At 40.0% G+C, this 56,024-nt stretch carries 62 protein-coding genes (2 of these 62 cut by a window edge); 34 read left to right on the forward strand and 28 right to left on the reverse strand.

Annotation, left to right across the window (positions count from 1 at the left end; genetic code table 11):
* Positions 1–196, forward strand: the final stretch of a protein-coding gene (locus tag HMPREF2750_RS09315) for a hypothetical protein (protein WP_070583655.1). 227 nt of this gene lie to the left of the window's left edge; 196 of the gene's 423 nt are visible here — the last part of the coding sequence; the start codon falls outside the window, past its left edge; it ends in the stop codon at positions 194–196.
* 21 nt (positions 197–217) lie between these two features.
* On the opposite strand, the gene HMPREF2750_RS09320 is transcribed toward HMPREF2750_RS09315, so the two are convergent.
* The 7 genes from HMPREF2750_RS09320 to HMPREF2750_RS09350 form a co-directional block, all read right to left on the reverse strand.
* The gene (locus HMPREF2750_RS09320; RefSeq protein ID WP_070583657.1) at positions 218–682 is read right to left on the reverse strand and encodes a hypothetical protein; all 465 of its coding nucleotides are present in this window, start codon (positions 680–682) and stop codon (positions 218–220) included.
* Between the two features lie 122 nt (positions 683–804).
* Positions 805–1,245 carry a SoxR reducing system RseC family protein gene (locus HMPREF2750_RS09325; RefSeq protein ID WP_070583658.1) on the reverse strand — a complete coding sequence of 147 codons (441 nt, stop codon included), beginning with the start codon at positions 1,243–1,245 and terminating at the stop codon, positions 805–807.
* Entirely contained in the window at positions 1,239–2,006 is a 768-nt protein-coding gene (locus HMPREF2750_RS09330) for a class I SAM-dependent methyltransferase (protein WP_070583659.1), read from the reverse strand. Before HMPREF2750_RS09330 ends, HMPREF2750_RS09325 begins: the two co-directional genes overlap by 7 nt.
* Positions 1,988–3,079 carry a tRNA (uridine(54)-C5)-methyltransferase TrmA gene (trmA, locus tag HMPREF2750_RS09335; RefSeq protein ID WP_070583661.1) on the reverse strand — a complete coding sequence of 364 codons (1,092 nt, stop codon included), beginning with the start codon at positions 3,077–3,079 and terminating at the stop codon, positions 1,988–1,990. The genes HMPREF2750_RS09330 and trmA overlap by 19 nt, the downstream gene beginning before the upstream one ends.
* 101 nt (positions 3,080–3,180) lie before the next feature.
* Positions 3,181–3,516, reverse strand: a complete 336-nt coding sequence (locus tag HMPREF2750_RS09340; RefSeq protein WP_049370008.1) for a MaoP family protein — start codon at positions 3,514–3,516, stop codon at positions 3,181–3,183.
* A gap of 53 nt (positions 3,517–3,569) precedes the next feature.
* Positions 3,570–4,175, reverse strand: coding sequence for a thiol:disulfide interchange protein DsbA (gene dsbA, locus HMPREF2750_RS09345; protein WP_049370007.1), 606 nt, complete (start codon positions 4,173–4,175; stop codon positions 3,570–3,572).
* A gap of 9 nt (positions 4,176–4,184) precedes the next feature.
* Positions 4,185–4,451 (reverse strand): YihD family protein, encoded by a 267-nt coding sequence (locus HMPREF2750_RS09350; RefSeq protein WP_005694923.1) that lies wholly within the window; start codon positions 4,449–4,451, stop codon positions 4,185–4,187.
* 66 nt (positions 4,452–4,517) lie between these two features.
* Here HMPREF2750_RS09350 and mobA point away from each other — a divergent pair, with 66 nt between their 5' ends.
* Together mobA and htpX are read left to right on the forward strand one after the other, a co-directional pair.
* Positions 4,518–5,084, forward strand: coding sequence for a molybdenum cofactor guanylyltransferase MobA (gene mobA / locus HMPREF2750_RS09355; RefSeq protein ID WP_070583663.1), 567 nt, complete (start codon positions 4,518–4,520; stop codon positions 5,082–5,084).
* A 78-nt stretch (positions 5,085–5,162) separates the two neighbouring features.
* On the forward strand, positions 5,163–6,014 hold the full coding sequence (gene htpX / locus HMPREF2750_RS09360) for a protease HtpX (RefSeq protein ID WP_178162576.1): 852 nt from the start codon (positions 5,163–5,165) through the stop codon (positions 6,012–6,014).
* A gap of 52 nt (positions 6,015–6,066) precedes the next feature.
* On the opposite strand, the gene HMPREF2750_RS09365 is transcribed toward htpX, so the two are convergent.
* Positions 6,067–7,515 (reverse strand): aminoacyl-histidine dipeptidase, encoded by a 1,449-nt coding sequence (locus tag HMPREF2750_RS09365; protein WP_070583665.1) that lies wholly within the window; start codon positions 7,513–7,515, stop codon positions 6,067–6,069.
* A 111-nt stretch (positions 7,516–7,626) separates the two neighbouring features.
* Here HMPREF2750_RS09365 and gpt point away from each other — a divergent pair, with 111 nt between their 5' ends.
* From gpt to pdxH, 23 genes are all read left to right on the forward strand, one after another.
* On the forward strand, positions 7,627–8,085 hold the full coding sequence (gpt, locus tag HMPREF2750_RS09370) for a xanthine phosphoribosyltransferase (RefSeq protein WP_005699092.1): 459 nt from the start codon (positions 7,627–7,629) through the stop codon (positions 8,083–8,085).
* 79 nt (positions 8,086–8,164) lie between these two features.
* Positions 8,165–9,394 (forward strand): hypothetical protein, encoded by a 1,230-nt coding sequence (locus tag HMPREF2750_RS09375; protein ID WP_070583667.1) that lies wholly within the window; start codon positions 8,165–8,167, stop codon positions 9,392–9,394.
* A 35-nt stretch (positions 9,395–9,429) separates the two neighbouring features.
* Positions 9,430–12,909, forward strand: coding sequence for a DNA polymerase III subunit alpha (dnaE, locus tag HMPREF2750_RS09380; RefSeq protein ID WP_070583670.1), 3,480 nt, complete (start codon positions 9,430–9,432; stop codon positions 12,907–12,909).
* A gap of 78 nt (positions 12,910–12,987) precedes the next feature.
* Positions 12,988–13,527 (forward strand): bifunctional pyr operon transcriptional regulator/uracil phosphoribosyltransferase PyrR, encoded by a 540-nt coding sequence (gene pyrR, locus HMPREF2750_RS09385; RefSeq protein WP_041918208.1) that lies wholly within the window; start codon positions 12,988–12,990, stop codon positions 13,525–13,527.
* Positions 13,528–13,604: 77 nt separating this feature from the next.
* Positions 13,605–14,537, forward strand: coding sequence for a peptidylprolyl isomerase (locus HMPREF2750_RS09390; protein WP_070583671.1), 933 nt, complete (start codon positions 13,605–13,607; stop codon positions 14,535–14,537).
* Between the two features lie 62 nt (positions 14,538–14,599).
* Positions 14,600–15,649 (forward strand): endolytic transglycosylase MltG, encoded by a 1,050-nt coding sequence (gene mltG / locus HMPREF2750_RS09395; protein WP_070583673.1) that lies wholly within the window; start codon positions 14,600–14,602, stop codon positions 15,647–15,649.
* A complete protein-coding gene (tmk, locus tag HMPREF2750_RS09400) occupies positions 15,649–16,281 on the forward strand; it encodes a dTMP kinase (protein WP_070583675.1) in 633 nt (210 codons plus the stop codon). Before mltG ends, tmk begins: the two co-directional genes overlap by 1 nt.
* A complete protein-coding gene (locus HMPREF2750_RS09405; protein ID WP_070583677.1) occupies positions 16,278–17,258 on the forward strand; it encodes a DNA polymerase III subunit delta' in 981 nt (326 codons plus the stop codon). The genes tmk and HMPREF2750_RS09405 overlap by 4 nt, the downstream gene beginning before the upstream one ends.
* 7 nt (positions 17,259–17,265) lie before the next feature.
* Complete coding sequence (locus HMPREF2750_RS09410; RefSeq protein ID WP_070583679.1) at positions 17,266–18,048, forward strand: YchF/TatD family DNA exonuclease; 783 nt, start codon at positions 17,266–17,268, stop codon at positions 18,046–18,048.
* Between the two features lie 26 nt (positions 18,049–18,074).
* Entirely contained in the window at positions 18,075–18,599 is a 525-nt protein-coding gene (locus HMPREF2750_RS09415) for a DUF1523 family protein (RefSeq protein ID WP_049371396.1), read from the forward strand.
* 110 nt (positions 18,600–18,709) lie between these two features.
* Positions 18,710–20,020: a polyamine export protein PaeA gene (locus tag HMPREF2750_RS09420; RefSeq protein WP_070583681.1), complete on the forward strand. Its 1,311-nt coding sequence runs from the start codon at positions 18,710–18,712 to the stop codon at positions 20,018–20,020.
* An 81-nt stretch (positions 20,021–20,101) separates the two neighbouring features.
* The gene (locus tag HMPREF2750_RS09425; protein WP_070583683.1) at positions 20,102–20,632 is read left to right on the forward strand and encodes a hypothetical protein; all 531 of its coding nucleotides are present in this window, start codon (positions 20,102–20,104) and stop codon (positions 20,630–20,632) included.
* 74 nt (positions 20,633–20,706) lie between these two features.
* On the forward strand, positions 20,707–22,227 hold the full coding sequence (fruB, locus tag HMPREF2750_RS09430; RefSeq protein ID WP_070583684.1) for a fused PTS fructose transporter subunit IIA/HPr protein: 1,521 nt from the start codon (positions 20,707–20,709) through the stop codon (positions 22,225–22,227).
* Positions 22,228–22,230: 3 nt separating this feature from the next.
* Positions 22,231–23,172 carry a 1-phosphofructokinase gene (gene fruK, locus HMPREF2750_RS09435; protein ID WP_049373744.1) on the forward strand — a complete coding sequence of 314 codons (942 nt, stop codon included), beginning with the start codon at positions 22,231–22,233 and terminating at the stop codon, positions 23,170–23,172.
* Between the two features lie 4 nt (positions 23,173–23,176).
* A complete protein-coding gene (locus HMPREF2750_RS09440; protein ID WP_070583687.1) occupies positions 23,177–24,853 on the forward strand; it encodes a fructose-specific PTS transporter subunit EIIC in 1,677 nt (558 codons plus the stop codon).
* 85 nt (positions 24,854–24,938) lie between these two features.
* Positions 24,939–25,196, forward strand: coding sequence for an FAD assembly factor SdhE (locus HMPREF2750_RS09445; protein WP_070583689.1), 258 nt, complete (start codon positions 24,939–24,941; stop codon positions 25,194–25,196).
* A gap of 117 nt (positions 25,197–25,313) precedes the next feature.
* Positions 25,314–25,889 carry an RNA polymerase sigma factor RpoE gene (gene rpoE / locus HMPREF2750_RS09450; RefSeq protein WP_014064431.1) on the forward strand — a complete coding sequence of 192 codons (576 nt, stop codon included), beginning with the start codon at positions 25,314–25,316 and terminating at the stop codon, positions 25,887–25,889.
* A gap of 21 nt (positions 25,890–25,910) precedes the next feature.
* On the forward strand, positions 25,911–26,492 hold the full coding sequence (locus HMPREF2750_RS09455; RefSeq protein ID WP_049366672.1) for a sigma-E factor negative regulatory protein: 582 nt from the start codon (positions 25,911–25,913) through the stop codon (positions 26,490–26,492).
* A gap of 70 nt (positions 26,493–26,562) precedes the next feature.
* The gene (rseB, locus tag HMPREF2750_RS09460) at positions 26,563–27,507 is read left to right on the forward strand and encodes a sigma-E factor regulatory protein RseB (RefSeq protein WP_070583691.1); all 945 of its coding nucleotides are present in this window, start codon (positions 26,563–26,565) and stop codon (positions 27,505–27,507) included.
* Between the two features lie 135 nt (positions 27,508–27,642).
* Positions 27,643–28,152, forward strand: a complete 510-nt coding sequence (mobB, locus tag HMPREF2750_RS09465) for a molybdopterin-guanine dinucleotide biosynthesis protein MobB (RefSeq protein ID WP_070583692.1) — start codon at positions 27,643–27,645, stop codon at positions 28,150–28,152.
* On the forward strand, positions 28,131–29,540 hold the full coding sequence (locus HMPREF2750_RS09470) for an MDR family MFS transporter (protein WP_070583693.1): 1,410 nt from the start codon (positions 28,131–28,133) through the stop codon (positions 29,538–29,540). Before mobB ends, HMPREF2750_RS09470 begins: the two co-directional genes overlap by 22 nt.
* A gap of 133 nt (positions 29,541–29,673) precedes the next feature.
* On the forward strand, positions 29,674–31,320 hold the full coding sequence (locus tag HMPREF2750_RS09475; protein ID WP_070583695.1) for an ABC transporter substrate-binding protein: 1,647 nt from the start codon (positions 29,674–29,676) through the stop codon (positions 31,318–31,320).
* Between the two features lie 66 nt (positions 31,321–31,386).
* Positions 31,387–32,019: a pyridoxamine 5'-phosphate oxidase gene (gene pdxH / locus HMPREF2750_RS09480; protein ID WP_070583697.1), complete on the forward strand. Its 633-nt coding sequence runs from the start codon at positions 31,387–31,389 to the stop codon at positions 32,017–32,019.
* 276 nt (positions 32,020–32,295) lie between these two features.
* On the opposite strand, the gene HMPREF2750_RS09485 is transcribed toward pdxH, so the two are convergent.
* From HMPREF2750_RS09485 to HMPREF2750_RS09500, 4 genes are all read right to left on the reverse strand, one after another.
* On the reverse strand, positions 32,296–32,976 hold the full coding sequence (locus HMPREF2750_RS09485; protein ID WP_070583699.1) for a YidX family protein: 681 nt from the start codon (positions 32,974–32,976) through the stop codon (positions 32,296–32,298).
* 141 nt (positions 32,977–33,117) lie between these two features.
* Complete coding sequence (locus HMPREF2750_RS09490; RefSeq protein WP_070583701.1) at positions 33,118–34,224, reverse strand: Gfo/Idh/MocA family protein; 1,107 nt, start codon at positions 34,222–34,224, stop codon at positions 33,118–33,120.
* Between the two features lie 10 nt (positions 34,225–34,234).
* Entirely contained in the window at positions 34,235–35,308 is a 1,074-nt protein-coding gene (locus tag HMPREF2750_RS09495) for a Gfo/Idh/MocA family protein (RefSeq protein WP_032822500.1), read from the reverse strand.
* A complete protein-coding gene (locus tag HMPREF2750_RS09500) occupies positions 35,298–36,008 on the reverse strand; it encodes a FadR/GntR family transcriptional regulator (RefSeq protein ID WP_049373731.1) in 711 nt (236 codons plus the stop codon). The genes HMPREF2750_RS09495 and HMPREF2750_RS09500 overlap by 11 nt, the downstream gene beginning before the upstream one ends.
* Before the next feature lie 174 nt (positions 36,009–36,182).
* Between HMPREF2750_RS09500 and HMPREF2750_RS09505 the strand changes: the two genes are divergently transcribed.
* Together HMPREF2750_RS09505 and HMPREF2750_RS09510 are read left to right on the forward strand one after the other, a co-directional pair.
* On the forward strand, positions 36,183–37,409 hold the full coding sequence (locus HMPREF2750_RS09505; RefSeq protein WP_049365141.1) for an MFS transporter: 1,227 nt from the start codon (positions 36,183–36,185) through the stop codon (positions 37,407–37,409).
* A 155-nt stretch (positions 37,410–37,564) separates the two neighbouring features.
* Complete coding sequence (locus HMPREF2750_RS09510; protein ID WP_070583703.1) at positions 37,565–38,950, forward strand: SLC13 family permease; 1,386 nt, start codon at positions 37,565–37,567, stop codon at positions 38,948–38,950.
* Between the two features lie 70 nt (positions 38,951–39,020).
* Here the strand turns inward: HMPREF2750_RS09510 and HMPREF2750_RS09515 are convergent, their stop codons facing one another.
* From HMPREF2750_RS09515 to HMPREF2750_RS09535, 5 genes are all read right to left on the reverse strand, one after another.
* A complete protein-coding gene (locus HMPREF2750_RS09515; protein ID WP_070583706.1) occupies positions 39,021–40,112 on the reverse strand; it encodes an extracellular solute-binding protein in 1,092 nt (363 codons plus the stop codon).
* Between the two features lie 19 nt (positions 40,113–40,131).
* Positions 40,132–40,983 carry an ABC transporter permease gene (locus HMPREF2750_RS09520; protein WP_049369977.1) on the reverse strand — a complete coding sequence of 284 codons (852 nt, stop codon included), beginning with the start codon at positions 40,981–40,983 and terminating at the stop codon, positions 40,132–40,134.
* Positions 40,980–41,849 carry an ABC transporter permease gene (locus HMPREF2750_RS09525; protein ID WP_070583708.1) on the reverse strand — a complete coding sequence of 290 codons (870 nt, stop codon included), beginning with the start codon at positions 41,847–41,849 and terminating at the stop codon, positions 40,980–40,982. The genes HMPREF2750_RS09520 and HMPREF2750_RS09525 overlap by 4 nt, the downstream gene beginning before the upstream one ends.
* On the reverse strand, positions 41,846–42,916 hold the full coding sequence (locus tag HMPREF2750_RS09530) for an ABC transporter ATP-binding protein (RefSeq protein WP_070583710.1): 1,071 nt from the start codon (positions 42,914–42,916) through the stop codon (positions 41,846–41,848). The genes HMPREF2750_RS09525 and HMPREF2750_RS09530 overlap by 4 nt, the downstream gene beginning before the upstream one ends.
* A 140-nt stretch (positions 42,917–43,056) precedes the next feature.
* Positions 43,057–43,278, reverse strand: coding sequence for a SlyX family protein (locus HMPREF2750_RS09535; RefSeq protein ID WP_070583711.1), 222 nt, complete (start codon positions 43,276–43,278; stop codon positions 43,057–43,059).
* Positions 43,279–43,372: 94 nt separating this feature from the next.
* Here HMPREF2750_RS09535 and fkpA point away from each other — a divergent pair, with 94 nt between their 5' ends.
* The 5 genes from fkpA to tusB are packed head-to-tail and all read left to right on the forward strand — an operon-like array spanning position 43,373 to position 45,849.
* Positions 43,373–44,095, forward strand: coding sequence for an FKBP-type peptidyl-prolyl cis-trans isomerase (fkpA, locus tag HMPREF2750_RS09540; RefSeq protein WP_070583713.1), 723 nt, complete (start codon positions 43,373–43,375; stop codon positions 44,093–44,095).
* Between the two features lie 59 nt (positions 44,096–44,154).
* Positions 44,155–44,820 (forward strand): helix-turn-helix transcriptional regulator, encoded by a 666-nt coding sequence (locus HMPREF2750_RS09545; protein WP_083304559.1) that lies wholly within the window; start codon positions 44,155–44,157, stop codon positions 44,818–44,820.
* Entirely contained in the window at positions 44,820–45,200 is a 381-nt protein-coding gene (gene tusD / locus HMPREF2750_RS09550) for a sulfurtransferase complex subunit TusD (RefSeq protein WP_070583715.1), read from the forward strand. The genes HMPREF2750_RS09545 and tusD overlap by 1 nt, the downstream gene beginning before the upstream one ends.
* A complete protein-coding gene (gene tusC / locus HMPREF2750_RS09555; protein WP_070583717.1) occupies positions 45,197–45,556 on the forward strand; it encodes a sulfurtransferase complex subunit TusC in 360 nt (119 codons plus the stop codon). Before tusD ends, tusC begins: the two co-directional genes overlap by 4 nt.
* 8 nt (positions 45,557–45,564) lie before the next feature.
* The gene (tusB, locus tag HMPREF2750_RS09560; protein WP_070583719.1) at positions 45,565–45,849 is read left to right on the forward strand and encodes a sulfurtransferase complex subunit TusB; all 285 of its coding nucleotides are present in this window, start codon (positions 45,565–45,567) and stop codon (positions 45,847–45,849) included.
* Here the strand turns inward: tusB and HMPREF2750_RS09565 are convergent.
* The gene (locus tag HMPREF2750_RS09565; RefSeq protein ID WP_005699125.1) at positions 45,844–46,245 is read right to left on the reverse strand and encodes a hypothetical protein; all 402 of its coding nucleotides are present in this window, start codon (positions 46,243–46,245) and stop codon (positions 45,844–45,846) included. The two genes, tusB and HMPREF2750_RS09565, sit on opposite strands and share 6 nt — an antisense overlap.
* Before the next feature lie 67 nt (positions 46,246–46,312).
* Positions 46,313–46,801: a YbaK/prolyl-tRNA synthetase associated domain-containing protein gene (locus tag HMPREF2750_RS09570; protein WP_070583721.1), complete on the reverse strand. Its 489-nt coding sequence runs from the start codon at positions 46,799–46,801 to the stop codon at positions 46,313–46,315.
* Positions 46,802–46,958: 157 nt separating this feature from the next.
* On the opposite strand from HMPREF2750_RS09570, the gene HMPREF2750_RS09575 reads away from it, so the two are divergent.
* Positions 46,959–47,357: a pyrimidine dimer DNA glycosylase/endonuclease V gene (locus tag HMPREF2750_RS09575; RefSeq protein ID WP_070583723.1), complete on the forward strand. Its 399-nt coding sequence runs from the start codon at positions 46,959–46,961 to the stop codon at positions 47,355–47,357.
* Between the two features lie 68 nt (positions 47,358–47,425).
* Here HMPREF2750_RS09575 and HMPREF2750_RS09580 read toward each other — a convergent pair whose 3' ends face one another.
* From HMPREF2750_RS09580 to hemC, 9 genes are all read right to left on the reverse strand, one after another.
* Entirely contained in the window at positions 47,426–48,538 is a 1,113-nt protein-coding gene (locus HMPREF2750_RS09580; protein ID WP_070583724.1) for an ABC transporter substrate-binding protein, read from the reverse strand.
* A gap of 224 nt (positions 48,539–48,762) precedes the next feature.
* Complete coding sequence (locus tag HMPREF2750_RS09585) at positions 48,763–49,620, reverse strand: cysteine ABC transporter substrate-binding protein (protein ID WP_070583726.1); 858 nt, start codon at positions 49,618–49,620, stop codon at positions 48,763–48,765.
* Positions 49,604–50,368, reverse strand: coding sequence for an amino acid ABC transporter ATP-binding protein (locus HMPREF2750_RS09590; protein WP_070583728.1), 765 nt, complete (start codon positions 50,366–50,368; stop codon positions 49,604–49,606). The genes HMPREF2750_RS09585 and HMPREF2750_RS09590 overlap by 17 nt, the downstream gene beginning before the upstream one ends.
* An 18-nt stretch (positions 50,369–50,386) precedes the next feature.
* Positions 50,387–51,055 (reverse strand): amino acid ABC transporter permease, encoded by a 669-nt coding sequence (locus tag HMPREF2750_RS09595; RefSeq protein ID WP_070583730.1) that lies wholly within the window; start codon positions 51,053–51,055, stop codon positions 50,387–50,389.
* Entirely contained in the window at positions 51,045–51,704 is a 660-nt protein-coding gene (locus HMPREF2750_RS09600; RefSeq protein WP_070583732.1) for an amino acid ABC transporter permease, read from the reverse strand. Before HMPREF2750_RS09600 ends, HMPREF2750_RS09595 begins: the two co-directional genes overlap by 11 nt.
* Before the next feature lie 172 nt (positions 51,705–51,876).
* Positions 51,877–53,163 carry a heme biosynthesis protein HemY gene (locus HMPREF2750_RS09605; RefSeq protein ID WP_070583734.1) on the reverse strand — a complete coding sequence of 429 codons (1,287 nt, stop codon included), beginning with the start codon at positions 53,161–53,163 and terminating at the stop codon, positions 51,877–51,879.
* A gap of 9 nt (positions 53,164–53,172) precedes the next feature.
* Positions 53,173–54,471 (reverse strand): uroporphyrinogen-III C-methyltransferase, encoded by a 1,299-nt coding sequence (locus HMPREF2750_RS09610; protein WP_070583736.1) that lies wholly within the window; start codon positions 54,469–54,471, stop codon positions 53,173–53,175.
* Positions 54,472–54,480: 9 nt separating this feature from the next.
* Positions 54,481–55,242, reverse strand: a complete 762-nt coding sequence (locus HMPREF2750_RS09615) for a uroporphyrinogen-III synthase (protein WP_070583738.1) — start codon at positions 55,240–55,242, stop codon at positions 54,481–54,483.
* 9 nt (positions 55,243–55,251) lie between these two features.
* Positions 55,252–56,024: the 3' portion of a hydroxymethylbilane synthase gene (gene hemC / locus HMPREF2750_RS09620; RefSeq protein WP_070583740.1), read on the reverse strand. Its footprint extends 160 nt past the window's final position; the window shows 773 of its 933 coding nt (coding positions 161–933); the start codon falls outside the window, past its right edge; the stop codon is at positions 55,252–55,254.

Here is a 56,024-nt window from a genome sequence, read left to right on the forward strand (position 1 = left end):
AGAAGCACCCAACAAAGCCTTTACAATTGCCGAACTCACACAGCGCATTTTTGAGATTGAAGAAAATCCTGATACACCGTCCGAAAAACACCTTGATTCCGTTCGTAAACAACTGAATGAGTTTTATAAAAGAGAATGGATTGATAGAATTCAAATCAGTCGAAATGAGGTTCACTGGCAATGGAAACAAAAATAGCGGTATTTCTACCGCTATTTACTATTCTTGCTCAAGTGTTCTCAATCGCCAATGTTGTGAGTTATCTATTAAGCATTTTTCCACTAACGATTTATACTTTAAATAGTTTAATGTACAAGCAATCGTTTGTGATTGTTTATACGGTATGACTTCTTCAATCTCTTGCCCATCTAACTTCATTGCCAGATATGTAATATCCTTCACACTTAACCATTTTGAAGGCTCTTGTTTTAGTACCTGAGCAATCAACTGTTGAGGTGAAGTTTTGAAGCGAAGATTTCTAAATTTGGGGTTTGAAGGTAAAGGCGGTTCTTCTCGACCTTTTGCGTGATTTAATACTACACGATAGTCGGAAATCTTCCGATCAAGATCCTTTAATTCTTTATGGAGTTGCTTGATTTGCGCTGCAATTTCTTTCTTTTCTGTTTCAATTTCTTCAATCGCTTCTTCAAGCGCATTTTCCAAAGTTGATTTTTGTTTTGTCATTGACTATTCTTACCTTTCGTACATAAAAGATAAGAAAATGTAGCAGAAACAACAAATTAAATCTTTGTGCAACTGCTACATAATACCGGAAAATTAACTTGTTTTTAACCGCTCTTTTTTATTTAGGACAATACTCTCAACAAAACAGGCTGAAATTCCGTTTGTTGATCAAGTTTTCGGGTGTAACGTTTAACCATCACAAAGGAAAGTGCGGTCAAAATAAAGATTAAAATCGCACGGATAAGTTCATTTTCACTGATATAGTTGGAGAGTAATGTTGCAACTAATAGCGTGAAAAGTGGCACGATATACATTAACAGTGCGGAGAAAAGCATGGATTTTTCTTCTAGACCGATTTCTACCATTTGACCTGCACGGAGTGGCGTGATGGTTTCGAGCGTGAAGATATGCTCTCCTCGCTTTCCGTTAAGTTCAGAAAGGGAAGCTGTTCCACAGGCTTCTCTAGCCGAACAAGCTCCACAGGCGCTTTGTGACTGACATTTTACTTTAGCAAGGCCCGTTTCTGCATCATAGCTCATCACAATGGCACTTTCTTTTAGCATTGCGCTTCTCCCATATAAATATCAAAGCGGTGGTTTTTGGTTTCACGACTGACATGGGGCGCTTTTTGCGCTAAAAATTCCGCATAATCAGGACGTTTTACCACCACGCGTTTACGGGCTAATTGTAACGCAGGTGTCAAGAGCTCATCGGCATCTAAATCGGCACCAACTAAATGTTGGAATACACGCATTTCTTTTTTTACTAGGGCGGATTTTTGCTTATGTGGATACATTGGATCCAAATACACCACATCGGCACTCTCGGTTTGAGGATTGAGTTCGGCAATATGATGAACATCTAGCAATTGCATATTTTGTTGCATCATTTCGCCTATTTCTACATCCTGATAAGCGCGGTTGAGCCCATCCTGCAATAGCAAATGTACTACTGGGTGACGTTCTACTAAACGCACTTGGCAACCGATAGAAGCTAGAACAAAGGCATCTCGACCAAGTCCGGCTGTAGCATCAATTACATTAGGTAATTCAGCACCCTTAATGCCTACAGCTTTGGCAACAGCTTCGCCACGTCCACCACCAAATTTACGACGATGGGCCATTGCGCCGGCTACGAAATCCACAAACACATCGCCCAATTTAGGCTCATCCAGTTTACGCAAGACAAGATGGGTTTCAGTTTGTACCAATGCAAGCGGACTTTCAGTACAATGCTCAATACCAAGAGGGGAACAAAGTGCGGTCAATTCTGACAATGTTCCCGCTTCAGCAAGCAGTTGAATTTTTATTTTCTTACCAGCCATACGCCGCTTTCCATATGATTTGTGTAAGGGAATTGATCAAACAGCGCCGCTTTTTCAATGCGGTGGGTTTGGCTTAGGGTTTGTAAATTCTCACAGAGGGTATGTGGATTGCAGGAAATATACAAAATACGATCGTAATTCTGCACCAGTTTTACCGTGTCAGGATCAAGTCCTGCTCGTGGTGGATCCACAAAAATCGTATTGCATTGATAGGCTTTTAAATCAATGCCTTTTAAGCGATTAAATTCACGTACACCATTCATTGCTTGGGTAAATTCTTCTGCCGACATACGGATAATTTGCAGATTATCTATGCCATTTTCCGCAATATTAAATTGTGCGGCAGCAACGGATGGCTTGGCGATTTCGGTAGCAAGCACTTTTCGGAAGTTTTGTGCAAGGGCGATAGAGAAATTGCCGTTACCGCAGTACAGCTCTAATAAATCCCCTTGAGAACCTTGAGTGCAATCAATCGCCCATTCCAACATCTTGCAATTTACCGCTGCATTAGGCTGGGTAAAGCTGTTTTCCACTTGGCGATAAACATAATTACGCCCTTTCACCGGTAATACTTCATCGACAAAATCCTGCGCTAAACAGATTTTTTGTTTACTTGCACGACCAATCAGCTGCACATCAAAACCAAGTTGTTGTAATTCTTCTTTTAAGCGTATAGCAGCGCTTTGCCATTCTTCCGTAAGTTGCTTGTGGTAAAGCAGGCTTACAATAATCTTATTGCTAAGCGTGCTCAAATAATCAATTTGAAACAGTTTTTTATGAAGTACTTCCTGAGTTTTTAACAACGGTAGTAAGGCTTTTATCATGCGATTGATCAGTTCGCTGGCAATCGGGAACTCATCCACTCGATAACGCTGCAAGGTGCTTTGATCAAACATGATGTGATAAAAATCGCCTTTATCATGCCAAATACGAAATTCTGCACGCATCCGATAATGGCTAGTTGGCGAATCAAACACGGCTATTTCTGGGGCGTTAAAGGGCTGCAAAAGTGCGGTCAGTTTTTCAATCTTTTTTTGCAGGAGTTCGGTATATTGGGAAATGGGTAGTTGCATTGATGTTTACGTTTGAATGATAAATATCCCACAGCCCTTGGCAAGCATGGGGATTGAGTAAAAAAGTAAAAGGCAAGCTTCTGCCTGCCTTTTAAAATGTATTATTCGCCAGAATAATCTTCGCCGCTAGAAGCCGCTTCGCTCACATCACCTGATAAGGTGTAAACACGTTTTGTTGTGTTAATGCGAGTACGATATTTATTCCAGGTTTTTTCGAAGAAAGTTTCCGGTGCACGTTCACCACGGCAAAAAGCAACAAATTCTTTTTCTTCTTTTGTCGCCGGCTTGCGCTCGCCTGAATCTAATGCTTTAAACGCTTGACCATATTGCTCTAATACTTGGGATTCTTTGATTGTATAATCACCATGACGGGAAAATCCGCGTGGGTAGTTTTTGTCGTCAAAAAAACGACGAGTAACACTGAAACTAGCAGCCATAATCATCTCTCTTCTTTATATTTAAAAACGGCAGGCATTAAACCAATTTTTTTTTATTTTTGCAATAAACCTTTCACGGTTTCTACATAATCTTTGACGAAATCATCGTAATTTAAGCCTTCAGGGTTCACACGATATTTGCCATTGACATAGAAATCAGGTACGCCATGTACTTTAAACTGCTCAGCCGCATTCACTTGTTTGTTCACTAAACCGTTTACAGCAAAGCTATTGATGTTGTTATCAAATTGTTCAGCAGTCACGCCGTTATCAATGAAGATTTTACGAATATCGTCCATTGAGCTTAATTTATCTTGCTGTGCGGCTTCAAATAAAGGCGCTTTCACCTTGCTTTCTGCACCAAGTGCCATCGCTAATGCCCATGCACGAGTGAGGTTTTCAGATTGACGACCTAAGAAATTAACGTGATATTGTTTAAATTCAGTGCCTTTTGGTAAGCTTTCTGCAACTTGTTTTGGAATGTGGTATTCCATTTCAAAGGCATAGCAATGCGGGCAGTAGAAAGAGAAAAATTCAATCACTTCAGGCTGTGCCGAAGCGGTTTGGCCCACTTGAACGTATTGTTTACCTTCTTCTAGATTAGCTGCGAATGCGTTAAATGAAAATAAAGCACCGAGTAAAAATAAAACTTTTTTCATTTGTTTTCCTTATTTAATAATTCCGCGCGCTTTTAACAATGCGGTTTTAAAATCTTCTTCATAATCTTTTTTGATGCCAGGAATTGGCTCAAGTTTATCTGTACCGTGCATTTTTAAATGATAAATAATCACTTCATCAGATAATTCTGCTACGGGTTTATCAAAACCTGCTTCATCAGCAATTTTTTGCAAAATTTGTAACAAGCTCAGATCTGGGTCTTTAGACCAATAAGGTTGTAAAAGTTCCAATACTTCATTTAAACGCTTACATTTCATTGCTATTTCCTTTTAAATGGAGAAAAATAAGGCTAGATCATACTTCAAATAAGGCAATAAGAAAATATGGAATACACAATAAGTGCGGTTATTTTAGCGGGTGGAAAAGCACGGAGAATGAATGGGGCGGATAAAGGCTTACAGCTTTTACAAAATAAACCATTAATTAGCCATGTGATTGAACGCTTACAACCTCAAGTGATTGATATTTCAATTAATGCTAATCGCCACCATGCGGAATATTCACAATGGGGTTTTCCCGTATTTTCGGATGAACTGCCTGATTTTCAGGGGCCGTTGAGTGGTATGCTGACAGCGCTCGAACAAGCTAAAACAGATTTTGTACTTTTTGTGCCCTGCGATAGCCCGTATTTTCCACAAAACTTATTAGAAAAACTAAAAAGTGCGGTTAAAAATGACCGCACTTTAATAGCTTATGCAAAAGATAAAGAGCGTGAACACCCGACATTTTGTTTGATGTCAGTTCAGCTTAAAGAGAAGTTACGCGCTTATTTAAACGAAGGCGAACGTCGTTTATTACAATTTATGAACAAAAATGGCGCGGTTGCTGTCCAATTTGACGAACAAGAAGGACGATTTGTAAATTTTAATACCTTGGAAGATTTACAATAAATTATTTGTTAAACCTTGAATTTTGCAAAAAATTCTCCATTATTGCAGTGTTTACTTTCTATTTTATTGAGGAACTTTATTATGATGCGAATCCTTTTATTTTTAGCCACTAACTTTGCTGTGATGCTTGTGTTAGGGATTATTTTAAATGTGACCGGTATTGCAGGAAATAGTACAGGTGGCATTTTAATTATGGCAATGCTTTTCGGTTTTGCCGGATCATTGATTTCATTATTTTTGTCAAAAACCATGGCATTGCGCTCTGTGGGGGCAGAAGTGATTACCGAACCACGTAATCAAGCTGAGCGTTGGTTGGTTGAAACGGTACGTCGTCAAGCACAGCAAGCAGGCATCCCAATGCCAGATGTGGCGATCTACCATTCTAATGATGCGAATGCTTTTGCTACGGGGGCAACGAAAAACAATTCTTTAGTGGCGATTAGTACGGGCTTATTAAACTCCATGACGGAAGAAGAAGCTGAGGCGGTATTGGCTCACGAGGTATCACACATTGCGAACGGCGATATGGTGACCATGACTTTATTACAAGGTGTATTGAATACCTTTGTGATTTTCTTATCTCGCGTGATTGCTAATGTGGTAGCAAGTTCTCGTAATGGTGATGAAGAAAGCCGCAGCTCAGGCATTTACTTCTTAGTCTCAATGGTGTTAGAAATCTTGTTTGGTATTTTAGCGAGCATTATCGCAATGTGGTTCTCACGCTATCGCGAATACCGCGCAGATGCAGGTTCTGCACAACTTGTTGGTAAAGAAAAAATGATTGCGGCATTGCAACGTTTACAACAAATTCATGAGCCACAAGAGATGGAAGGTTCACTTAATGCCTTTATGATTAACGGTAAACGTAGTGAACTCTTTATGAGCCATCCTCCGCTTGAAAAACGTATCGAAGCATTACGTAGTTTATAAAAGATAAAAAATAAAGGGCTAAATGTAATATTTAGCCCTTTTTATTTATGGATTATTTAATGTCTGCTAAGACTTTGGTGAGTAATTCCCAGTAAGTTTGTACTGTTGAAATTTGGACTTTTTCATCAGGCGAATGCGCATTGCGAATAGTTGGCCCTACAGAAATCATATCAATATTCGGATAATGTTCTTTCAATAAGCCACATTCAAGCCCTGCATGAATCACTTTAATCTCAGACTCTTTGCCAAGCACTTCTGCATAATGTTTTTTCATTAATGTCAAAATTGCGGTGTCATTTACTGGTTTCCAACCTGGGTAAGAACCTGAAAATTCAACTGTTGCATCAGTGAGTTTAGCGAGTGAGGTTAAGGTGTCTTCTACATATTCTTTACCGCTTTCAATCAATGAGCGAATAAGAATCGTGCCTTCGATTTTATCTTCAAGGGTTTTTAATACACCAATACTTAATGAGCTTTCCACCACGTTTTTGATGACATCACTGTTGCGGATTACGCCATTTGGTAAGACATTCAGCAAATTAATCACTTTTTGGGTGGTTTCAAGTGTGAAAGTTTGTTGTGGATTTTCAACTTGCTCAGCGGTTAAGGTTAAGTTTGGTTCAGCGATAGCAAGCTCTTCTTTCAATAAAACTTCAAAATTTTTGACCGCACTTTTTACGCTTTCTACATCATGATTGAAGCAAATGGTTGCAGCTGCTTCACGTGGAATCGCATTACGAATTGAGCCACCACGAATTTCTGCAAGGGCAAAGTGCGGTTGATTTTGTGAAAGTTTTGCTAATAAACGCGCCAATACTTTAATTGCATTCGCACGTGTGGTGTGAATATCACAACCAGAGTGACCGCCTCGCAAACCTTTTAAGTTAATTTGTAAGGTGTGGCTGAATGGATTGTTTTCACGGTGAACAGGTAGCTCAACATTCGCATTTACCCCACCTGCACAACCAATATAGATTTCACCGATTTCTTCGGTATCGGTATTAATTAGGATTTCTGATTTTAACCAGTTGCGGCGAAGGTGTACGGCACCATCCATGCCGGTTTCTTCAGTCATAGTGAGTAACACTTCAAGTGGTGGATGTGCAATATCGGTACTTTCTAATACCGCTAAGGTAGAGGCTAAACCGATACCGTTATCTGCGCCAAGTGTCGTACCTTGTGCTTTTACCCAATCACCGTCGATATAAGGGCGAATCGGGTCATGGGTAAAATTATGCGGATTGCCTTCATTGGCTTGTGGCACCATATCTAAATGTGCTTGTAAGACAACGGGTTGGCTGTTTTCCATTCCTACTGTGGCTGGTTTACGGATTAATACATTACCGGCTTCATCACGCTCAGCAAAAAATTGTTTTTCTTTCGCCCAGTTAACAATAAAGGTCGCGAGTGCATCTTCGTGATGAGATGGATGTGGAATCGCACAAATTTGATCAAACCATTTCCAAAGTAATTGCGGTTGTAATGTGGTAATTTCTGACATAATGAACTCCTTTTTTCATTAAAATTTTTGCGGAAATCATAGCATAAAACGCCATTTCAGGTTAAAATTCCGCAATTTTTTTATTTAGCGACAAAGTTTAAGGTATTTGTTATGAGCGAAAAATATGTTGTGACTTGGGATATGTTCCAAATGCATGCCCGCAAATTAGCGGAACGTTTACTTCCTGCCACTCAGTGGAAAGGTATCATCGCAGTAAGCCGTGGTGGTTTATTCCCAGCAGCGGTACTTGCTCGCGAATTAAATATTCGTTTCGTAGAAACCGTGTGTATTGCGAGCTATGATCATGATGAACAAGGTGCATTAAAAGTATTACACCGTGCAAGTGGTGATGGTGAAGGAATGATTGTGGTAGACGATTTGGTAGATACCGGCAATACCGCTCGTGCAATTCGTGAAATGTATCCAAAAGCAAAATTCGTCACGGTATTCGCAAAACCTGCAGGTGCTGAGTTAGTGGATGATTACGTGATTGATATTCCACAAAATACTTGGATTGAACAACCTTGGGATTTAGGTTTAACTTTCGTGCCACCATTGGCAAGAAAATAATAAAACCTGAATATAAAATTTCGTTACGCCGGTGCTTTCATAGTTCCGGCGTAATAATTATGACCAATTTATTTTGATTATGAATAATATCGACGCACAAAAAGCGCTAGAGCGATCTTACGTTTCTTCACTTGAAAATAAAGAATATGATGAAGCAGTCAAGCTGGCTGAAATGCTTTGCTTGCTTGATCCCAATAATCCCGAATACCCTCATAAAATTGCTTATGTTTATTTGCAACAATTAAAATGGGAAGAGGCGATTGAAGCAGAATTAAAAACATTAAAATTAGATGCACAATATATTCCGGCTTTAGATTTATTGGCACATGCTTATGGTGCCGTAGACAATTGGGAGCGTTCAGGCTTTTATGGCAGTTTAGCTCTTGAGTTGAAAGATAAAGCTATTCCCGTTCCGACACAGGAAGTGCTCCCAGCTCCTACACCTAAAAATGGTAAACGAATTATTGCATTTTCTTTATTTGGTAATAACTCTAAATATATTGAGCCGGCTGTATTAAATACACAGGTTTCTCCGATGTTATTCCCTGGTTGGGTATGCCGTTTTTATGTAGATGATTCAGTTTCTACTGGAGCAATTCAGCGATTAAAAAATAATGGTGCAGAAGTGGTTTATGTTACTTCACCAGTGAATAAATGGCCTGGTGCAATGTGGCGTTTTCTCGCCATTAATGATCCTGAAGCTGAGTATGTGATCTTCCGTGATGCTGACTCCGTGGTTTCTCACCGAGAGAGTGAAGCCGTGGCTGAATGGATTGAAAATGGTCGCTCATTCCATACGATGCGTGATTCAGGTTCTCATACCGCACTTATTTTAGCGGGGATGTGGGGCGCTAAAGCTGGCGCTGTGCCTGATATGGAAGTAAGAATTCAACGTTTTGTTGATAAGGGTTACGACTCTCGTCATTTTGCCGATCAGGATTTCCTTGCTGAAGAGTTGTGGGGCTATATTCGCCAAGATGTATTCGCTCATGATAGAGTATTTAATTTCTGTGATGCAAAACCTTTCCCTGGAGAGTTTTATCCTAATTACCAAATTGCGCATTGCGAAGGGGCAAGCGTTTTTGATGCGAAAACCTCTTTTGAAGAAGGGTGCAAAGTCAGATGGACGTTATACTCAAAAATATCGCCTATGGTGAATGTTGATTATTCCTTTATTCGTGTGCCTGAATTTAAAGTTTGCAGCTATGAAACTACAGTAGAGAATGGTCGATTTGAAGCGTCAATACCAAGACGTTATGGATTCGCTTTTAAAGAAGGCTTAGCTAGAATAGATATTAAAAAAGCCTAAGTTATCTGTTTTAACTATCAAAATAAGGATTATTAATGTCAACTCAACCGCGTTTTGTACACCTTCGTACACACACCGATTTTTCAATGATTGATGGTATCGTAAAAGTGAAACCATTGGTCAAAGCGTGTGCAGCAAATAATATGGTCGCATTGGCATTAACCGATTTTACTAATTTTTGTGGCGTGGTGCGTTTTTATGGTGAAACCCTTTCTTCGGGGATTAAACCGATTATTGGTGCCGATGTTCATGTTAAAAGCGAGTTATGCGGTGAGGAATTATTTACGCTTACTTTACTTGCTAAGAACAATGAAGGCTATAAAAACATCACCTTATTGCTTTCAAAAGCCTATCAACGCGGCTATGTGGACTTGCCTTATATCGACCAGGAATGGTTGATTGAACACCGTGAGGGTGTAATTGTTTTATCGGGTGGCACACAAGGCGATATTGCAAAAAAACTCCTTAAAGAAAATAGCTCTGAGGCGGAAAGTGCGGTCAGTTTTTATCAAGAATTTTTCCCTGACCATTTTTATCTTTCGCTTTCTCGAACGGGTCGTCCTGATGAAGAACGTTATATTCAAGCTGCATTAAAGCTTGCTGAAACTCATGATTTACCGCTTGTGGCGACCAATGATGTGGTTTTTCTTGAGCCTGATGATTTTGAGGCGCACGAAATTCGTGTCGCTATTCATGATGGCTATACCCTAGACGACCCAAAACGTCCAAAACGCTATACCGAACAACAATATTTCCGTTCAGAAGAAGAGATGTGCGACTTATTTGCGGACATTCCTTCTGCACTTGAAAATACGGTATTAATAGCGCAACGCTGTAATGTCACTTTGCGTTTGGGCGAATATTTCCTTCCAAAATTCCCAACAGGCGACCTGAGTACGGAAGATTATTTGGTAATGAAATCCAAAGAAGGCTTGGAAGAGCGGTTGGCGTTTTTATTCCCCGATGAAAAAGTGCGGTCAGAAAGACGACCGGAATATGATGAGCGTCTTCAAGTCGAACTCGATGTGATCAACCAAATGGGTTTCCCTGGTTACTTCTTAATCGTCATGGAGTTTATCCAGTGGTCAAAAGACAATGATATTCCAGTAGGACCAGGACGGGGTTCCGGTGCGGGTTCATTGGTGGCTTATGCACTCAAAATCACCGATTTGGACCCCCTTGAATTCGATCTTCTTTTTGAGCGTTTCCTCAATCCAGAACGTGTTTCCATGCCTGATTTCGACGTGGATTTCTGTATGGATGGACGGGATCGTGTTATCGATCATGTGGCAGAAACCTATGGTCGCGGTGCCGTATCACAAATTATTACCTTCGGTACCATGGCGGCCAAAGCGGTAATTCGAGATGTGGGGCGCGTATTAGGCCATCCTTATGGCTTTGTGGATCGTATTTCGAAAATGATACCCCCGGATCCCGGCATGACCTTAGCCAAGGCTTTTGAGGCTGAACCGCAACTACAAACAGCATATGATTCAGATGAAGAAGTCAAAGCCTTGATTGATATGGCGCGTAAGCTAGAGGGTGTCACGCGAAATGCGGGTAAACACGCAGGCGGAGTGGTGATTTCCCCTTCTTTGATTACAGACTTTGCACCACTTTATTGTGACAATGAGGGGCTTCATCCTGTTACCCACTTCGATAAAAATGATGTGGAATATGCCGGCTTAGTGAAGTTTGACTTCTTAGGTTTGCGTACACTCACCATTATCAAATGGGCACTAGATATGATTAATGCCCGCCTTGCTCGTGAAGGCAAACCGCTAGTCGATATTGCAGCTATTCCATTAGATGATCCCGAATCCTTTGAGTTGTTGAAACGGTCAGAAACGACTGCTGTATTCCAGTTGGAATCGCGAGGGATGAAAGATTTAATTAAACGCCTTCAGCCAGACTGTTTTGAAGATATTATCGCGTTGGTAGCATTATTCCGCCCTGGTCCATTACAATCGGGCATGGTGGATAACTTTATTGACCGTAAACATGGTCGAGAAGAAGTGTCTTATCCTGACGCAAACTATCAACATGAAAGCCTTAAACCGATTTTAGAGCCAACTTACGGTATTATTTTGTACCAAGAACAAGTTATGCAGATTGCTCAGGTGCTAGCGGGTTATACTCTTGGTGGTGCGGACTTATTACGTCGTGCGATGGGTAAGAAAAAACCGGAAGAAATGGCGAAACAGCGCTCAGTGTTTAAAGAAGGCGCTGAAAAAAATGGTGTTGATGGCGAGCTTTCCATGAAGATTTTCGACTTGGTGGAAAAATTTGCTGGCTATGGTTTCAATAAATCGCACTCTGCCGCTTACGCATTGGTATCTTACCAAACCCTTTGGCTGAAAACCCATTTTCCTGCTGAGTTTATGGCAGCAGTAATGACCTCGGAAATGGATAATACCGATAAAATTGTTGGCTTGTACGATGAATGTTTACGTATGGGTTTAAAAGTCACCCCACCGGATATCAACGTAGGGAAACATCATTTCAGTGTGAATGAAAATGGTGAGATCGTTTACGGTATCGGTGCCATTAAAGGTGTGGGTGAAGGCCCAATTGATGCACTGATTACCGCTCGTAATGAAGGTGGGATTTTCAGAGACTTATTTGATTTATGTGCTCGCGTTGATCTGAAAAAAATTAACCGTCGTACCTTTGAAAGCCTGATTATGTCAGGCGCATTTGATAAGCTAGGGCCACACCGTGCGGCATTATCTAAGAATCTAGAAGATGCACTCAAAGCCTCTGATCAGCATGCAAAAGATGAGGCCATGGGGCAAACCGATATGTTCGGTGTGCTAACAGAAACACACGAAGAAGTGGAAAATGCTTATGCCCACACGCCACCTTACACAGAAAAACAAATTTTAGATGGTGAGCGTGAAACTCTAGGTTTGTATTTAAGCAGCCATCCAGTAAGTCGTTATTTAAAAGAGCTTTCTCATTACAGCTCTACGCGATTAAAAGATCTCACGCCAAACCGCCGTGGGCAAATTAGCACTGCAGCTGGTTTGTTGGTGGCAACGCGTTTTGCGACAACGAAAAAAGGCAATCGTATCGGTATCGCAACCATTGATGATCGATCAGGGCGTTTAGACCTCACCCTATTCGGCGAAAGCTTAGACCAATTCGGCGAAAAGTTGCAAAAAGATACGGTTGTGGTGGTATCTGGCCAGGTAAGTTTTGATGATTTTTCAGGCGGATTAAAAATGTCTGTACGGGATTTGATGACCTTGGATGAGGCGCGTTCCCGTTATGCGAAATCTTTGGCAATCAGTTTGTCAGAGGAGCAGATTAGTCCAAGTTTTATTAAGAAACTGAAAGAAATGTTAGAGCCTGTTAGTGGCGGGACTTTACCAATTAACGTATATTATCAAAGTGCAAAAGGCCGTGCATTATTGCGTTTAGGGATTCAATGGTCAATTACACCAACGGATGAGATTCTAACAGAATTGGTGAATTTGCTCGGTGAAAATGCAGTAGAGCTAGAATTCGGTTAATATTCCAGTAAGAGTGCGGTCAAAAAATCAGTGTTTTTTAACCGCACTTTAGGCGATATAAACAAAGCGAGAGATAAAATGGAAAAAATCATTATTGATGCAGACAGATTTTTACGCACCATTTCACGTATTTCCCATGAAATTATTGAAAAGCACCAAGATTTCAATAATGTGATTTTAGTTGGGGTAAAACGTCGTGGAGCAGAAATTGCAGAATTGATTCAACGTCGCATTGAAGAATTGAATGGTGTAAGTCTTCCAATGATGGAATTGGATATCACGTTTTACCGTGATGACTTAGAGTATGTTGAACCTGAAAATCCAACCCCTGTGTATAGCGGCGCCTCCAGTTATATGAATATTCAGGGTAAAGAAGTCATTTTGATCGATGATGTGCTATTCACTGGAAGAACCATTCGAGCGGCGATGGATGCGTTAACGGATTTTGGTCGAGCAGCTAAAATTGAATTGGTGATTTTAGTGGATCGCGGACATCGTGAATTGCCGATTCGGGCAGACTATGTAGGTAAAAATGTGCCGACCTCCCGTGATGAACAAGTTCAGGTGCGTACATTAAAATATGATGGTTGTTATGAAGTGGCATTATTGCCTAAATAACGATCAGCCTATTGTGAACCTTTGATAAAATTGATAATCTAACGAGCATTATCCTATTATTTTTTAAGACAACTAAAATGAAAAAATCAATGTTAAAATCTCTTTTATTTGCCATGATTGGTCTGTTTACTTTTTCTCAAGTACAAGCAGAAGAACGCGTTGTGGCGACCGTAAATGGTACACCAATTTTACAAAGTCAAGTGAATGCCGTAATGGGCAAGAAAGGTAGTCAACGTGCAGCATTAGATAAGATTATTGATGATATGCTGACAGAGAAAGCGATCAAAGAATCAGGTGTAAAAGTAAACCAAGCGGAAGTAAACCGTATCGTAGAAGATATTGCGGCGAAAAATGGTTTAACCTATGGTCAATTCTTAGATGCGCTCGATTATCAAGGCATTTCCTTAAATGCATTTAAACAACAAATCTCTCGCCAAATGTTAATGGCGGGTGTGCGTAACCATGCTATTCAAAATAGCGTAGATGTGACTCGCGAGCAAGTGGATGCATTGGGTAAACAAATGCTCGATGAAGCAAAAGCAAAAGGCACTGCACAAAAAGTGATGGGCAAAGAGTATGAAGTTCGTCATATTTTATTAAAATTAAACCCATTGCTGAATGATGCACAAGCTAAAGCAGAATTAGAACGTATTCGTAGCGAGATTATTTCTGGCAAAATGACATTTGCTGATGCGGCATTAAAATACTCTAAAGATTATTTATCTGGTGCGAATGGCGGAAGCTTAGGCTATGCTTTCCCAGAAGCTTATGTAGGTCCATTTGCAAAAATGGTTGAAACAACCCCACAAGGTACTATTTCTGCCCCATTTAAATCTGAATTTGGTTGGCATATTCTCGAAGTAACCGGTAGTCGTGATGGCGATAAAACAGAAGATGCCTATCGTCAAAAAGCTTACGAGCAAATCGTAAATAGCCAATTGCAAGAAGCAACCAAAGACTGGGTGAAAGCATTACGTAAAAATGCTGATATTCAATATTTCGATAAATAACAGAAAACGTTAGAATAAGGGGGCATTTTGCCCCTTTGTCGTTTTTATAAAATGAGTGACGCATGAAAAAATTTTTTGTCTTTTTACTGATTCTTCTGGTTGTTCTTAGCGGTGTTGGTTTTTGGGGTTATCAAAAACTAACGGAGTTTGTTCATACGCCGGTAAATGCTACTCAAGATCAATTGCTGACAATTGAGCGAGGAACTACGGGCAGTAAACTTGCTGCGTTATTAGAGCAGGAAAAAATTCTTGAGCATGCCGATTTATTACCTTGGTTATTGAAATTACAACCACAGCTCAACAAAGTGAAAGCAGGGACTTATTCTTTAACGGGCGTGAAAACGTTGCAAGATTTATTGGATATGATTAATTCTGGCAAGGAAGCGCAATTTAGTGTGAAGTTTATTGAGGGTAAGACGTTCAAGGAATGGCGTAAAAACCTTGAAAGCGCACCGCACTTAAAACAAACCTTGCAAGGTAAAACGGATAAAGAGATCATGGCGTTATTGGATATTCCAGCCGTTGCAAAAGCCGTTTCCGAATGGAATAACATGGAGGGGTGGTTATATCCAGATACCTATAATTACACCCCAAATTCGACTGATCTTGAATTATTAAAACGTTCAACGACTCGTTTACAAAAAGCCTTGGATAAAGCGTGGAATGAGCGCGATGAAAATCTCCCATTAGCGGATCCGTATCAGATGCTGATTTTGGCTTCTATTGTGGAGAAAGAAACGGGGATTGCAGAGGAGCGTCCACAAGTGGCTTCCGTATTTATTAACCGTTTAAAAACTAATATGAAACTACAAACTGACCCAACGGTGATTTATGGAATGGGTGAGAGTTATACCGGTAATATTCGTAAGAAAGATTTGGAAACGATAACTCCTTACAATACCTATATGATTGAGGGTTTACCACCAACACCGATTGCGATGGTGAGTGAGAGTGCTTTGCAGGCTGTGGCGCATCCAGCAAAAACGGACTTTTATTATTTTGTTGCCGATGGAAGTGGCGGCCATAAATTTACTCGTAATCTGAACGAGCATAATAAAGCCGTGCAAGAATATTTACGTTGGTATCGTAGCCAACAAAAAGGAGCCAACTAATGCAAGGCAAATTTATCGTGATTGAAGGGTTGGAAGGTGCAGGTAAAAGTACCGCCATGCAAACGGTGGTGGATACATTAAAATCCCTTGGTGTGAATGATATCGTATTTACTCGTGAGCCGGGTGGTACACCACTAGCAGAAAAATTGCGCCATTTAATTAAACATGAAACAGAAGAACCTGTTACGGATAAAGCGGAATTATTGATGCTTTATGCGGCACGAATTCAATTGGTAGAAAATGTGATTAAGCCAGCATTGGCAGAAGGTAAAATTGTGTTGGGTGATCGACATGATATGTCTTCACAGGCCTATCAAGGCGGCGGGCGTCAGTTTGACCAAACGCTTATGGCGAATTTAAAAAATATGGTATTAGGTGATTTTGAGCCTGATTTTGTACTGTATTTAGACATTGATCCTGCAGAAGGGCTTGCTCGAGCTAGAGGCCGTGGTGAATTAGACCGCATTGAACAACAAGGACTAGATTTCTTCCATCGTACCCGCCAACGTTATTTGGAATTGGTGCAGAACAACCTGAAAGCCGCCATTGTTAATGCAGGTCAGCCTTTGGAACAAGTACAAGCAGACATTCAAAGTGCGGTCAAAAATTGGTGGGTTTCACAAACAAAATGAGCGAACTTTATCCTTGGTTAGTGCCTACTTATCACAAAATTAGCCAAACTTTTAGCGAAGGTTTGGGGCATCATGCATTATTGATTAAAGCTGATCAAGGTCTCGGTGCTGAAGGTTTGTTTGAGGCTTTGACAAAACACATTATGTGTCAAACGCCAGATAATGCACCTTGTGGTCATTGTCATGCTTGCCATTTAATGGCAGCGCACAGTCACCCTGATTTTCATGTTTTAGCCTCTCAAGAAGGCAAAGACATTGGAGTTGATCAGGTACGGATGATTAATGAAGTTGTCAGCCAACACGCGCAACAAAACGGCAATAAATTAGTATATATTCAAGATGCAGAACGTCTTACGGAAGCGGCAGCGAATGCATTGCTCAAAACCTTGGAAGAGCCACGTCCGAACACGTATTTTTTATTGCAAACAGAACCTTCCTCTTCGTTGTTAGCGACTATTTACAGCCGTTGCCAAGTGTGGAATGTCCCTTTACCAACAGAAGCGGAAGCCTTAACCTGGCTTTCTTCTCAATTTCAGGCAGAAACATCAGAATTATTGACCGCACTTGCGATGAATTTAGGGCGTCCACTGTTAGCATTGGAAACACTCCAGCAAGGATTAATTGAACAACGGAAGAATTTCCTACGCCAATTTTGGCTTTTTTATCGTCGTCGTTCGCCTTTGGAAATTTTGCCTTTCTTTGAAAAAGAACGCACCGTCCAGCAAATGGATTGGATTTTAGCGTTTTTAAGCGATGCTATTAAATACAAACTCGAAATACAAAGTGGCTGGCAAACACTCGATCTTAAAACAGGTGTAACTCAATTTGCAGACGAGCAAACAGCTCTTGGGTTATTAACCGCAAATAAAATTATGCAAAAAGTACGCTCGGATTTACTTACCATTAATGGTGTTAATACAGAATTAATGTTACTAGATGGTTTGACGAAATTAATTACCGATGTATTTAAGGACTAAATAAATTATGTTTATCGTAGATTCCCATTGTCATTTAGATGCATTGGATTATGAAAATTTACACAAAGATATTGCTGATGTAGTGACCAAAGCCAATGCACGAGATGTGAAGCATTTATTGGCGATTGGCGTAACATTAAGCCGTTTTGAAAAAGCTTACCCTGAGTTAGCAAAATTTCCGAATGTGTCTTTGGCTTGCGGTGTGCATCCACTAGATCTTGAAGAAGAACCTTACGATGCCGATCGTTTATTACGTTTATCCCAAGATAAAAAAGTGATCGCAATTGGCGAAATTGGTTTGGATTATTATTACAGTGCAGATAATAAGGCATTGCAGCAAACGGTTTTTGCTGATCAAATCAGAATTGCTAATGAAGTGGATAAACCCGTGATTATTCATACGCGTTCAGCACCAGAAGATACCATTGCCATGTTGCGTGAGCACCATGCAGAAAAGTGCGGTGGATTAATTCATTGTTTTACAGAAACCTTGGATTTTGCGAAAAAGGCACTTGATTTAGGTTTTTACATCTCTTGTTCTGGCATTATTACCTTTAAAAATGCGGAAAGTATTCGAGAAGCCATTCGTTATGTACCGGCAGATCGTTTGTTAGTTGAAACGGATTCGCCTTATTTAGCACCCGTGCCTTATCGTGGTAAAGAGAACCAACCTGCCTATACACGTGAAGTGTGTGAGTATGTGGCAGCGTTAAAAGGGCTGTCTATGGAAGAATTTGCGCAAATTAGTACACAAAACTTCGAGCGTTTATTTAAAATTAATGTACAATAAATCATCGATTTAAATGAGAGAGTTTTATGCGTAAGTTTTTTAAATACTTTTTATTTTTAGTGGTCTTTGTTTTCCACGGCTTTATGTTCGCCGTGGTGGACTACGTTTTCCCACACTATGATGTAACGCGAGTAACCGGTGTGGAAGTGAAACGTGTGGATAAAGATGGCCCGATTACAAAATCGAATCCGGCTGATGGTCCAACACGCGATGTGTATTTTATTAATACACAAAATGATGATGGCAAAATCATGGTGTATCGTAATGAAGATACCCGTTGGGGTTTTCCATTCTATTTCAAATTTGGTTCAGCGAACTTACAGGCTCAAGTTCAAGCCTTGGGTAATGAAAACAAATTAGTACAAATCAAGTATTACGGTTGGCGTATGACGATGTTCGATGAATATCGCAATGCCGTTGCGGTGAAAGAAATCAGTGGCGATGTGACACCAAGCCATCCGATTTTATCTTGGGTATTCTATGCTTTCTTATTAGTTACTCTTTTCCTTTCTATACAATTTGTACGTGGCTGGTTCGACAGCGAAAATTAGCGTTTCTCAAATGGGGCGTCATAGAACGCCCTCACAATTTAATAATAACATTTCTAACCTAAAAACCAGCGGTAAATTAACCGCACTTTAAAACCAATAAAGAGAACATTATGAGCTTATCTGCAGCGATTTTTATTTTAATCGTATTAATTATTGTCAGTGCAATCTTGTCATCAGCCGAGATTTCTCTCGCGGGTGCAAGACGCATTAAACTACAAACGTTGGCCAATGAAGGCAATATCAAAGCGGAGAAAGTTTTAAAATTACAGGAACAGCCAGGGCGTTTCATTACTGTAGTACAAATTGGACTTAATATGGTTGCCGTACTTGGTGGTGTGATTGGTGAAGCAACCATTAGTCTTCACTTACAGAGTTTTTTACATGAATACACCACGGCTGAATGGGTTGAGCCAGCCTCCTCTTGGATTGCCTTTTTCATGGTAACCATAACATTTGTTTTATTAGCCGATTTAATTCCGAAACGCCTCGCACTGATTAATCCTGAAGGTGTTGCACTGCGGACTATTGGCATTATGCAAGCCTTTATTTTCTTATTGAAACCCATTGTATGGTTTTTTGATGGTCTTTCTAATATCTTCTTCCATTTAATGGGGGTATCCACTAAGCGCGAAGACAATATGACATCAGAAGACATTGTGGCTATCGTAGAGGCTGGAGCGGAAGCAGGTGTGCTAAAAACACAAGAGCATTATTTGATTGAAAACATTTTTGAGATGCAAGAGCGCACCGTGTCTTCAACCATGACGACCCGTGAAAATATCGTATTTTTAGACCGCACTTTTACTCGTCAGGAAGTGTTGAATACCTTATCGGCAGACTCTCATTCTAAATTAGTGATCTGTGATAATGGCTTGGATAAGATTTTAGGTTATGTGGAATCACATACCTTATTAACACTCTATCTTCAACAAGAAGTAGTGGATTTAACGGATAGCCGTTTATTGCGTAAAGCGTTATTTATTCCAGATACGCTGTCGTTATACGAAGTATTGGAGTTGTTTAAATCCACAGGTGAAGATTTCGCCATTATCGTCAATGAATATGCACTGGTTGTGGGGTTAATTACTTTAAACGATGTGATGAGTATTGTGATGGGCGAATTGGTTTCTAACGAAGAAGAACAAATTGTCAGCCGTGATGAAAACTCTTGGTTGATTGATGGTGCGACCCCTCTTGAAGATGTGATGCGTGCTTTAGATATTGAATCTTTCCCTGATGAAGAAAATTATGAAACCATCAGTGGCTTTATGATGTATATGCTACGCAAAATCCCGAAAAAAACTGATTTTGTGTTATACGATAAATATAAATTTGAAGTTATTGATACTGAAAACTTCAAAATTGATCAAATTTTAGTTTCGATTGTCAAAGACAACGGCGTGAGCAAAGAATCAGCGTAGTGCTAGGCGTTTCCTTGCTTAATCCCCTATTCTAAGTATAATTAACGGCGGTTTTAACCGCCTATAAATAAGGAAAATTTAATGTTTAAAAAAATCTCGGTATTCTTTGTGGCAGTAATGCTTGCGGGTTGTTCTTCGATTTCAGATATGACCTCTTACATTCCATTTATAGGTAAAGACAAAAAGGTCATTGATTTAGATAAAGATAAAATCGACCAAAAATCTTATGCCGCCGCTTATGAAGCCACTGTGGCAACGTATAAAGATCGTGTAACAAAAAATTTCTTTGTGGATAATTTTGCAAGTGGTGCGAATGACTGGTATCTCGGTCGTATTGTTGTACCAATCAAGCAAATTCAAGATAAACTCTACACAGGTGGTCATGATTCTGATGTGTATGCTTACTATAGCGGTGTGTTACATGCAGAAGCATTACAAACTAACTTCAGCCGTTTAAGTGCAAATTGTTGGCAAAAAGTGGATTCGCCAAGTGTGACGCAAGGGATCTACGATGCAATGCGTGATTTGCAAAAAGGCAAAGAGCGCGGTGAAAATGACGCCTACATTTCCCAAGGTAGCGAAATGCTACTCAAAGCCTGTACCGGCCAATAATCAATTTGAGCTGTTGATGAGAGACCTCATCAGCAGCTTTTCTTTTTTTAAATCATCAATGTGAAGGAGCAAGAATGTTAGAACTTTCGGAAAGCAACATTCATTTAAATGCTACGGCAACAAATAAGCTGCAAGCTATTGAAATGGCTGCAAGTGCGTTGGAGCAAGCTGGTAATGTTGAACAAGGCTATTTACAAGGCATGCTTGGACGTGAACAACAAACCTCCACTTTTTTAGGCAATGGGATTGCGATTCCACACGGTACATTAGAAACCCGTTCGATGGTGAAAAAAACTGGTGTGCAAGTTTTCCAATTTCCACAAGGTATTGAGTGGGGAGAAGGTAATATTGCTTATGTTGTGATTGGTATTGCTGCCCGTTCTGATGAGCATCTTGCTTTACTTCGTCAATTAACGCATGTTTTAGGTGATGAAGACACTGCAGCACAGTTAGCGACATTAACAGATGTTGAAAAATTCCGAGCTATTTTGTTAGGTGAAAGCGATGCTTTTAGCATTACAGAAGAAACATTAAGTTTAGATATTGAAACGCAAAGTTTGCTCACCCTTACCGCCATCAATGCAGGTAAATTACAACAGCAAAGTGCGGTTGAAAATAGCTTTGTTTCTGAAGTGGTATCCAATTCTGCTCTGCCACTTGGCAAAGGTCTATGGGTAACCGATGCTGTCTCAGGTAACGTGAAAAATGCGTTGGCATTCAGTCGTGCGAAAACCATTTTTAATCATAATGGCAAAGCGGTGAAAGGCGTGTTGACGATTTCGGCTGTCAGTGACCAAATCAATGAGACATTAGCACGTTTATTGGATAATGAAGTACAAAATATTTTATTAAGTGGTAATACGCAGCAAATTTTGACCGCACTTAATGGCGGTAAAGTGCCAGTTTCATCAGCTGCTCAATCTGAAGACCAAATCGCGACAGGTGCAGTGATTGGTATCTTTACTATTCGTAATGAACATGGTTTGCACGCTCGCCCAAGTGCGGAGCTCGTCAATGAAGTGAAAAAATTCACCTCCAAGATTACGGTACAAAATCTTACTCGAGAAACCGCACCAGTTAGTGCAAAAAGTTTAATGAAAATCGTGGCATTGGGTGTAACTCAAGGTCATCGCTTACGTTTTGTTGCGGAAGGTGATGATGCGAAACAAGCTATTGAAGCCTTAGGTAAGATCATTGCGAGTGGGCTTGGCGAAAGCGTATCAGCTGTGCCACCTGCTGAACCTGATACCATTGAAGTAAGCAGTGAGCACGCACCACAAATTCACGAAGAAAAAACAGGCTTACCAGCCGATGCCATTGAAGCGGTATTTATGATTCGCAATGAACACGGTTTACACGCTCGTCCAAGTGCCGTGCTCGTTAATGAAGTGAAAAAATATAATGCGTCTGTTGCGGTACAAAACTTAGATCGTGATACCCAATTAGTCAGTGCAAAAAGTCTAATGAAAATTGTGGCGCTCGGTGTCGTGAAAGGTCACCGCTTACGTTTTGTGGCGAGTGGTGAAGAAGCTCAACAAGCGATTGACGGTATTGGTGCAGTCATTGAAAGCGGTTTAGGTGAAGGTAAGGAGTAAGTGATGGCAAAAGTAGCAACAATTACCTTAAATGCCGCTTACGACTTAGTCGGGCGTTTGCCGCGTATTGAAATCGGCGAAGTGAATACTGTTGAAACGCTCGGTCTTTTCCCTGCCGGAAAAGGCATTAATGTTGCCAAGGTGTTGAAAGACTTGAGCGTAGAGGTGGCCGTTGGTGGCTTCTTAGGGGAAGATAACGTCGGTGATTTTGAAACCTTATTTAAAAAACAAGGCTTGGAAGACAAATTTCACCGCGTTGCGGGCAAAACTCGCATTAACGTAAAAATTACGGAAACCGAAGCGGATGTAACAGACTTAAATTTCTTAGGTTATCAAATCACTCCAGAAGCTTGGCAGCAATTTACAGCAGATTCATTAGCGTATTGCCAAAACTTTGATATTGTTGCGGTATGTGGCAGTTTACCGCGAGGTGTGAGTCCTGAATTGTTCGCGGATTGGCTTAATCAGTTGCATAAAGCTGGTGTGAAAGTCGTATTAGATAGCAGTAATGCCGCACTCGCGGCTGGTTTGAAAGCGCATCCTTGGTTGGTGAAACCAAATCATCGCGAATTAGAAGCGTGGATTGGTCATCCGTTAAATTCTCTTGATGAAATTATTGCAGCGGCTAAAAAACTTAAAGCAGAAGGCATTGCTAATGTGATTATTTCGATGGGGGCAGACGGTTCTTTATGGCTGAGTGATCAAGCTGTTATTCAAGCTCAACCACCTAAATGTAAAAATGTGGTGAGCACTGTAGGCGCAGGCGATTCTATGGTAGCTGGCTTAATTTATGGTATCGAAAAAGGCTTATCTCAAGCGGAAACTTTAGCGTTTGCAAGTGCTGTTTCTGCCTTTGCTGTTTCGCAAAGCAATGTGGGCGTGAGTGATATCGTCTTGCTTGAGCCAATTCTGGCGAATGTCAAAATTTCTGTGATTGAAGGATAATGTAATGAATTTGTTTTTAACTCAATCTCCGCAAATTGGTGCGGCAAAAGCCTATTTACTTCGCCAAGTATTGAGCGTGGCAGCGAAAAAAGCCAATCATACAGTGGTTGAACAAGCCAAAGAGGCGGATTTAGTGATTGTTTTCGGGTCTAGTTTGCCAAACTCTGCTGATCTTGTGGGCAAAAAAGTCTTTTTAGTCAATGAAGACGCGGCAATTGCTTCTCCTGAAGTCATGCTGACGAATGCGCTTAATCAAGCAGTGGACTATGTTCAACCAGTTCAAAGTGCGGTTGGATTTAGCGGCGTTTCTGACGTCAAAAATATTGTCGCGGTGACAGCTTGTCCGACGGGGGTTGCGCATACCTTTATGTCTGCTGAAGCCATTGAAACCTATGCAAAAAAACAAGGGTGGCAGGTCAAAGTGGAAACCCGTGGCCAAGTGGGCGCAGGTAATGAAATTACTCCTGAAGAAGTTGCAGCAGCAGATTTAGTCTTTGTTGCAGCCGATATTGATGTGCCGTTAGATAAGTTCCAAGGAAAACCGATGTATCGTACGTCGACCGGTTTAGCGTTAAAGAAAACAGCACAGGAATTCGATAAGGCATTTAAAGAAGCGAAAATTTACGAAGGTGGCTCAGCAAAATCTTCTGCAAAATCAGAAGAAAGTGGCGAGAAAAAAGGTGTTTATAAACATTTGATGACCGGGGTATCCCACATGCTGCCATTGGTGGTTGCCGGTGGTTTATTAATCGCGATTTCCTTTATGTTTGGTATCGAAGCCTTCAAAGATGAAACAATTTTCCATGGTATTCCAAAAGCCTTAATGGATATCGGTGGCGGTGCAGCATTCCACTTGATGATTGCAGTATTTGCCGGCTATGTGGCCTTTTCTATCGCAGACCGTCCTGGACTTGCGGTAGGTCTCATTGGCGGTATGTTAGCCACCACAGCAGGTGCAGGGATTTTAGGTGGGATTATTGCCGGTTTCTTAGCGGGTTATGTGGTGAAAGGATTAAATGCAACCATTAAATTGCCGGCAAGTTTAACTTCCTTAAAACCGATCTTAATTCTCCCGCTCTTTGGTACCTTGATTGTTGGCCTTGCTATGATTTATGTGATTAACCCACCGGTTTCACAAATTATGACGACCTTAAGTGATTGGTTAAAATCCATGGGGGAAGTCAATGCGATGGTCTTCGGTGCGATTATCGGTGCCATGATGTGTATTGATATGGGTGGTCCAGTAAACAAAGCGGCTTATACGTTCTCCGTGGGAATGTTAGCCTCTCAAGTTCACACCCCAATGGCCGCCGCTATGGCCGCTGGTATGGTGCCACCAATTGGTATGGCGATTGCAACTTGGATTGCGCGAAGTAAATTTACCAGTAATCAACGTGATGCAGGTAAAGCTTCTTTTGTCTTAGGCTTGTGCTTTATCTCTGAAGGGGCATTACCGTTTGTGGCTGCCGATCCATTACGTGTGATTATTAGCTCGGTTATTGGTGGTGCAACTGCCGGTACCATTTCAATGGCATTAAATATTTCTCTGCAAGCACCACATGGTGGTTTATTTGTGATTCCATTTGTTTCTGAGCCATTACTCTACTTAGGGGCAATCGCAACGGGGGCATTATTAACCGGTGTGGTTTACGCGGTGATTAAACCAAAGGCGACAGAATAGCCAATTCTTTGATTAAAAAAGTGCGGTAATTTTTAACCGCACTTTTCATTTATCAGGTATAATTACAATGATTTAGGGAGAAATTATGGATAAATACAATAAACTCCGCATTGAATGGGATTGTCGTCGAGGTATGCTTGAGCTGGATAAAATCATCATGCCTTTTTATAAAGCGCATTTTGACCAATTAACTGACGACAAAAAAGATATTTTTATTCGTTTACTTGCCGCCACGGATTTACAACTTTTTTCGTGGTTTTTTAATGGCAGTCAATCAGACGATGCCGAAGTGCAAGCGATGGTTGAATATATCCAAGATGTGCAGAAAACGAATATCCGTTAATTTTTTTGAAATTTTTTATACATAAGGAACTTTTCAATTTTAACTCTGTCTGATAAAGCAACAATAGCTTGCTGTCTTGAATATATGAAGGCGTGTTAGACGTAGCATAGGAGATATATGGCTGAACAGCTAACAGATCAGGCTTTGGTAGAAAGAGTGCAGCAAGGCGATAAAAAAGCCTTTAATTTATTGGTTTCTCGTTATCAAAATAAAGTAGCCGGACTTTTAACCCGCTACATTTCTCATAACGACATTCCAGATGTTGTACAAGAATCCTTTATTAAGGCCTATCGTTCCATTGAATCTTTTCGGGGCGATAGTGCATTCTACACTTGGCTATATCGAATTGCCGTTAATACGGCAAAGAATTACTTAACGGCACAGGGGCGCCGTCCACCGAGCGAAGATATTTTGGCTGAAGATGCCGAAAGCTACGATGTGGGAACCCATCTACGTGATGTAGATACCCCTGAAAATGAAATGTTATCTAGCGAATTAGAAAAAGTGGTATTCGATACCATTCACAGTTTGCCAGAAGATTTAAGAACCGCGATTACCTTGCGTGAGCTTGAAGGGTTAAGTTACGAAGAAATCGCAGAAATAATGGATTGCCCAGTAGGCACTGTACGTTCTCGCATTTTCCGTGCTCGGGAAGTGATTGAGAACAAAATACAACCGCTTATGCAACGTTAAAATAAAGTCGGAGTTTATAAAATGCAAAAAGAGTTACTTTCAGCCTATATGGATGGAGAAGAAGTCAGTGCCGAGTTGACGGAACAACTTTGTCAGGATAAAGATTCACAAGAATCTTGGGCGGCGTATCACACAGTAAGAGCAGTTATGCGTAAAGAGTCACCAGTATTATTAGGTGCTGATTTTACGGCGAAAATGGCTGATTTAATTGAATTAGAAGAAGTAAAACACGTTGAGATTACTGTTTCTCAACCAACACCTGAAGAAGCAGACAGCTTACCATTCGTGCAAAAATTAAAAGCATTCTTTGCACCAATGACACAAATTGCGGTGGCTGCAGGTGTGTGTTTAGTGGCAGTAGTAGGCGTGCAATCATTTAATGCGAAAAGCACGTCGGTTACACCAGAAAACCCTGTTTTACAAACCTTACCATTTAACAGTTCAGTTCAAGAAGTAAGTTACAACGCTCCGACCAAAGATGTAGCCACTTCGGAACAGGTTGAACAAAAAAATCGCCGTATTGGTACGATGTTACAAAACTATGAATTACAGCGTCGTATGCATGCAGATAGCTTAAATGTGGGTAGCAACCAAGCGAAATAATTACAGCAATTAATCGATAATTCACCACCTTAGGCGTGGTGAATTTTTTTATGGATCAATTGATTTATTTATGAAAAAAACGTTTCTCAAATTAACCGCACTTTTAGGCTTATTCTTCTTGCCTTTTACGGCATTTGCAGAAGAGCCAATTCAGTCATTAAATAAAATGTCGCAAGCCATGCGAGATTTAAATTATGAGATTGCTTTTGTGCAAACGACACCAACGAATATGGACTCGTTCCGTTATCGTCATATTAAGCAAGGGCAAAAAGTGTATGCACAGTTGGTGACATTAGATGGTGAGCAGCAAGAAATCATCCAGCGCGGTAATTTAGTCAGCTATTTCCAGCCAGGTTCACGTGCTTTCACCATTAACAGTGGTGAGATTGTGGATGCGCTTCCGGCAGTGATTCGTACTGATTTTAGCAAGCTGAGTCAGAATTATGACTTTATTAAGCTTGGAAAAGACCGAATTGCAGGTCGATTTGTCGATACCATTCGCATTGTGCCAAAAGATGATTTTCGCTATCAATACCTCGTTTTCTTAGATGAAGAAAATAGTTTGTTATTGCGTGGTGATATGCTTGATCGCGAAGGCAAGTTATTGGATCAATTCCGCGTGGTGACGTTATATATCGATGATCGTCTACGTGGTTTAACCGATTACCTTAATAAAGTCTCGATGCCGCCACTTTTAAGTGAAGGGAAACAGGAATCATCTCTTTCAATCAATTGGAAAACTGATTGGTTACCGCAAGGGTTTGATTTAATTCGTCAAAATCAAGATGTGATGGATGGTGAAGTGATTGAAAATGCGTTATTTAGTGACGGTCTTTTCACTTTCACACTTTATATCAATAAAGCAGATAGCACTGCTGCAAAAGAAAACACGTGGAAACAAGGGGCTTACACGATTTATAGTGAAGTCATGGGCGACAAAGAAATTACCTTTATCGGACAGCTTCCCATTGCCGCAGCGAAACGAATTGTACAAGGTGTAACATTCCTAAAATAATTCAGTAGCAGTAAGAAAGTTGCTATTTTGTTTCCCCTTGCTATACTTTCTTCACCTAATGGATTTTGATAGCTAAACCCCGTCCTGCGGGGTTTTGTTTTATCAAGTGCGGTCATTTTTCTTAAGGTTTTTACAATGAATAATCCCCTTCCTCTTCTTGGCATCACAGGTTACAGCGGTAGTGGCAAAACCACATTGCTGGAAAAATTGCTTCCTCAATTAATTAAAAAAGACCTACGTGTTTCAGTGATTAAACACAGTCATCACAACGCTCATGTGGATAAAGAAGGAAAAGACAGTTGGCGCATGAAAGAGGCGGGGGCTGCGCAAGTTATTATGGCTTGTCATAATCGCTGGGCATTGATGACAGAAACCCCTCAAGAGCCGGTTTCATTAACCTATTTAAGCCAACAATTTGATTGTCATTTAACGGATTTAGTTTTGGTGGAAGGATTTAAACAAGAACCCATTCCAAAGATTCTGTTGCATCGACAAGAGATGACAAAACCGTTGCCGGAATTAGATGAAAACGTGTTGGCTTTAGCAACCGATTATTCGCTTGAAACTGACCGCACTTTATTAGATATTAATCACATTGAACAAATTGCTGAGTTTATTTATCAATGGTGGAAAAAGACGCAGTAATAGAACGTCAGCATTATAAAGGGCTGGCTTGGGTGGCTTCCATGGCTTTGTTTATGCAAAGCTTGGATGCGACTATTTTAAATACTGCCTTACCCACCATCGCAACAGATCTGCAAACCCCCGTCTTTGAAATGCAAATGGCGATTATCGCCTATTCTCTTGCCGTAGCCTTATTTATTCCTTTAACTGCTTGGGCGGCAGCTAAATTTGGTACGCTTACTGTTTTCCGCTCAGCAGTTTTTACCTTTGTATTCGGTTCAGTCGCTTGTGCGATGGCAACCTCTCTCGAAACTCTTGTACTTGCACGGATTCTTCAAGGTATTGGCGGGGCATTTATGATGCCTGTCGCTCGCCTTGCGATTATTCAAACCGTACCGAAAAATCAATTAATTAATGCCTGGAATTTAATGGCTACAGCAGGACTCATCGGCCCGATTCTTGGCCCGATTTTAGGTGGTTGGCTTGTGGTGCATACGTCATGGCATTGGATTTTCTTAATCAATATTCCTATTGGTATGTTAGGCTTCTGGGCGGCGGCTAAAGTGATGGGAAATCATAAGGGCAGTGCAAATAAGTTAGACTGGACAGGCTTTTTGCTCTTTGCATTTGGTTTAGTTGGCTTAACGCTCGGGCTTGATTTACTCGGCGAAAGTCACCGTGACAATATGACTACATATAGTGCATTGTCGATTGGTATTGCATTATTGGTGGCCTATTATTTTTATGCAAAAGGTAATGAACGTGCCATTTTGCCTTTATCTCTTTTCAATACAAGAACATTTCGATTAGGCATTGCAGCCAATATCTTTATCCGTCTTTCCGGTTCGGCTGTGCCGTTCTTATTGCCATTAATGTTCCAACTTTCTTTTGGCTATTCAGCTGAAGAGTCAGGCTGGTTGCTTGCACCCATTGCGCTAATGTCTGTCGTATTTAAACGTTTTATTGGGCATATCTTAAATATCTTAGGTTATAAAACCACGTTAATTTTATCGTCACTTTTAATGGCTGGTTCAACAGTTTCCATGTCATGGCTTGATACCTCATCATCCACAACATGGATTATATGTAATTTGATGTGGTACGGTGCTTGCATGTCGATGATTTTTAGTTCAATTAATACACTTACTGTTGGCGATCTATCACAGGAAGAAAGTGGTACAGGTTCAACCTTGCTGAGTATTGTGCAACAAGTGGGAATTGGCTTTGGTATCGCTGTGGCATCTATTATTTTGACGTTATACCGTCAATTTGTTGGTAATGAAGGGGATGCGTTACAACATGCTTTCAGTTACACGTTTCTGACGACTTCCATTTTTGCGATCGCATTAGTTTGGATATTGAGTTATTTACGCAAAACAGATGGAGATCATTTGCGGAAAAAACGCTGATATTGAATGCCTTAGTCTAATTTGTTATAAGAAAGATCTTTTTCTTATTTCGTAAAAGTTTGATTTGCTTATATCTTAGGTAAAATTTTATATTTATGTTTGGGTGTTACACCCGATTAAAGAAGGAAAACTTATGAAATTAAAAGCGACCTTAACTCTTATTGCAGCCAGTTTGTTTTTAGCTGCTTGTGATCAATCTGGTTCTGCGGCAAAAGAAAATGCAAAAGCAGAAACAGCAAAACCTTCAGGTAATAACACATTTGTGTACTGTACAGCGAAAGCACCACTTAGCTTTAGCCCTGCATTGGTAATGGAAGGCACATCTTACAATGCGAGTTCACAACAAGTGTATAACCGTTTGGTTGAGTTCAAAAAAGGTTCGACTGACCTTGAGCCAGCCTTGGCTGAAAGTTGGGAGATCAGTGATGATGGTTTAACTTATACGTTCCATTTGCGTAAAGGAGTGAAATTCCATACGACAAAAGAATTTACGCCAACACGTGATTTTAATGCGGATGATGTGGTCTTTTCTTTCCAACGTCAATTAGATCCTAACCACCCTTATCACAACGTGTCGAAAGGGACTTATCCGTATTTCAAAGCGATGAAATTCCCAGATTTATTAAAATCAGTTGAGAAAGTGGATGACAATACCGTTCGTATTACTTTGAATAAAAAAGATGCGACTTTCTTAGCAAGTTTGGGTATGGACTTTATTTCTATTTATTCCGCTGAATATGCAGATGCGATGTTGAAAGCGGGTAAACCAGAAACAATCGATAACAAACCAGTAGGTACAGGTCCGTTTATTTTTGTGGATTACAAAACTGACCAAGCGGCACAATATGTAGCAAATGAAACCTATTGGAAAGGTCGTACACCGCTTGATCGTTTAGTCATCAGCATCGTACCAGATGCGACCACGCGTTATGCGAAGTTACAAGCGGGTTCTTGTGATTTAATTTTATTCCCGAATGTGGCGGATTTAGCCAAAATGAAAACTGATCCAAAAGTACAGCTTTTGGAACAAAAAGGTTTGAACGTGGCATATATCGCATTCAATACGGAAAAAGCACCGTTTGATAACGTGAAAGTGCGTCAAGCATTGAACTATGCGGTGGACAAAAAAGCGATTATTGAAGCGGTTTATCAAGGTGCAGGCACGGCAGCGAAAAATCCATTACCACCAACAATTTGGAGTTATAACGACGAAATCCAAGATTATCCGTATGATCCAGAGAAAGCGAAACAGCTTTTAGCGGAAGCAGGTTATCCAAACGGTTTTGAAACGGACTTCTGGATTCAACCAGTGGTGCGTGCGTCTAACCCAAATCCAAAACGTATGGCTGAACTTGTGATGGCTGACTGGGCAAAAGTTGGTGTAAAAGCAAATCCAGTAACGTTTGAATGGGCAGATTATCAAAAACGTGCTAAAGCAGGTGAATTAACGGCTGGTATCTTTGGTTGGTCAGGCGATAACGGTGATCCGGATAACTTCCTTTCTCCGTTACTTGCAAGTGCTAACGCTGGCAACTCAAACTTTGCTCGTTTCAAAAATGCAGAATTTGATGCCCTATTAGATAAAGCGATTGGCTTAACCAATAAAGATGAGCGCGCAGCGCTTTATAAACAAGCACAAGTGATTTTCCATGAGCAAGCGCCATGGATTCCAGTGGCGCACTCTGTTGGTTTCGCACCACTTAGCCCTCGCGTAAAAGGCTACGTACAAAGCCCATTCGGCTATGATGCGTTTTATGGCGTGAGTGTTGATGGTAAATAATTAACGGACTATACTAGCCCTTGCAGTTGCAAGGGCTTTTTGTTTTCAAGTAAAAGGAGAAAGAAAATGGACTTACATGATATTCGTGAGGATTATTGCAAACAGGCGCTTTCTCAGCATGATTGCGATCCCAATCCAATAAAACAATTTGAAAAATGGCTCAACGAAGCGATTACGGCTAAAGTCAATGAGCCAACAGGTGTTAATGTTGCGACAGTCAATGAAGATGGTCGGCCAACAAGTCGAATGGTGCTGTTGAAAGAAGTGAACGAACAAGGTTTTGTATTTTTCACAAATTATCACAGCCGAAAAGGTCGTGCCATAGAGCATAATCCTTTCGTCGCCTTGACATTCTTTTGGCCCGAATTAGAACGTTCTGTTCGTATTGAGGGCAAAGCTAAAAAAATCTCGCCTGAACAATCAGATGAATATTTTGCGACTCGCCCTTACACCAGCCGAATTGGTGCTTGGGCCAGCGAGCAAAGTGCGGTCATTTCTAGCCATAAATCTTTATTAGCGAAAGCTGCTCTAATTGCAGCAAAACACCCATTAAACGTACCTCGCCCACCACATTGGGGCGGTTATCTTGTGATTCCTGATCGCATCGAATTCTGGCAAGGTCGTCCAAGTCGTTTACATGACAGAATTTGTTATTTATTCAATGATGGAAAATGGGAGAGAGAAAGATTATCACCGTAAGCGCCTTGAGATAATCCAGTTTTTGTCATCTTTAATGGAAATCACATTGTTCTTGATTGAATTGAGCAATAGAGGAGGAGGCAAGGATTGTTTCATTTATTGTTGTGGGATTACTATTGCTAGTGGTTGGCTATTTTGCACCGATACCACCAAAGAATAAAATTGCAGCAACAGAAAACCAGGGATAGATTAGAAAGTAAAGAGCGGTCATTTTTTAGATAAAATGATATAGCTAAAAATTAGACCGCTTAGATATCTAAAGACTCAAACTGGAACTTAGTTGTTGGTTAAAAACATAATTTGTATCGGTAAAGTCACAACATCTAAGAGTAACGCTAAAGGTGTGAGACCCACAGCTTTTACTACGCCTTCTGCTTGAGAAGAGGTTTTATATCTTATATTTGATGTTTGTTGTTTTAACTTAAACGGTAATGATTTAGCTAGTTGTTTACTTGGGCGATGAATTTGTGCTTTGTCTGTTAATGAATAAATATCACCTGTAAGTTCTAAGTTTTTAGCACAGGAAGCTTCATTACACATGAAGCCGAGTTTCTTCATTTTTCCTTTTTCTAATTCATTCGTTACTTTGTATTGTAATGAAAAATCAGCTTTCACATACTTGAGTTCTGTATCATCTTTCGAGATAACTTCGATGGCATTATTTATATAAAAAGGATTACTGAATTTAGCATTGGTCAGTTTTTGAATTTCTTCTGAGCTTGTTTCATGCAAATGAATAAGATATTTTTTTCCAAAAATGAGCACTTTGCCAGAGTTTTTATCTTGTCCTAATGCAATAATTTCATCGCTATCAATAGTTTTCTCTCTTGTTACTGTTTCGATTTTATCGCCAGTTGCAAGATCATTTGTGTTTGTCCAAAGTGTGGAGGTTGCACAGCCAGAAAGCATAGCACCTAATCCAATAATAAAAACTAGTTTAGTTAAAATGTTTTTCATAGAAAATTCCTATTGCTAATCTATATAGGTTATTGAAATTACAGCTTTTTGCGTAAGAATTCAATCTATTTTTTACAAGGTCATAAAAAACAACCGCACTTTGATTCCTCAACCAAAGTGCGGTTTATTTTTACGTTATTTTTATTTACCGATGATTTCTGCTAAATCAACTTTGCGGTTTTCGTAACGAGAACGGGTACATGCATCGGCTGTGGCGATGGCGGCACGGGCAGCTTCACCGGTGAGTAATTTTACAAATTCCTCAGTTGGTTCCATACCATGAAGAATATCGTTTAAATAACGCATTTCTTTTTTCATGATAGAACTCAACCAGAGCGGTGTACGTTTGCCTGGTTTACCGTATTGAATCGCACCGTCCATTTCTGTGCTGTTGTAAATACGGGTACGGTCATCATCTTCTTCTTGGGTTTCGTGAATGAGGAAATAGGTGTCTTTTCCATCCACGCGAAGGGTGCCTTTGGTATTGTACATATCAAGTTTGATCGCACCTTTTTCCCCTTGGATTAATACATAATGCTCACCCCAACGGAAAGCGGAACCCCATTCTAGAACAGCAAAACGATTGTCATCGTATTCCATGGTGACAAAAATCATATCGTCTTCATCACCAAATTTTTCGCCTTTGTGTGCAACATTGGCGGCTGCCATGGTAACGGTTTTTGGCATGCCCCCCATAATGAATTGTACGCAGTCTAATTCGTGAATATGGTGGTATAAGTGGCCGCCAGATTTTTCACGGATTTTTTTCCATGAAATGGTTGGTTGTTGTTCTTCCCAGCCGTTACGTGCGGTGTGACAATAAAGCACTTTACCGATCACGCCTTGATTGATTAATTCTTTGGCATGGTGAACACCGTTAAAGAAGTTCATCACATGGCCAGCCATAAAGGTGACGCCATTTTCTTCACAAGCGCGCACCATGTCATCACAGTCTTGATAACTTAAGGCAATTGGTTTTTCACAGAAAACATGTTTTTTGTTTTTCGCTGCAAGAATGACCGGTTCTTTGTGTAAGTAGTTTGGGGTGGCAACAATCACGCAATCCACATCAGGGGAAGTGACTAATTCTTCAAGAGATTTTGCCGCTACGCATTGTAATTCTTGAGCAATGGTTTCACCATTTTCAGGGTCGTATACCATTGTAATCTGTGCATCATCAAATTCATTCATGAAACGGGCTAAATCCGCACCAAAATAGCCAACGCCAACAACACCATATCGCATCATAATAAACTCCTTATTTTTTCACTGAGATTTGTTTTTCTGTTACCATGGATTGCTTCGCTGCTTCTGCAACTTCGATGGCTTCAGTTAAACATAGACTTAATGGGCTGGTTTTTCCTTGCGTTAAGTGCTCTACCACGCTTTGTACTTCGATTTCAGCCGCTCGGCTTAACCAAAGTTGGCAAGGTGCGTGGGTGACATTATATTGCTGAGTGCCTTTTGCACTTTCGCGTAAAGATAAATCAGCCTCAAATTCATCAAATAAATCAACGTGTTCTATTTTTCCATCTAGATAATTAAATGTGACACTTGAGGTAAAGAAATTGACTTCAATCACACCATTTTCACCATGAATTTGAATGCCCCATTGGTGTAACCGATAAGCGGTGCCCATTTCGAGCGAACCTAACACGCCATTTTTAAAACGTAATAGCAACTGCAATACATCACGGCTATCTGGCGTATCGTGATGCGCTTGATTAGCGGCTTGAGCAAAGACCGCCTCAATATCGCCTAATAACCAACAGAGTAAATCCAGTTCATGAATGAGGTGGAAAAGCTCACCGCCTGTAAGATTGGCATCTAATTTCCACCATTCTTTGTTTGGTAGATTTTCAATCCAACGCTGACGCATGGCTCGTGCGACCGTAATTCTGCCTAATTTTCCTTGTTCTAAAGCCGCTTTGACTTTTAACATGCCAGGTAACGTACGTTCCAAATGGCCCACGAAAATGAATTTGCCTTTTTCTTCAGCAAGACGGCGTAAATGTTGCCCTTGAGAAGAGCTTAAGGTAAAAGGTGTTTCAATAAAGACATGACAACCGGCATTTAACGCTAAGATAGCTGGGGAATAATGAGCATAGTTTGGTGTGGCGATAACCACTAAATCCGGTTTAGTTTCTGCCAACATTTCTTCTACACTAAAAAAGGCTTGGCTACCGTATTGGTCGGCGAGTTTTTGTGCAAGAGAAGGATTGATATCGGTCACTGCAATTAAGTTTGCTTGGGCTTTGTCAAATGCAGAAGCCAACTGAACGCCAAAAAAGCCGCAGCCGATTAAGGCGATGTTTAATCCATTAGTTTGCATCATGCCCCCCTTGTTGTAAGCGTTGGCGAATACTTTGGAAATATTGCAAGATCGCACGTTGCATGCGCACCAAATCATGCGCTTCTACGGCATCAATTAATTCACGGTGTTGCATGGCTAATTTTTCAGGAGAAAGTATTGGTGGCGGTAAGCCTTTTTCTACTTGCTGATAAATTTGCCAAAACGCATCTAAATATTGAATCAGTAACGGGTTATTTAATGGTTCATAAAGCTTTAAATGAATGTGGTATTCATCTTTAGGCGAAAACTTTTGTTCTCGTGCATTTTTCTCCATATTTGCTACTGATTTTTGCAAAAGTGCGGTCTGTTCTTGGCTAATTTTTCCTAAAACCATCGGGGCAAAACCGTATTCCAAAATTTCCCGAATATCCAAAATATTAATCAGCTGATTATGATCATTATGCAAATTCAGTTGGGTGTGAAAACTTAATCCGCGAATCATTGGCACAAGAGAAGATTCACTCACAAAGGTACCAACACCATGGCGAATATCTAAAATATGTAGCGCCTCTAAAGATTTAATGGCTTCACGTAAACTGGAGCGGCTCACCCCAAGCTGTTCAATCAGTTCATTTTCTGTTGGCATCAAATCGCCGGATTTAAGATTTTGTTTAATGATGAGCGATTTGATTTTATCCTGCAAAACGAGACTTGCTTCTTTTTTACTTGTTTTTTTCATTTCTGTTCTCATTTTCTAATCTATTTTCTGAATTTGTGATCCAGCTCTCATTCTCTCTAATTGACATAAGACATCATACGTCTTATCTTTATTTATGCAAGCAGAAATTAGCAGTGATTTTAAATTCTGTGATCTATACCACAAAATTCTCAAATACAAGGAAGGGAGGTTGTTATGGCAACATCATTACCATGGTATAAAGAAGTCAGTCCTACGCAAAAGAAAGCGTTATTTGCGGCTTGGTTAGGTTATGTTTTTGATGGCTTCGATTATATGCTTATCACTTACGTGCTTTTGGATATTCAAAAAGAATTCGCCATGAGCACAACGGAAACATCCACATTATTACTTGCAGCCTTCGTGGCGCGTCCATTAGGTGGGGCGATTTTTGGTAGCTTTGCCGATAAATATGGTCGTCGTTTAGCAATGATTGTTTCCATTATTACGTATTCCGTCGGGACATTCTTGTGCGGTTTATCCACCAGTTATATTTGGCTTTTCATCTTCCGTATGATTATCGGTATGGGGATGGCAGGTGAATATGCTTGTTCTTCCTCTTATGCCATTGAAAGCTGGCCACAACATTTACGTACAAAAGCCAGTGCATTCTTAGTGAGTGGCTTCTCCATTGGTAATATTCTTGCTTCTCAAGTGATTCCTTGGGTATCTCAAACTTATGGTTGGCGTATGGCTTTCTTCATCGGTTTAGCACCAGTTGCTTTAGTGCTCTACGTTCGTCGTCATGCACCTGAAAGTGAAGAATGGGCGCAAGCGAAAGCAGCGGGTAAAGTGAATAAAGTTCCACTTACTGACCTATTCACTAAAAAACAATTACCAATTACCTTAATTATTTTCTTAGTTTGTTATTCAATTTTCTCCGTAAACTGGCCGGTAGTGGGCTTACTTCCACTTTACCTCAAAGAAAATGGCTATGCTGAAAATGTGAAATCACTGATGTTCTGGGCAGGCTTTGGTATCCTCATCGGTACCTTAATTGCCGGCTTTATCGGGGATAAATTGGGTGAGAAGAAAACCTTTGTATATAGCTTATTGTTATCGCTTTTTTTCCTCTTCCCAGTATTCTATTTGCCAGAGAATAATGTATTAGCACTTGGTGCGTTGCTCTTCTTCTTACTTGCAACTAACTTAGGTATTGCCGGTTTAGTGCCAAAATATATGGCGACTTTCTTTCCAGCTGAAATGCGAAGCACTGGTATTGGTTTCATCTATAACTTCGCTGCGATCGGTGGTGGGGTGTCTCCTGTGATTGCCGCCGCACTTAGCGAAAGAGTAGGACTTGGTTCAGCCCTTGTGTATGTGACCTTATTCTGGACAATTGTCCTTGTTGCTCTCGTTGGATTAAGATTGCCAGAACGTATTCAAGCTCGTATGCAACAATAAAAAACGAAAGCAAAACAGACCGCACTTTTAGGTGCGGTTTGTTGTTTATACAAAAATAGTTTGAAGCGCATCACAAATTTGTTAAAAATATGTTTCAATTTTCTCTGTTAAATGCTAATTAATAATCTCCCCTATCATTTTATAGGAGATTGTATATGCGAACTCAACAAACCTTTCTCTCTAAATATAAAAGTCTCATTATTCTTGCCTTAGACTTTGTCTTCATGTTGGTTTTAATCAAAATACTGCCGTTTTCTGCTCAAGAGAATCGCGGGCTAGCCTTGCTGATTTTTATTGGTATTTTATGGTTAACGGAAGCCTTTAATATTACCGTGACATCCCTTATGGTGCCTGTCGTGGCCATAGGATTAGGCTTGATTAATACACAAAAAGCGCTCGCACCATTCTCTACCCCAATTATTTATATGTTCTTTGGGGGATTTGTGGTGGCTGCGGTGTTGCAAATTCAGAATCTAGATAAGATTATTGCGAATTACATTATTCGTTTGGCCAAAGGAAACTTAAAACTTTCTATTACCTACCTCTTCACCGTAACTACATTCCTTTCTATGTGGATTAACAACACCGCTGTGGCGGCGATGATGTTACCGCTCACGATGGGGATGTTAAAAGGTATCAATGCAGAGAAAAATCATCGGTTGTACGCCTTCGTATTGTTAGGCATGGCATTTAGCGCCAGTATCGGTGGTATTGGTACATTAGTGGGAAGTGCACCGAATGCCATTTTGGCGTCTCAAATTCAAGTGACCTTCACGGAATGGTTAGGTTACGGTTTCCCGGTGATGGTACTTCTTGTGCCTTCAATGATTTTTTCTTTATGGGTGATTTTACGTCCAGACTTTTCTGTAGATTTTAATCCGTCACTTGAGAAAGTCAGCTTTAATCGAAAAAATATTATTACCTTACTGATCTTTATCGGTATGGCGATTATGTTACTTTTCAGCTCTCTCTTAAACCCATGGATTACGGCTTTCCTTGAATTGCCGAAAAAAATCGAAAACTTTGATACCGTGATTGCGCTATGCGTTGTGATCTTTATTTGTGTTTCAGGTGTTGCGAGTTGGAAAGAAATTCAAGAGCGTGTTGAATGGGGCGTGCTCGTTTTATTCGGTGGTGGTTTAACACTTAGTATCGTGATGAAAGATTCTGGCGCCAGTAAGATTATGGCGGATAGTATCGTTCAGTTTGTGCAAACCAAACCACTTTGGGTACTTTGCTTTGTCATGACGGCATTTATTATTTTCCTAACAGAATTTACATCGAATACCGCTAGTGCAGCGTTGATTATGCCAATTGTGATTTCAGTGGCACAATCCATGAATTTACCGCCTATCGCTTTAGCCGCAATTATCGCTTGTGGTGCAAGTTGTGCATTTATGTTGCCAATCGCTACACCGCCAAATGCTATTGTGTTTGCAACAGGCAATGTGAAACAACTTGATATGGCCAAAGTCGGCTTGATTCTCAATCTATTCTGTATCGCCATCATCGGCAGTATGACTTATTTTGTTTGGTTGTAAATGTGGTTAAAACTGACCGCACTTTATTTGCCTATAAAAGCAAACCGCACGTTAAAGTGCGGTTTGTTGTTTATCTCGAAATAACCTCTTTTGTGAAGGCTTCCATTTCGGCTTTACGCCATGGTGTTGAGAAGAAAATGGTATCTTTCAAACCAGATTCACTATTTAGTGGACGAACACCGAATTCTTGGTTTAATTTCTGTTGTACTCCAGGTGAGGTAATCCAATGCACGAAAACAAGTGATGCGGCTGGGTTCGGTGCATTTTTTGCTACGGTTACAACATTACCACCGCCAGGCATCCCAAATTTTGGTACATAGAATTTTAAACGGTCAGTAATTGCACCTTGTTTTTGCAAGCTGAACAAGTGATCTTGCCATGCGGAGACAATTACTAACTCACCGTCGTTTAAACGAGTTAGACTATCAGCATTCGAAGCCGTACGGATTAGCGCATCTTTTTTACTGCTGAACCAATCCCAGGTTTTCTTCCAATTAGCAATCTGTGCTTCATCGATTTTATCGGTACGATAATCATAATCACCATTGATGTACACTAAAGCTCGTTGAATGAAGGCATTACCAGAGCTGCCGCCATTTGGATCTGAATAGCCGAATTTTTTTGGATTTTTATCAATATAGTTTTCCATATCTGCCCAAGATTGTGGCAATTCCTCTTCTTTGATTCGCATAGGATCATAAGCTAGACCGGTTTGATTACCCCAGTAACCTACAGCCATATCGCCTAATTCAACACCTTGTAAGTGGTGATTTAATTTATCGAAATTTGGTAAGTTATTGAGTTTTACAAGAATGTCATTTTTCGCTACGTTGCCTAAACGGTCAGCATTTAACACAACCACGTCCATTTTGCCGGTTTCTAGATTTTTTTCAGCGATCAGTTTATTGATATTACCGTCCAAGGTGCCTTCAGGTACTTTGACTTTAATACCGTATTGATTTTCAAATTCTTTGACAAAATTACGGAATTGCGGCTGCAAATACCAAACGCTAACTGTCAATTTTCCTTCTTTTTTAGCGAGTTCTTCGATTTCGCTCCAAGATTTACCACTTAAGTCAGTAGAAGCCGAGGCAAAAGTACTGACAGCCAAGGCAGTAGCGGTAAGACCAATGGATAGAAGTTTACGGATATTTTTTTGCATAAGATGCTCCTTGTGAAAATTATGCTTTTCCTGTGGATTGAGAGAGATAATTCCCTTTCAACAATTTTTCGATAATCATCATCAAAATAATGTTTGGTACCAACAAAATAATCGATACAACGGCCGCATTCGGACGAATAAAAGAATAACCGAGGAAAGAATATAAAATGGTTGGCACGGTAATAAAGTCCGGTGAGCCGATAACGAAAGCGATAGCAAATTCTTCAATACTTTTCACTAAACAGAAAATAATTGATGCTAAAAAACTGGGTTTTAACATCGGCATATACACATCTTTGAAAACGGTAAATTTAGATGCACCTAAGTCACGGCTAGCATCAATGAGGTCTTGTGGCACAGAAGAAAAGCCCGCGGATAAAATCCGAATAGCATAAGGTAACGTGAGTACAACATGCCCAATAACAATGCCGATGAATGGATTATTAATATTTAAATCCAATAACATACGGCTAAAGAATAGGGCAATAATCATGCCTGGAATAACCAATGGAATCAGTGTTAATAATTCTGCTAATTTTTTACCTCTAAACTCCATACGTCCAAATGCATAAGCTGTTGGGAGAGAGAGTAAAATAGTGATCAGAGAAACCGTAGGCGCAATGGTATAGCTATTAAACATTGCTTCAGGTAAAGAGGTGGTTTCCCAGACGATTTTCCAACGCTCAAAAGATAATGATTGAGGGAAAATATCTGGATAACTCCACGGTTTAGCGGGATCTACCAATGACCATAAACCAGCCATCAAAAATGGCAAGAACAACCAAATAAAATTAGCAAGAATAAAGAAAGTTAAGGAAATACGTGCGATTAATCGACCATTTTTCGTTGTGATTTGTACGGAACTACTCATTTGACTTCTCCACGTTTGACGGCTAATGGTTTAATCAATAATGACACTAGGATGGAGAAGAAGGCAGAGGTCAACATAATAGTTAATGCCATGACCGCACTTTGATTCCACTCTTCAAATTCATAGGCGGACATTTGCATTAAACGTGCTAAAGAATAGGTACTACGAGGACCTGCAATACTATAAAAGGCGAAATCACCGAGTGCACCGATAAATATTAAAATAAAGGAAACTTGTACCGCACCTAAGGTTAGAGGGAATATCACATAACAAAAACGTTGCCAAGGATTCGAACCTAAATTAGCTGCCGCATCTAATAAATCAGTTTTCAGTGAATTGACCGCGCCACCAATAAGAATTAAAGCAAAGGGAATGTTTTTCCACATTTGTAAAATCACTACCCCCCAACCAAATTCATCATTTTGTAAGGTTTTCGGTTCGTCCCAAATGCCTAAATAAACAAATACCTCATTAAGAATGCCGTGGTAAGAGATCATATTGACGAACAAGAAGGCTGCAACTAATCCTGGTACCAACATAGGCGCCCGCAAGATGGTTATAATTGTTACCTTGGCTGGTAATTTTTTACGTAACCACATGGCAATGGGATAAGCCACGATGATGGATAAAATCGCCCCTAATAAAGACACTTTTACGGAATAAATATACGAATTTTGGAATACTGGGCTATTTAATACGGCTTGCCAATACTCTAAACTAAATTGACTTTCTTCCCCGCCCATACTGTATAAACCAAGGCTTTGAGAGACGACAATGTAGAACGTGGACCCCATTAAAAATAGGATCGTACCTAAACCGCTACATAGCAATAACCATGCTTTTACATCATTTTTGAGACTTTTCATTTTACGGACTCCAAGAATTTAATCGCATAGCGGGGAACCGTAAAGGTGAGTTTATCGCTCAAATTCGGACATTTTGTTAGTTGCAGGCGTAATTTTTTCTCTTCATCATTACGTTTAATGACTCCTTGCACTTCCGTGATATTGCCCATGAAAGCGGTGTTGATGATATCTACTGTAATTTGGTTTTCCGCTTCCGTTTGTGCATTTGGTAACAATTCAATGTCTTCGGGTCGAAAGCAAATATAAATTCGTTCTGATTCCGGTTTTTTCTCAGAAAATACGGTGAAATTGCCAAAAATAGAACTAACAGCATAAAGGTTATCACCGATATTTTTCACATTGGCTTCTGTAATATTGGCAATGCCAATAAAATCTGCCACAAAGCGGTTTTTAGGATGATGATAAATATCTTGAGGAGAGCCAATTTGCTCAATAGCACCTTTATTTAACACAATAATTTTATCTGACATAGTTAGGGCTTCAGCCTGATCATGAGTCACATAAATACTAGTCAAATTGTATTGTTTTGAGAGTTGCTTAATTTCAAAACGTACACTTTCGCGTAATTTGGCATCTAAGTTGGAAAGCGGTTCATCAAATAAAATTACATCTGGACGAGTGACCATGGCTCTGGCTAATGCGACACGTTGCTGTTGACCACCAGAAAGCTCATTGGGTAATTTCAATTTATGAAATTCTAAATCCATTTGTTTCAATGCAAGATTTAAACGCTGTTTTTGTTCTTCAATATCAATTTTACGTTGCTTTAAACCATAGCAAATATTGTGAGAAACGTTGAGGTGAGGGAAAAGGGCATAGGATTGGAAACACATGGCTGTATTGCGTTTTTCTGGAGGAACATTGTTAACATTTTTTCCTCCGATAAGGATTTCACCTTCATCTGCCACGTGAAATCCAGCGATTAATTTTAATAAGGAGGTTTTACCACAGCCGCTTGGTCCTAATAAGGTGACAAACTCGCCTTCTTCAGCGGTAAAAGTAATATTATTTGCTGCGTAAAAGTCACCAAATTTTTTTGTAATATTTTTTATTTCTAACTTTGCCATTTTTACATCCTCTATTTGGCTATACAACTATAGAGGTAACCATAAAAACACTTAGTTATTTTTTCAATAAAATAAAAATATTTTTCATGAATTTGTGATGAAGATCACGCATTTAGCTAAAAATATGGTTTTATTACATTTTAATAATGCGGAGGAGGCGTTTCTTCTGCTTGGCTAGCAATGTTAGAAGGTTGCATATCTTTTAATTTGCCAGCGAGATAGCGGAGTTGAAGTTGAATTTTATCCATATCAAACTGTTGTTGAACTAATGCTTGGTTGAGTTCGTCTAAAAGTTGTTCTTGAAACGCAATTTTCATTTCAAGTTCAGAGATGCGATCTTCTAAAATTTGTTGATTTTGCATAAAATTTCTCTAATTTTTAAAAAAATGTTGTGAATTTGGTCAATACGATTTAACCTATTCGCTATTCCGTTTCTATTATAAAGGATCAAGCAAAATGTTGAAAATTCAAAAGCTTTCTCTTGCTGCACTTATGGTAAGTGCGGTCGTTTCAGGTTCTGTTTTTGCAGAAGATAAAGCAGCGCCAAGCGCAAGTGATGCGTCTTATGCTGTGGGTGCATTAATGGGTAACCAAGTAAAAGATTTAGTGGATGCTCAAAAAGAAGTGATTCAATACGACAATGCACGTATTTTAGATGGCTTAAAAGATGCATTAGAAGGTAAAGTTGATGTTCGTAAAGACGAAAAAATTCAAAAAACTTTAGATGGCATTCAAGAGCAATTAGTGTCTGCAGCGAAAGCAAAAGTAGAACAACAAGCGAAAGCCGCAAAAGAAGAAGGCGATAAATACCGCGCTGAATTTGCGAAAAAAGACGGCGTGAAAAGCACTAAAGATGGCTTACTTTACAAAATTACTGAAGCAGGTAAAGGTGATGCGATTAAAGCAACAGATACTGTGAAAGTACATTACACCGGTAAATTACCAGATGGTAAAGTATTTGATAGCTCTGTTGAACGTGGTCAACCGGTTGAGTTTAAATTAAACCAAGTGATTAAAGGTTGGACTGAAGGTCTTCAATTAGTGAAGAAAGGCGGTAAAATCGAATTAGTGATTCCACCTGAATTAGCTTATGGCAAACAAGGTGCAGGCGATTCAATTCCACCTGATGCAACTCTTTACTTCGAAGTTGAAGTATTAGACGTTAATCCTAAAAAATAATCCTTAATTCAACCGCACTTTGTCCAAAGTGCGGTCATTTTCCCTACCAGATTTGAAAAATGATACTAACCGATAGACAACCTTTCACCGATGAAGATCGTGCCATTCTGATTTCCTATAAAGCAGTAGTTGATGGCGTGAGCGCGTTGATCGGCAAGCATTGTGAAATCGTTTTACACTCTTTGGAAGACATTGAGCATTCCGCCATTTGTATCGCCAATGGGCATAATACCAATCGCCAAGTGGGTTCTCCGATTACGGATTTAGCCTTGAAATCTTTGCGTAATATGCAAAGTGAAAGTGTGTCTAAGCCTTATTTCACGCGTGCGAAAGGCAATGTGTTGATGAAGTCCGTGACCATCGCTATTCGAAATGGCAAACAACGCATTATTGGTTTACTTTGTATCAATATTAATTTGGATGTGCCGGTCTCTCAATTTATGCAGGCCTTTATGCCAACGCAGGAACAAAATGAAACCTCTTCCGTCAATTTTGCAAGTTCAGTGGAAGAATTGGTGGCACAAACGGTAGAAAAAACCATTGAAGAAGTGAATGCAGATCGCTCGGTTTCGAATAATAATAAGAACCGTCAGATTGTGATTTCACTTTACGAAAAAGGCATTTTTGATATTAAGGATGCGATCAATTTAGTGGCTGATCGCCTCGCGATTTCTCGCCACACCGTGTATTTGTATATTCGTCAAATCAAACAAGAGCAAGAGTAATGAACTATGTTCTCGCCGTGAAAAGTCCCGTTTATGGAAAACAAGGGGCTTTTCTTGCCTATCAATTTGCCCAAGCTTTACTTGAAAAAGGGCATGTCATTAACCAAATTTTCTTTTTCCAAGACGGTGTGAGTAATGGCAATGGCTTGGTTTATCCTGCCAATGATGAATGTAATCTCACGCAAGCTTGGCAAGCCTTTTCAGCGCAGCATCATATTCCTTTGCATTTATGTGTAGCCGCTTCACAACGTCGTGGCGTAGTGGATGCACTTACGGCAAAAGAGACAGATAAAACGAATCTGGCAGAAGGTTTTGAGATTACAGGCTTAGGCGAGTTTATGGCGATGGCATTAAAAGCAGATCGGGTGGTGACATTATGAAGCTAGCATTCTTATTTCGTACCGCACCGCATGGAAACGCGATTTCTCGTGAAGGTTTAGATGCTTTGCTTGCTGCAACAGCATTTTGTGATGAAGAGGAAATCGGTGTCTTTTTTATCGATGATGGCGTATTAAATCTACTCGATGGACAAAATCCTGAGTTATTGTTACAAAAAGACTTTATTCGTACCTTTAAATTATTGGATTTATACGATATTGAACAGCGCTTTGTCTGCGCCGATTCGCTCGACCAATACAATTTGCAAACAGAACAACTCATTATTTCTGCTGAAAAAATTGACCGCACTTCGCTGATCAATAAACTCAGCCAAGCAGAAAAAGTGTTTACGTTTTAAGGAATATTATGCTTTATACCTTTTCTCAAGCTCATTATTCTGAGACAGAACTTCAACGTTATTTGACAGAAATCACGGAAAATGATGCGGTGGTTTTATGGCAAGATGGCGTGTTGTTAGCGGTGAAGTATGGAGAAATGCTTACCCAATGCAAAGGGCAATGTTTTATGTTGAAACAGGATGTTTTAGCCCGAAATTTAACCGCACTTTTGTCAAACAATCAAGTGCGGTCAATTTCATTAGCAGATTTGGTGGATTTAACTGCTCAATATTCGCCTCAAATCGCCTTATAGCGGGCGTTCTTTCGGTAACAAGAGCGGTAATACCATAACAGAATAAAGTGCCAAACCTGCGGCCATTAAGCAGGTAATTTCTAATCCTCCTGCGCGTAACCATTCGCCAAATCCCATATCATTCACTAGCGTTGCATAAAAGATCCCCGCTACGACGGTATAACAAAATCCAATTAGTACCGAAATTAATGCGATAGCTTTTACGTGATAACTCGCATAACGGTGAAATGCTGCCCAAAGTGTAATGAGAAAAGTCGGTACCGCAGCCACGATAAAGACGGTAATCGCTGAAGATTGAAATCCATCGGCATCATTGTTTGCGAACATTAGGCCAATAGTGCCAATAATTTGAATAATCAACGGTAAAAGAATAAATGCTTTAAGATATTTTTTCATGAGGTATCCAATTAATAGAAAAACGGATGCATTGTATCAATCAAATGAAAGACAACCAATCTTTTCTCTATTCGGTTTTTATTACATCCACTAATGTGGGCTGAACGATTGAGGCATAATCTTGTGTATTGAGAATAATAGAGCGTTCTAATGTACCTGCATTAAATGCCAATTCATCATAACGAGAAAGTAAGCTAGGATCAGCAATTAATAACAAATCAGGATGAAAGCTAAAAGGCGGAATTGCACCAAATACACAGTCAGTCAGGGTATCCACTTCTGCAGGGCTGGCAAGTGATGCCTTAGTTCCACCCAAATAGGTCGCCACTTTGCTTAAATCAGATTGTTGATCGGCAGGTAATATGACTAATATTGCTTGTTTTACGCCATTCCCTTTTACTTTGCATACTAACGCTTTTGCCCCTTGCCCTAATTCTGTACCACGGATTTTAGCCACTTCTTCTGATTTTCCTGCTGTGGGGTGTTCAACCACGCGATAGCGTGCTTGGTGTTCATCTAAAAGTGCGGTCAATTTTTCAAATGTTTTGACAGACATTAGTGATTCCTTCAATAGCGATGTTTTTAATCAGTTTAACAAGGATTGATTCATGTGAAAATCAAAGAAAAGAATTAATCTTTTGAGTCATATTTATTATGAGATAGACAAATACCTTTACGCCCCGTACTATGTTTCTTTTTCTTTGGTATCGTTTATGACTCGAATTAATCTTGTTCCGCCAGCGGAGCTTTGTGATCAGCATCTTTTGGCAGAACATCGTGAATTAACTCGTATTCCCAACGCCGTGGCGAAAGGTAAGTATCACTTAAAAGGACAGCCAGCAGAATATAAGTTGGGGGAAGGGCATGTGCGTTTTTTCTTTAATAAATTGGCATTTTTAAAGAAACGGTATGATGCATTACATGCGGAATGTAAAGCCCGAGGCTTTAACGTGCAGTATATTTGGAATGAAACGCTACCCGATGACCCAAGTTTATGGTTAGACTATGAAGCCACAGAGGCGGCGTTACAGATTAATCGGGAACGTATTCAGGAAAGAATGCCATTAAAGGCGAGATTTACACCGCATCTTCCAAAGAGCGGTCAAAAATAAAGGAGTTTTCACTTATGAAAGGCAGTGAGAATATAAAAAAGGTGAGCATCGCTCACCTTATGAATTGTTTAATCTTTCAATTTAATAAAAAATGTACCACTAGGTATGATAGGCAAATAGTTTTTATGGAAATCCATAAAGGTTTTTTGTGGGTCTATGTCTTCAAAAAGTTTTGGGTAAAGTGCTTTTGCCATAAATTGAGCGGCTGCTAGATCACTTAGTGAGCGAGAAGCCGTATGATAAATACCGTAAACACGGTGGTTTTTAACTGCAGGTAAATCTTGCCACCCTGCACGGGTTAAGAAACCTTTTAGGCGTTTTTGTGCATCCTGTTCATTGATGTTTATTCCCATCGCCATCATTTCATCGTTAGTTTCATGCCCCATTTCTGTGCCAGAAATCATAATCACTTCAGGTTGTGCGGCAAGAAGTTGTTCTGGATTAATTGGTCCCCAATTTTCGACAAAAGGCGCGCTTACGTTATCCCCGCCAACAGTTTCAGCAATAGCACCCCACATATTTTTACCAAAGGTAAAGCTATATTCACTAGGACCTTTATTGCCAAATTCTACATAGATTTTAGGTTTAGGTAGGTTAGCCTCTTTTACACGTTTTTGAATATCAGTAATGCCTTGAGCATATTCATCTGCAATTTTATTTGCTCGTTCTTCGGTACCTGCAAGTTGCCCAAAAATCTTTGCGCTTTTGGTGTGTCGTTCTACACTTTGAGCATTAAAATCGACAACAATAATTGGAACGCCAGCTTGTTCTAACTTTGGTAGTTCGGAACCAATAGTTTGATATTGCCATTCTGCAAGAATCAATACATCAGGTTTTAATGCCAAGGTTTTTTCGGTTGAGAAAGTTCCTGTATTTACATTACCAATATCAGCAATATTTTTGAGTTCAGGCATTTTTTCAGAAAACAATGCCCAACTTCCTGGATTAAATTTTTCCCAAAATTCACGTGAGATACCTTTAACATATTTAAAATTTTCAACACCCGTAACAGCAATGTAATCAGGATAGTAAAAGCCTAACACGGCATTTTTTACGGGCACATCAACGTTAACTTCTCGTCCTAATACATCTTTGATTGTTTTTATTTCTGCTTGAGTAGTGATACCAAAAGTCAGTAATAGAACGGCCAAAATTAAACGAATTGTTGATTTTTTTTGCATATAAACTCCTATCTGAATAAAACATAAGAATATTGCCATAAATAAGAATTATTATTAAATTTAGATGTTATAAAGTGATAATACAAGAAATGCTGTTGAAGGGTTAAAATAGGCATATATCTAGAAAAAACATATTTCGCATTTAAAATTGGAAGTGCGGTCAATACTTAGTAAGTTTTCACTTCTCCTTGAGTTGGACTAAAGGAGAAGTGAATGTGGGAGAATTATTTATATTCAACCACGATATCGCTTTCGCTGACGGTATCACCATAAACTGGCAATAAGGTTTTTTCGTAAGCTTGTTTTAAACGCCCATCTTTGCCTAGAGTTTGGATTTCGTTATTTAACCAATTTAACAATTCAGGTGCATCTTTGCGAACAGCTGGTGCAATAACATCTTGATCACCAAAGTTTTTTACGCCCACGGTATAACCTGGATTTTGTTTTGCCCAAGCGAATAAGAAGGTATTGTCATTAGATAATGCATCACCACGACCATCACGTAAGGCTTCAAAGGTTTCTGTATTTTGTTCGAATTTCAATAACTTCACATCTGGATAGTTTTTGGTGAAGAAAATATCAGCAGTAGTACCCTTATCTACGATTAAAGTTTTGCCTTTTAATTGTTCAAGGTCAGTAATCACAGAACCATCTTTTGAAACGACACCGAGTGCCACTTTCATATATGGATTAGCAAAATCTACCACTTCTTTACGTGCTGGAGTTACAGTGAAGTTGGCAAGAATGATATCAACTTTCTTAGAAAGTAAGTATTCTGCACGGTTTGCGGCATCTACTAAAACAAATTCCACTTTGTTTTCGTCACCTAATAAATCTTTACCGATCGCTTTACCAATTTCAACATCAAAGCCTTGGCTTTTGCCTTGTGCATCAACATAACCAAATGGTGGTTTATCGCTAAATACACCAATGCGTACTTTGCCATCTTTTTGTATTTGCTCAAGGCTTGAAACTGTTTTTGCCCCGTCTTTAGCTGGTTCTTTGTCATTACATGCGGTTAAGCCAAATGCTAAGGTGGCAGTAGCTAAAAGTGTGGTCAATGTTTTAAATGTTTTCTTCATAGTTTGTCCCTCTCGGTTCATAATTTAAGATATTTAAGAATGTTTTCGCACGATCCGTGGCTGGATTCGTGAAGAAATCTTCCGGTTTTGCCTGTTCAATGATTTGTCCTTTATCCATAAACACAATGCGGTTGGCTACTTGACGGGCGAAGTTCATTTCATGGGTAACGATGAGCATCGTCATGCCATCTTTGGCAAGACCTAAAATCACATCAAGTACTTCGCGTACCATTTCAGGGTCAAGAGCAGCAGTGACTTCATCGAACAGAATAATTTCAGGGTTCATGCAAAGTGAACGAACAATGGCAATTCGCTGTTTTTGTCCACCTGATAATTCACGCGGATAGGCATTTTTTCGGTCATATAGACCTACACGTTTAAGTAAATCATCGGCTTGTTTTTCAGCTTCTGCGCGATCGCGTTTTTGTACTTTTAAAGGGCCGAGCAAAATATTGTCAATCACTGATAAATGAGCGAATAGTTCATAACTTTGGAATACCATCCCAATGCGTTGACGCGCTTTAACCCAAGGAATGTCTTTGCCTAATTCGCCTGCATTTTGCAGCAAAATCTGACCGCTCTTTATTTCCTCTAGCCCATTTAGGCAGCGTAAAAAAGTACTTTTACCACAACCCGATGGACCTAAAATAACGACGACTTCGCCTTTCTCTATAGAAAGATTGATACCTTTTAGTGCTTCTACATCACCGTAATTTTTGACGAGGTTTCTAATTTCTAATAACGCCATGTGTTTTCCTAATAAAAATTAACTTTCCCAACGGGTTTCTAAATAACGGGAAAATAAGGATAGCGGGTAACAAATCACAAAATATAAACCGAAAATGACACCGTAAATCCAAAGCGCTGCCGATTGATTACTAAATAATGAATGCTCAATAATTTGTTGACCGACTTTAATGACTTCGACTACGCCAATTAACATCGCTAAAGAGCTAGTTTTAACCATACGAGTAAAGAGGTTAATCGCGCTTGGTGTCACACGTTTTAAACTTTGTGGCAGTAAAATATACACAAAGGTTTGAAACGGCGTTAAACCTAAAGCGTAGGCTGATTCCATTTGATGTTTTTCAATGGAAGTTAATGCACCACGCACTAAATCCCCCATTTCTGCCGTTCCCCAGAAAATAAACACCAAAATACATACAGAAATGCCATCTAAGTGAATATCAAACCATTTTGCCAAACCAAAATACGCGAGAAAAAGTAACACTAATAATGGAATGATGCGTACAAATTCTAAATAAAAGTGGCAAATGGCATTGATAATTGGGTTTCTACTCGTCATGATTACGCCAAAAATCACACCTAAAATACAGGCGAAGAAGACAGAAATGAACGCAATTTCAGCCGTCACCCATAAACCGTTGAGCAAGCGTTCAATGTTGCTACCTTGGAATAATAATTCAAGCCCCATATTTTGCTCTCCGAGTACGGCGTTCTAAATAACTGATGAAAATAGACATCGGTAATAGAATGATTAAATAAAACACCACTAATAAAAATAAGGCTTCATTGGTTTTGTAATCGAGCCCGATGACTTCTTTTGCTACAAACATCAGTTCAGCGACGGCGACAGCGCTGATCACCGAGGTTTCTTTCATTAAGAACAAGCAATTTGCGCCAATTGCAGGTGTCGCAATCGCAAAGGCTTGTGGAAAAATCACATAACGAAAAGCTTGAAAAGGGGTTAGACCAATACTTAAGGCTGATTCAATTTGCCCTTTTGATACCGCTTCCAGACCACCACGAAAGGCTTCTGCCATATAGCTTCCACCTAAAAATGCCAGGCCGATAATGCCACAAGTAAACCCATCTAATTTCAGGCCAATTTTAGACAGCCCAAAATAGAGAAAAAACACTTGAATCAATAAAGGCGTATTACGAGAAAGCTCAATATAGCCTTTTACTAGCCAAGTTAATGATTTGACTTTGTAGGTGGTAATCACCGCACAAATCACACCAATCACTAGCGACAATAAAATGCCCCAAAAGGCGAGATGAAGGGTCATCAGCGTGGCATGAATAAAACGTGGGGTGACACTTAAAATATAATCCCAATTCATTTTTTATAATTTAATCGTTTGCGTAACGATATAGTAAAAAATTTTGAATCGTTGAGAAAAGAATGGAAATTTATTACTTATAATGAAATGTAATAACAAGTGGGTTTTAAATGAAATAAGTGGTGGTTAGGAATAAAAAAAGGGGCTTTATTCAGCCCCGCCTTTGTTTATTTTAATCACGTTTCGCAATAAGTGCGGTTGGTTCTTCGTCTGTTTTTGGTTCGTCTTGTATTTCAGCCGGTTTATCCTGAATAGACATGGCTGATTTTAAGCTGTCCTGACGAATTTTTTCCGCTGCCGCTTTGTCGCCAGCTTGTTCGAACACATAAGATGCCATCATGACATCATTTGGTTGAAGTTGAGTTGGGCAAGCAGTAACTTCTTTAAATGCTTCTGCTGCTTTAGCAAAATCGTTATTACGAACATAAAGATAGCCTAATGCACGATTGAGACAACAACGTTGGCTTTCATCGGCACGTTTTGCACGTTTTTCTACTAACTTAAGCAGTTTGCTGTTATCTTCTGCTTGTAAACGAGTGATTTGCGTGCAAAGCTCAGGGCTAATTGGGGTGTTATCACCCAATTTTTTCATGATTTCAAGCGTAAATTCATAAGCCGATTCATGATCGTTGCAATCAATTAAACGTTGAATTAAAGCGGTTTTTAATTCTAAATCATTGCGACGACGGCGTGGCTGAGCTTCCCACCATGCGAGCAAGCCTTCAACGCCTTCTTCATTCATTTTCTCATCTAACAAGCCATTTTCTGTTTCGTGTTGAAGCGCTTTAAATTCTTCTGCTGAGAATAAGCCAGAACCTTCGATTAAATCTAAGATGCCATCAAGTGCTTGATAAGCTTTGGAACGGCTATAAATTTCAGCAGCAAGTTTTAATACTTCTTTGTTGCGATCTGACATTTCAAGCAAGCTATCAACGGAACTACGCGCTGCCGGTAATTTATTTTGTTGTAATAAAATACGGGTACGGGCAATTTCGACTAATAGATTATCTGAACCGGCAAGCTCCGTCGCCTCAATTAAATAACGGTTTGCGCTGAATTCATCACCGCGTTGTTGTGCAGCTTCAGCGGCTTTAATCAGATTTAATACTGGCTCGGCAGAATGTTTTGCGTTTTTACCAATCAGTTTTTCTGCTTTGGCATAATCGCCTTCATTCATCTTCATCAAGCCTTCAAGGGTTTGACGCTGTGCTTTCACACGTTTACGACGAGAGAACCAGTTATAGGTATTGTTACTTAAACGGAAGAAACGGGTAACCAACCACTCTAACGAATAAATCACTGCAAGTGTGACCACAAAGAGAATCACTAATGTGGTGAGTGACATTTCATATACGGTGTTTGCTGTTTCAACTCTGACATAACCTTGCTGACCGGAGAGGTAAGGTCCTGCAATCAATCCAGCAAGTAAGGCGATCATTAAAAAGAGAACTCTAAACATTATCTATCCTTATTGTTGGGGTTCAGTTGCCGGTTGTGCAGCTGGTGCTTCAGCGGGTTTTTCTTCAGCTTTTGGCTCTTCCGCTTTCGCTTCAGGTGCTGGTTTTACTTCTTCTTTTCTTGGTGAATTATCAACCGCTTTTTCTGCTTCAATTTCCACTTTCTGCACATCTAAAGGTGTACGATTTAAGTACTTATCAAGCATACTTAAGCTTTGTAATTGGCTTGGCACATCCACATAGATGGATACTTCAGATAATTCATCCACTGATTTTAAGAAACTTTGAGTCACTTCAGCATTGGTATCAAAATAGCTACGAATCCAAGATGCAACGGCTTCTAAAGATTGTTTATAAAGTTCGTTTTGCTGACGAGGTACTGCCATAATCGCTAATTGTAAGCGTAAACGAATGTTTTCACGTAAATAGATATCTTGGTTTGGCGCTAATAATTCTTTGCGATCCGCACCATGTTTCGGTGAAATACGAATAAAGTGATTCAAGAATGAGGTCGCACTTTTTTCTGCATTTTCCGCCCAGTCAGACAGGGAATCTGATAATTTTGTTGCATTTTGGTCATCACCGAAATTCACATCTAACACAGGTAGTTCATCAACCGTATTAGCTAATTGCGATAATTTTTGCATGACCGAATTTTGATCCACGCCAGCTACGGAGAGAAGTTGTTTCAGATCTTGATTGATTGCGCTACGGATAGCCGCAGATTGTGAGTTATTCACTTTAGCAAGAGTTTCATCAGCGAGTTTTAAGAGTGAAACCGCTGTATCCACGTCATTATCTAACACTAATTTACGCAATGCATTGTTGAGCAAGAAATCTGCTTCTGAGAATAACCAATCGGTAGGTTGTTGAGCATTAGCTTGTGCGCTCACTTTATTAATTTGTGATTGTAAGCCAACTAACTCATGTGATTTGGCATTGATTAGCTCTTCTACTTGCGCAATTTTGTTTTGTGTTGCTTTATTCGCAGACTCTAATTGAGCAAGCTGTGTAGTATCAAATTTTACTTCTTGAGCAGGTGCTGAAACCACCGTTTTATTATTGATTTGAGCTTCAAGTGCGGTCAATTTTTGTTGGAATTCATCCACTTTTTGTTGGCCAAAATAATAACCTGCACCACCCACGCCAAGTGCAATGAGAATAGCCAATAAACTTAATCCAGTACCACTTTTCTTCACAACGGTTTGTGTACGTGGCGCAACAGGCACGCGATCTTCAGTTTGAATTTCCACCGCATCTGTTGCTTGGATTTCATCTGTCGTTTCAGGGGTTAATTTCTCTTTCGCCATATCTTTTCCTTAGTGAGAAAGGGGAGTTACTTCATTAAGTAAGGTATTAAGTAAACTTTGATTGTCCGCACCAGCGGAAACCACCACATTATGCCAACCTTGTTGTACTGCGACATCCGCAATGCGTTGACTTACCGTGACTAAACAGCAATTTTTTAGCCAATTTTGTTCATTTTCAGGCACAAATTCGATTAACGCCTGCAAAATTTCAAGGCTTGTTACCACAAGGGTTTGCACACCAGAACGAATACAAATACTGGTTTGCTCTTCGTTATTATAACTAATCGGCGTGCGTTGGTAACATTCGACTGTCTCAACAGTTGCGCTGCGTAGTATAGCCTGTTCGCGTAATAATTCTCGTCCACCGTTGCCACGTAAAATTAACAAGTTTTTATCTGTTAATTCTGCCATTTGCGGTAAATTTAATACACCTTCAGTATTTTCCGACGTTATTGGATAACGAACAGTACATTCAGTTTGACAGGAAAAATGCTGTGCCGTTCTATGCCCAACTGTAAAGTATTGTAAATCTTGACGCCAGCTAAAGCCAATATCTTTCAGGGTTTTATCCGCAAAATCGACCGCACTTTTTGAAACCAAAAACACATAATCACCACTTTTTAGCTGATTAAGTTTCGTCGGTAATTGGGCCAACTCAGCACCCGCTTCAATAGAAAGCAAAGGCAAATGCAAGGCAACCACACCGGCTTGATTCAGCTGGTCAACGAGGGCTTTCCCTCGTTCATCGGGGCGAGTGACTAGTACGGCCATGGTGATTACCTATGCTGAGTAAATCTTCGCCAGAATTTTATCTGCGCCTTGAGCTAAAAGTTGTTCAGCAATTGTCACGCCTAATGCTTCGGCATTTTCAACCGCACTTTTACCTTCCGCACGAATAATCGCAGAGCCATCGGTTTCTCCGACGAGTGCGTGCAAGAAAATTTCGCCATTTTGCTCAATGGCATAGCCACCGATTGGCACTTGGCAACCACCTTGTAAGCGGGTATTCATTGCTCGCTCAGCCAAAACACAAGTTGTCGTAGTGGCATCTGAGAGTGGCGCAAGTAATGCTTTCACTTCTTCATCATCAACACGGCACTCAATGCCTACCGCACCTTGTCCGGCAGCTGGTAATGACTGTTCTACTTCAATAAACGAGGCAATACGTTCCGCTAGCCCTAAACGAATTAAGCCAGCTGAGGCTAAAATAATGGCATCGTATTCGCCATTGTCTAATTTACTTAATCGGGTTCCCACATTGCCACGTAAGGAACGAATATCAAGATCAGGGCGTAATTGTTTTAATTGGCATTGACGACGTAAGCTTGATGTTCCGACAATAGCACCTTGCGGTAATTCATCTAATGAACGATATGTATTAGACACGAAAGCATCGCGCGGATCTTCACGTTTACAGATCACACTTAAGCCCAGACCTTCTGGAAATTCCATCGGTACATCTTTCATTGAATGAACAGCAATATCGGCACGTTTTTCGAGTAAAGCGTTTTCTAACTCTTTAACAAATAAGCCTTTTCCACCAATTTTAGCTA

Source organism: Haemophilus sp. HMSC066D02, from assembly GCF_001810545.1.
Taxonomy (GTDB): Bacteria; Pseudomonadota; Gammaproteobacteria; order Enterobacterales; family Pasteurellaceae; genus Haemophilus_D.

What these genes read in the sequence shown, in the direction of transcription:
- tmk (WP_070583675.1), top strand. Translation starts at nt 15,649, where the DNA reads ATGCAAGGCAAATTTATCGTGATTGAAGGGTTGGAAGGTGCAGGTAAA.
- HMPREF2750_RS09580 (WP_070583724.1), bottom strand. Translation starts at nt 48,538, where the DNA reads ATGCAAAAAAAATCAACAATTCGTTTAATTTTGGCCGTTCTATTACTG.
- trmA (WP_070583661.1), bottom strand. Translation starts at nt 3,079, where the DNA reads ATGCAACTACCCATTTCCCAATATACCGAACTCCTGCAAAAAAAGATT.
- rpoE (WP_014064431.1), top strand. Translation starts at nt 25,314, where the DNA reads ATGGCTGAACAGCTAACAGATCAGGCTTTGGTAGAAAGAGTGCAGCAA.
- mltG (WP_070583673.1), top strand. Translation starts at nt 14,600, where the DNA reads ATGAAAAAATTTTTTGTCTTTTTACTGATTCTTCTGGTTGTTCTTAGC.
- HMPREF2750_RS09545 (WP_083304559.1), top strand. Translation starts at nt 44,155, where the DNA reads ATGATACTAACCGATAGACAACCTTTCACCGATGAAGATCGTGCCATT.
- HMPREF2750_RS09475 (WP_070583695.1), top strand. Translation starts at nt 29,674, where the DNA reads ATGAAATTAAAAGCGACCTTAACTCTTATTGCAGCCAGTTTGTTTTTA.
- HMPREF2750_RS09455 (WP_049366672.1), top strand. Translation starts at nt 25,911, where the DNA reads ATGCAAAAAGAGTTACTTTCAGCCTATATGGATGGAGAAGAAGTCAGT.
- HMPREF2750_RS09500 (WP_049373731.1), bottom strand. Translation starts at nt 36,008, where the DNA reads ATGAAAAAAACAAGTAAAAAAGAAGCAAGTCTCGTTTTGCAGGATAAA.
- HMPREF2750_RS09530 (WP_070583710.1), bottom strand. Translation starts at nt 42,916, where the DNA reads ATGGCAAAGTTAGAAATAAAAAATATTACAAAAAAATTTGGTGACTTT.
- HMPREF2750_RS09505 (WP_049365141.1), top strand. Translation starts at nt 36,183, where the DNA reads ATGGCAACATCATTACCATGGTATAAAGAAGTCAGTCCTACGCAAAAG.
- HMPREF2750_RS09585 (WP_070583726.1), bottom strand. Translation starts at nt 49,620, where the DNA reads ATGAAGAAAACATTTAAAACATTGACCACACTTTTAGCTACTGCCACC.
- rseB (WP_070583691.1), top strand. Translation starts at nt 26,563, where the DNA reads ATGAAAAAAACGTTTCTCAAATTAACCGCACTTTTAGGCTTATTCTTC.
- fruK (WP_049373744.1), top strand. Translation starts at nt 22,231, where the DNA reads ATGGCAAAAGTAGCAACAATTACCTTAAATGCCGCTTACGACTTAGTC.
- HMPREF2750_RS09495 (WP_032822500.1), bottom strand. Translation starts at nt 35,308, where the DNA reads ATGCAAACTAATGGATTAAACATCGCCTTAATCGGCTGCGGCTTTTTT.
- HMPREF2750_RS09610 (WP_070583736.1), bottom strand. Translation starts at nt 54,471, where the DNA reads ATGGCGAAAGAGAAATTAACCCCTGAAACGACAGATGAAATCCAAGCA.
- HMPREF2750_RS09605 (WP_070583734.1), bottom strand. Translation starts at nt 53,163, where the DNA reads ATGTTTAGAGTTCTCTTTTTAATGATCGCCTTACTTGCTGGATTGATT.
- HMPREF2750_RS09490 (WP_070583701.1), bottom strand. Translation starts at nt 34,224, where the DNA reads ATGATGCGATATGGTGTTGTTGGCGTTGGCTATTTTGGTGCGGATTTA.
- HMPREF2750_RS09525 (WP_070583708.1), bottom strand. Translation starts at nt 41,849, where the DNA reads ATGAAAAGTCTCAAAAATGATGTAAAAGCATGGTTATTGCTATGTAGC.
- mobA (WP_070583663.1), top strand. Translation starts at nt 4,518, where the DNA reads ATGGAATACACAATAAGTGCGGTTATTTTAGCGGGTGGAAAAGCACGG.
- pdxH (WP_070583697.1), top strand. Translation starts at nt 31,387, where the DNA reads ATGGACTTACATGATATTCGTGAGGATTATTGCAAACAGGCGCTTTCT.
- HMPREF2750_RS09445 (WP_070583689.1), top strand. Translation starts at nt 24,939, where the DNA reads ATGGATAAATACAATAAACTCCGCATTGAATGGGATTGTCGTCGAGGT.
- HMPREF2750_RS09615 (WP_070583738.1), bottom strand. Translation starts at nt 55,242, where the DNA reads ATGGCCGTACTAGTCACTCGCCCCGATGAACGAGGGAAAGCCCTCGTT.
- HMPREF2750_RS09595 (WP_070583730.1), bottom strand. Translation starts at nt 51,055, where the DNA reads ATGGGGCTTGAATTATTATTCCAAGGTAGCAACATTGAACGCTTGCTC.
- pyrR (WP_041918208.1), top strand. Translation starts at nt 12,988, where the DNA reads ATGGAAAAAATCATTATTGATGCAGACAGATTTTTACGCACCATTTCA.
- dnaE (WP_070583670.1), top strand. Translation starts at nt 9,430, where the DNA reads ATGTCAACTCAACCGCGTTTTGTACACCTTCGTACACACACCGATTTT.
- HMPREF2750_RS09485 (WP_070583699.1), bottom strand. Translation starts at nt 32,976, where the DNA reads ATGAAAAACATTTTAACTAAACTAGTTTTTATTATTGGATTAGGTGCT.
- HMPREF2750_RS09515 (WP_070583706.1), bottom strand. Translation starts at nt 40,112, where the DNA reads ATGCAAAAAAATATCCGTAAACTTCTATCCATTGGTCTTACCGCTACT.
- HMPREF2750_RS09410 (WP_070583679.1), top strand. Translation starts at nt 17,266, where the DNA reads ATGTTTATCGTAGATTCCCATTGTCATTTAGATGCATTGGATTATGAA.
- HMPREF2750_RS09440 (WP_070583687.1), top strand. Translation starts at nt 23,177, where the DNA reads ATGAATTTGTTTTTAACTCAATCTCCGCAAATTGGTGCGGCAAAAGCC.
- HMPREF2750_RS09375 (WP_070583667.1), top strand. Translation starts at nt 8,165, where the DNA reads ATGAATAATATCGACGCACAAAAAGCGCTAGAGCGATCTTACGTTTCT.
- HMPREF2750_RS09330 (WP_070583659.1), bottom strand. Translation starts at nt 2,006, where the DNA reads ATGGCTGGTAAGAAAATAAAAATTCAACTGCTTGCTGAAGCGGGAACA.
- dsbA (WP_049370007.1), bottom strand. Translation starts at nt 4,175, where the DNA reads ATGAAAAAAGTTTTATTTTTACTCGGTGCTTTATTTTCATTTAACGCA.
- HMPREF2750_RS09590 (WP_070583728.1), bottom strand. Translation starts at nt 50,368, where the DNA reads ATGGCGTTATTAGAAATTAGAAACCTCGTCAAAAATTACGGTGATGTA.
- HMPREF2750_RS09350 (WP_005694923.1), bottom strand. Translation starts at nt 4,451, where the DNA reads ATGAAATGTAAGCGTTTAAATGAAGTATTGGAACTTTTACAACCTTAT.
- HMPREF2750_RS09415 (WP_049371396.1), top strand. Translation starts at nt 18,075, where the DNA reads ATGCGTAAGTTTTTTAAATACTTTTTATTTTTAGTGGTCTTTGTTTTC.
- HMPREF2750_RS09325 (WP_070583658.1), bottom strand. Translation starts at nt 1,245, where the DNA reads ATGCTAAAAGAAAGTGCCATTGTGATGAGCTATGATGCAGAAACGGGC.
- HMPREF2750_RS09510 (WP_070583703.1), top strand. Translation starts at nt 37,565, where the DNA reads ATGCGAACTCAACAAACCTTTCTCTCTAAATATAAAAGTCTCATTATT.
- HMPREF2750_RS09340 (WP_049370008.1), bottom strand. Translation starts at nt 3,516, where the DNA reads ATGGCTGCTAGTTTCAGTGTTACTCGTCGTTTTTTTGACGACAAAAAC.
- fkpA (WP_070583713.1), top strand. Translation starts at nt 43,373, where the DNA reads ATGTTGAAAATTCAAAAGCTTTCTCTTGCTGCACTTATGGTAAGTGCG.
- HMPREF2750_RS09535 (WP_070583711.1), bottom strand. Translation starts at nt 43,278, where the DNA reads ATGCAAAATCAACAAATTTTAGAAGATCGCATCTCTGAACTTGAAATG.
- HMPREF2750_RS09365 (WP_070583665.1), bottom strand. Translation starts at nt 7,515, where the DNA reads ATGTCAGAAATTACCACATTACAACCGCAATTACTTTGGAAATGGTTT.
- HMPREF2750_RS09420 (WP_070583681.1), top strand. Translation starts at nt 18,710, where the DNA reads ATGAGCTTATCTGCAGCGATTTTTATTTTAATCGTATTAATTATTGTC.
- HMPREF2750_RS09320 (WP_070583657.1), bottom strand. Translation starts at nt 682, where the DNA reads ATGACAAAACAAAAATCAACTTTGGAAAATGCGCTTGAAGAAGCGATT.
- gpt (WP_005699092.1), top strand. Translation starts at nt 7,627, where the DNA reads ATGAGCGAAAAATATGTTGTGACTTGGGATATGTTCCAAATGCATGCC.
- mobB (WP_070583692.1), top strand. Translation starts at nt 27,643, where the DNA reads ATGAATAATCCCCTTCCTCTTCTTGGCATCACAGGTTACAGCGGTAGT.
- tusD (WP_070583715.1), top strand. Translation starts at nt 44,820, where the DNA reads ATGAACTATGTTCTCGCCGTGAAAAGTCCCGTTTATGGAAAACAAGGG.
- tusB (WP_070583719.1), top strand. Translation starts at nt 45,565, where the DNA reads ATGCTTTATACCTTTTCTCAAGCTCATTATTCTGAGACAGAACTTCAA.
- fruB (WP_070583684.1), top strand. Translation starts at nt 20,707, where the DNA reads ATGTTAGAACTTTCGGAAAGCAACATTCATTTAAATGCTACGGCAACA.
- HMPREF2750_RS09425 (WP_070583683.1), top strand. Translation starts at nt 20,102, where the DNA reads ATGTTTAAAAAAATCTCGGTATTCTTTGTGGCAGTAATGCTTGCGGGT.
- HMPREF2750_RS09575 (WP_070583723.1), top strand. Translation starts at nt 46,959, where the DNA reads ATGACTCGAATTAATCTTGTTCCGCCAGCGGAGCTTTGTGATCAGCAT.
- tusC (WP_070583717.1), top strand. Translation starts at nt 45,197, where the DNA reads ATGAAGCTAGCATTCTTATTTCGTACCGCACCGCATGGAAACGCGATT.
- HMPREF2750_RS09600 (WP_070583732.1), bottom strand. Translation starts at nt 51,704, where the DNA reads ATGAATTGGGATTATATTTTAAGTGTCACCCCACGTTTTATTCATGCC.
- HMPREF2750_RS09565 (WP_005699125.1), bottom strand. Translation starts at nt 46,245, where the DNA reads ATGAAAAAATATCTTAAAGCATTTATTCTTTTACCGTTGATTATTCAA.
- HMPREF2750_RS09405 (WP_070583677.1), top strand. Translation starts at nt 16,278, where the DNA reads ATGAGCGAACTTTATCCTTGGTTAGTGCCTACTTATCACAAAATTAGC.
- HMPREF2750_RS09520 (WP_049369977.1), bottom strand. Translation starts at nt 40,983, where the DNA reads ATGAGTAGTTCCGTACAAATCACAACGAAAAATGGTCGATTAATCGCA.
- HMPREF2750_RS09390 (WP_070583671.1), top strand. Translation starts at nt 13,605, where the DNA reads ATGAAAAAATCAATGTTAAAATCTCTTTTATTTGCCATGATTGGTCTG.
- HMPREF2750_RS09570 (WP_070583721.1), bottom strand. Translation starts at nt 46,801, where the DNA reads ATGTCTGTCAAAACATTTGAAAAATTGACCGCACTTTTAGATGAACAC.
- HMPREF2750_RS09470 (WP_070583693.1), top strand. Translation starts at nt 28,131, where the DNA reads ATGGTGGAAAAAGACGCAGTAATAGAACGTCAGCATTATAAAGGGCTG.